Origin of the sequence: Domibacillus sp. 8LH, from assembly GCF_038806185.1 — a bacterium.
Lineage (GTDB): Bacteria > Bacillota > Bacilli > Bacillales > Domibacillaceae > Domibacillus > Domibacillus indicus_A.
In genome coordinates this window covers 1-47,254 of record NZ_JAVJNG010000029.1, presented here as the reverse complement: position 1 = coordinate 47,254, position 47,254 = coordinate 1, and the positions used below count along the sequence as shown (strand labels likewise).

The window sequence follows — 47,254 nt, the reverse complement described above, 5'->3', positions numbered from 1 at the left end:
CGGGGTGTTTTTAATGGAAGATAAAAATTAAAACGTTGACGTTTTTATTGATTTTGTTCAGTTTTCAATGTTCAATGTGTCATTTGCGACTTTAATATCTTAACATTCCTCTTAAATGATGTCAATCACTTTTTTGAAATATTTTTTAAGTTTGTTGTTCTATGTTGCTGACAACGAATATAAATATACCACCGTGATTCATCCGACGCAAGCTTTTTTTAAAAGTTTTTTCCAAAATAAAATCTCCGGTGTTTTCACCGGAGATTTGTTTATTAATCTTTATGTCTCATATGCGGGAATAGAAGAACGTCACGAATAGATGGAGCGTTCGTTAAAAGCATAACCAAACGGTCGATACCGATACCTAAACCGCCTGTTGGAGGCATACCGTATTCCAGTGCTTCGACGAAATCATCATCCATTTCATGCGCTTCATCATTTCCTTGCTCACGCTCTTTTAATTGCGCTTCAAACCGTTCACGCTGATCAATTGGATCATTGAGCTCTGTGAAGGCATTAGCGTGTTCACGACGAACGATAAACAGCTCAAAACGATCCGTGAAACGAGGATCTTCCGGATTCTTTTTCGCCAGTGGTGAAATCTCAACCGGATGTCCATAAATGAACGTAGGCTGAACAAGCTCTTCTTCTACTTTCTGCTCAAAGAACTCGTTGACAATATGTCCATATTGCATCGTTTCTTTGTAATCAATGCCGTGTTCTTTCGCAAGTGCCCGTGCTTCTTCATCGCTCATTTCTTTCCAGAAATCAACGCCTGTATATTCTTTTACTGCATCCACCATATGAAGACGGCGCCATTCTGGTTTTAATTCTACCGTATCTTCTCCATATTGAATCGTTGTCGTACCGAGCACTTCCTGCGCCACATGAGCAATTAAATTCTCAGTTAAGCTCATGATATCTTTATAATCTGCATATGCTTCATACAGCTCAATCATTGTAAATTCAGGATTGTGGCGTGTCGATACACCTTCGTTACGGAATACGCGGCCAATTTCATACACTTTTTCCATACCGCCTACGATTAGACGCTTTAAGTGCAGCTCAATCGCAATCCGCATATATAGTTCCATATCAAGTGCATTATGATGAGTGACGAACGGACGAGCTGCAGCTCCACCAGCGATCGCATGCATCATTGGTGTTTCCACTTCTAAATAGCCGTTGTTATCAAGATAGCGACGCATTGACTGAATAATACGGCTGCGTGTGATAAATGTTTTTTGGCTTTCTTGATTAGTGATCAAGTCCAAATAACGCTGACGGTAACGCTGTTCAACATCCTTCAGCCCATGGTGCTTGTCTGGAAGCGGACGAAGCGCTTTTGTTAAAAACACATATTCTGTTGCTTTAACAGACAGCTCACCTACGTTTGTTTTAAACACTTTCCCTCTCACGCCCACAATGTCGCCAAGGTCTGTTGAAGTAAACAAATCGTATTGTTCTTCACCTACTGCATCTTTTCGTACATAAATTTGAATTTGTCCAGTTAAGTCCTGTACGTGAGCGAATCCAGCTTTTCCTTTACCGCGTTTTGTCATAATACGGCCGGCAACGACTACTTCCGCCCCTTTTTCTTCAAGCTCTTCCTTCGAAAACGATTCGAATTCAGCAGCAACGCTTTCCGCTGTGTGGCTCCGCTCAAAACGGCCGCCAAACGGGTCTAAGCCTTTTTCCTGCAATGCCCGCATTTTCTCTCTTCTGACTAACAACTGGTCGTTTAATTCTTCACTCATTCCGTTCACTCCTAATTAAACCGCCTGATTGGACGCTTCTTTTTCTTCTACTTCATTTACAAATGTGGTCAGCAGTGTTACAAGCTGGTCACGTGTTTCACATTCATTAACTTCTTTACGCACTTTACCGTTTCCACGGATTCCTTTTAAGTACCAAGCCGCATGCTTTCTCATTTCACGTACAGCTACGTTTTCATTTTTCAAGCCGATCAGGCGATCTAAATGAAGCAGGCATACGTCAATTTTTTCACGAGGTGTTGGTTCCCCAATTAGTTCACCTGTTTCAAGGTATTGAACTGTTTGATAAATCATCCATGGGTTTCCAAGCGCCGCCCGGCCGATCATAACGCCATCACAGCCTGTCTCCTCTAGCATACGTTTAGCATCCTGTGGCGTTTGAACATCACCATTTCCGATCAGCGGAATATTAATAGCCTGTTTTACTTCTTTAATAATATCCCAGTTCGCATGGCCTTCATACATTTGTACACGCGTACGTCCATGAAGCGCAACAGCCTGGCCGCCGGCACGCTCTACTGCACGGGCATTTTCAACTGCATAAATATGATCTTCATCCCAGCCCATACGCATTTTTACCGTAACTGGCTTGTCTACCGCATCTACGACTGCAGAAACCATTTCGTAAATTTTATTTGGATCAAGCAGCCATTTAGCTCCAGCATCACATTTTGTGATTTTTGGAACCGGGCAGCCCATATTGATATCGATAATATCTGCGTTTGTATTTTTATCAACAAAGCTTGCCGCTTGAACGAGCGATTCTTTTTCGCCGCCAAAAATCTGCAGGCTAAGCGGGTTTTCACGCTCATCGATATAAAGCATATTCATTGTTTTCTCGTTTTGAAAAATAATCCCTTTGTCACTAACCATTTCAGCGCACACCATGCCGGCGCCAAATTCCTTAACTGTAAGACGGAAAGCAGAGTTACATATGCCAGCCATCGGCGCAAGCACTACCCGGTTTTTGATTTCAACCGGTCCGATATTGAACATGTACAATCACCTTTCTATTTTCACAAGCGGTAAAAGGCGTCTGCTGTTTTCCATAGCTTGACGCCTTCTTTCCCTTGCACATTTTTTACGTATTGCTCCAGCGGCAAACTTGTACCAGGAAGCGTTATTGCTGTATCTATTTCTGCCAGCGGAATGAGCACAAAAGCACGTTCTGTCATTCGCGGGTGAGGAATAATAAGACTATCTGATTTAATATTGTCGTGATTATACAGTAAAATGTCAAGGTCTATTGTACGTGGACCCCATCGAACGATCCGCTCACGACCTAGTTTGTTTTCGATTTCCTGGCAGGCTGCAAGCAGTTCATCCGGTGTCATGGATGTTTTTAGCTTAACTACGATATTTAAAAAAGACGGCTGATCCGTAAAGCCGACAGGATCTGTTTCATAAATAGAAGAGACTGCCAGCAGCCGCAGGCTTTTTTGCTCCTGCAGCTGACGAACAGCTTCTCTCAACTGGTCTTCCCTGTTTCCCATATTGGTGCCGAGTGATAAATAGGCTTCGTGGATCATTCTTCGCGCCCCCGTGTAATTTCAACAGCAACAAAGTCGTAATGACCTGGAATAGGAGGATCCGGCTTTATAATTTTCACCGTGCAGGACTTCACAGCTGAAAAATCTTCTAAAATGCTGGCAGCGATTCTCTCCGCCAATGTTTCAACAAGTTTGACCGGCTCGCCTTCAATGACTTTTTTGCATGCATGGTAGACGTCTGCATAATTAACGGAATACTCCAGGTTATCGGTTTGACCCGCTTTCTTTAAAGAAACGTGCAGGGTTACATCAGCCCTAAACCGCTGGCCAAGCTTGTTTTCTTCCGGGAATACACCGTGATAGCCCCAAAACTCCATTCCTGTAACGTATATCTTATCCACGATCCGGCTCCTTTCCGATTAAAGCATCCATCATCTTCATCATTCTGGCAATTGGCTTAACGTCATGTACCCGCATAATGCGGCAGCCTTTTTGCGCTCCAAAGCAGCAGGTAGCGCCCGTTCCTTCCATCCGTTCTTCTACAGGCACATTCAAAACATAGTCGATTACCCGTTTACGCGAGGTGCCGAGCAAAACAGGATAACCAAGAGCAGCAATCTGATCAAGGTTTTGCATCATTTCAATGTTTTGCTCCATTGTTTTGGCAAACCCAATGCCCGGATCGACGATAATTTGGTCATCGGCTACTCCCGCTTTTTTGGCAATTGTAATACTTTCATCCAGGTCGTTTAAGCAGTCCTTCATAAAGCTGGTGTAATTCTTTTCTTCACGATTGTGCATTAAAATAATCGGCACCTGCTTTTGGGCCGCCACCGCGGCAATGTCCGGCTCCTTTTTCGCTCCCCAAATGTCATTAATAATGGACGCACCTGCTTCTACTGCTTTTTCGGCTGTACGCGCTTTAAATGTATCTATAGAAATAGGGACGTCCACTTCCCGAGATACAGCTTCAATAACAGGGACCGTTCTACTGATTTCTTCTTCAATAGAAACCGGTGTATAGCCCGGACGTGTGGATTCACCGCCGATATCGATGATGCGTGCACCGTCTGCAACCATTTGTACGGCACGTTGTACGGCTGCTTCCTTCTCGTTGTAACGGCCGCCATCCGAAAACGAATCGGGTGTAATATTTAAAATTCCCATTACGTGAATCGCTTCTTCAAAATTAAGAATGAACTTTCCTGCCTTCATTTTTGCACCGCTCCTTTTCCATTTCTTATTTTAACACGAAAAAAAGCCAGACTGCGTTTAGCAGTCTGGCCGAAGCTCGATTAATCGAATTGATAAAGCGGTGTGCTCAAGTAGCGCTCTCCGTTTGATGGAAGAATCGCCAATACTTTTTTGCCTTTGCCAAGCTTTTCAGCGACTTGAATCGCAGCTGCAATGGCGGCACCAGATGAAATCCCGCCAAGAATTCCTTCTTCGCGCGCAACACGGCGCGCTGTTTCAAATGCTGTGTCGTTATCAATTTGAATGACTTCATCATAAATTTGTGTATCAAGGATCGCTGGTACAAAGCCTGCACCGATTCCTTGAATTTTATGAGGACCTGGCTTTCCGCCTGAAAGAACCGGTGAATCTTTCGGCTCTACTGCAAAAACCTTGGCATTTTCCCATTTTTCTTTGATCACTTGTCCTGCTCCTGTAATGGTACCGCCTGTACCGATACCCGATACAAACGCGTCAAGCTGATCAAATTGCTCTGTGATTTCTTTTCCTGTTGTTAAGCGGTGAACCTCAGGGTTTGCTTCGTTTTCAAATTGCTGAGGCAGAAAGTAGCCGTGCTCTTCTGCAAGCTCTTTTGCTTTGCGGATCGCACCGCCCATGCCTTCAGGACCTGGTGTAAGCACAAGCTCTGCACCGTAAGCGCGAAGAAGGTTGCGGCGCTCCATGCTCATTGTTTCAGGCATAACTAAAATCGCTTTATAGCCCTTTGCAGCTGCGATCATTGCAAGACCGATTCCTGTGTTTCCGCTTGTCGGTTCAATAAGTGTACCGCCCGGCTGCAGGCTGCCTTTTTTCTCAGCTGATTCGATCATCGCAAGCGCAATACGATCTTTTACACTGCTGCCCGGGTTCATATATTCAAGTTTTACGTAAACATCTGCACTGTTTTCGCCCACCACATTGTTTAGTTTTACAACAGGTGTTTGACCAACTAAATCTGCTACTGAATTCGCCACACGTACCATGAATTTGTTACCTCCAGTTAAATGCCGAGTATTTTTATTGGTTATATAGAATTTACCAGCTTTTTAGCGAAAAGTCAATTACTTTAATTTAAGTTCGGGGCAGCTATAAAAAAACCTGCCTTTATAGGCAGGTTTTTTTACTTTTACACTTCTTGCTTTAATTGCTCCAGCTCTTCTTCAGAGAATTGGTATTTCTCATTACAGAAATGGCATTGCGCTTCTGCTCCATGGTCTTCATTGATCATTTCCTGGATTTCCTCGCGTCCCAGGCTGATGATTGCGTTTCCGAAGCGTTCTTTTGAACACTTGCAGTTAAACTGGACTGGCATCGTTTCTAAAAACTTAACGTTTTCTTCACCGAGGATATAAATCAAAATTTGCTCGGGCGTTAATCCACGTTCGATCAGTTTTGAGATCGGCTCCATCGTTGTGATGCGCTCCTCTAAAATCGTAACCGTTGCATCATCGGTATTCGGCAGCAGCTGCACGATAAATCCGCCGGCAGCTAAAATTGTATTATCTGGATTCACAAGCACACCTACCCCCACAGAGGAAGGAACCTGTTCAGAAACAGCGAAATAGTACGTAAAATCTTCGCCCAATTCTCCAGAGACGATCGGCGTCTGGCCGCTGAAATTTTCACGCAGGCCCAAGTCTTTGACGACAGTCAGCATTCCTTCTGTGCCGACCGCCCGGCGCACATCCAGCTTCCCTTGTTCATTTAAATCAAAATGCGTTTGCGGGCGCGTAATATAGCCACGTACATTGCCTTTCGCATCGCTGTCTACAAGAATGGGACCAGCTTCACCATTCCCTTCAACTTTTAAGGTGATTTTCTCTTCACCTTTCATCATCGCACCCATCATGACGCCTGCTGTCATTGTACGTCCAAGCGCTGCAGAAGCAGTCGGCCATGAAGCATGTCTTCTTTGCGCTTCCCCGACCATTTTCGTTGTATCCACTGCATACGCACGAACCTGTCCATTAAAAGCTAATGCTTTTACTAAATAATCGCTCACAGTCCTCTTCCTCTCTTATTGGGTATTTCGCTTATAAATTAACCGAAGGCCCTTTAACGTTAAATCAGGATCCACTACATCAATCATGCTGCATTCCTTTGCAATCAGCCCAGCAAGACCGCCTGTGGCAATAACAGTAGGGTCCGCGTTATATTCCTTTTTAATTCGGCTGACAATTCCTTCAACCTGGCCTACATAGCCGTATAAAATGCCGGCCTGCATAGCCGAAACCGTATTTTTCCCCACTACAGTTTCCGGACGGGCAATTTCAATACGTGGCAGCTTAGAAGCTCTTGTATAAAGGGCTTCTGTAGAAATGCCAATGCCCGGTGCAATCAAACCGCCCATATAATGGCTGCTTTCATCGATATAACAATAGGTCGTCGCTGTTCCAAAATCAACAATAATGATCGGCGTGCCATATTCATGGATGCCGGCCACTGCGTTTACAATCCGGTCGGCTCCAACTTCACGTGGATTTTCATATTTAATATTCAAACCGGTCTTCACACCTGGTCCGACGACAAGCGGCTTTGTGTGGAAATACTTTTCACACATGCGCTCGAGTGCTGCCATAATTGGCGGAACAACAGAAGAAATAATCACGCCCTCAATTTGTTCAAACTGCAGGCCATCATGCTGAAACAGGCTTTTAATCATCATGCCGTATTCATCTTCGGTTTTATTCCGGTTCGTTTCAATGCGCCAGTGATGTTTTAACGTTTCCCCTTTGTATACACCGAGCACAGTATTGGTATTCCCTACATCCAGTACAAAAATCACCTTCACCACACCTGTCCGTCTAATTTTCGTGTTTTATCATAACATACACTTCCCGAAAAGAAGAGAAAAGACGCCTGAAAGAAATGCTTTTCAGGCGTCTTTATGATTATGCTTTCGGTCCACCATTGTTCGGTGGATTTTGAAGATCGTCGCGCACTTCTGGTTGATCAGCTGGCTCAGCCGGCAGATTGGTTGTTTCAGTTGCCGGTGTTTGCGCTGTTTCACCCGCTTGACCTGCATTGTCTTTCACGGTTTTGCTTTGGTTATCGCTGTAATTACGATCCGGCAGCGTTCCGTGATCTGATAAATGCTTAATTTGTGCTGCATCAAGCGTTTCAACTTCTAAAAGTGTATTCGCAATAAGTTCGAGCTTATCACGGTTCTCTGTTAGAATTTGTTTCGCTCTCTCATAACACTCTTTAATGATCGTCTGGATTTCCGTATCAATCTCATAGGCAATCCGATCAGAATAATTTTGCTCACTGTTAAAGTCACGGCCAAGGAACACCTGTCCCTGTGACTGTCCGAACTGAAGCGGTCCAAGCTTGTCACTCATACCAAATTCCGTCACCATACGGCGGGCAATGCCTGTCGCACGCTGGAAATCGTTATGAGCTCCTGTTGACACTTCCCCGAAAATAATATCTTCGGCTACACGGCCGCCAAGAAGGCCCGTGATTTTATCCAAAAGTTCCGGCTTTGTCATAAAGTAGCGGTCTTCTCTTGGAAGCATTACGGCATAGCCGCCTGCCTGGCCACGAGGGACAATGGTTACTTTATGCACGATATCGGCATCATCAAGAACAAGTCCGATTACAGTATGACCAGCTTCGTGGAATGCCACGATTTTCCGTTCTTTCTTGGAAATCACCCGGCTCTTTTTCGCTGGACCGGCAATTACACGATCCGTCGCTTCATCCACATCACTCATGTCAATTTTCTTTTTATCGGCACGGGCAGCCACAAGCGCTGCTTCGTTCAATAAGTTTTCAAGGTCCGCACCGGAGAATCCAGGCGTCCGCTGAGCAATCGCTTTTAAATCTACTGATTCGTGAAGCGGTTTGTTACGCGCATGTACACGCAGAACTGCTTCACGGCCGTTTACGTCTGGACGGTCAACCGTAATTTGACGGTCGAAACGGCCTGGACGGAGAAGGGCTGGATCCAAAATGTCTGCGCGGTTTGTTGCGGCAATCATAATGATTCCTTCGTTGGCACTGAAGCCATCCATTTCTACAAGCAACTGGTTCAGCGTTTGTTCGCGCTCATCGTGACCGCCGCCAAGACCAGCACCACGCTGACGTCCCACCGCATCAATCTCATCGATAAAGATGATACAAGGGGAATTCTTTTTCGCGTTTTCAAACAAATCACGAACACGGGAAGCCCCGACACCGACAAACATTTCAACGAAGTCGGAACCACTGATGGAGAAGAATGGTACGCCTGCTTCTCCGGCTACCGCTTTGGCAAGCAAAGTTTTACCGGTACCTGGAGGTCCAACTAATAGAACCCCTTTTGGAATACGGGCGCCAAGCTCAGAAAACTTACGCGGGTCTTTTAAAAATTCTACAACCTCGACAAGCTCCTGCTTTTCTTCATCTGCGCCGGCTACATCGTTAAACCGGACTTTTTTCTTTTCATCGTTGTAAAGACGAGCTTTACTTTTACCGAAGTTCATCACACGGCCGCCACCGCCGCCCTGCGCTTGGTTCAGTAAGAAGAAAAAGAAAATAAAAATGATAAGGAATGGGATGATGGTTGTGAAGAACTGCACCCATCCGCTTGTTTCTTTCGCTGGAAGAACTTCTGCCTGTGTGTTTTGAGACGCTTCATTAATGCGGTTTAAAGTAGAGTCATTGCCTGTTGCATACGCAACAAACATTTCATTGTCCTCTGCCCCTTTTAATTGGCCACGTATTTCATAAACACCGCGCTCAGGCTGAATGGTAAATTTTTCAACGTCATCCTGCTCAAGATATGTCAGGAATTCATTGTATGTGACATTGTTTGTTGGCGCGTTGTTGTTATTGAAATAACTCACAACGCCGATAATAACAAGAAAAACCAATAGGTAAAATATGGTGTAGCGAAAAATTCTGTTCATCCCTTACCTCCTCCCGAGAAAAACTGACTATATGCAATGTTATCACACAAAAAGTTGGCCTTACAACTATTTGAACCTTCTTTTAGCCTATTCATCCGGCTCCCTTATTCCTCTTCGGCTGCCGTGTAAACAGATGGCTTTAAAACACCGATATACGGCAGGTTCCGGTAGCGTTCAGCGTAATCAAGACCGTAGCCGACAACGAATGCATCCGGTACCGTAAAGCCGATCATATCTGCTTTAATTTTCGCTTTTCGGCCGGTTGGTTTATCCAGAAGCGTGACAATCTTCACAGATTTTGCTTTCCGGTAATGAAACAGCTCCGCCAGATAGCTTAATGTTAATCCGCTGTCGATAATGTCTTCAATAATCAAGACATCACGGCCTTCTACGGAAGTGTTTAAATCTTTAACAATTTTCACTTCCCCAGACGATACGGTTGAAGATCCGTAGCTTGACACGTCCATAAAATCCATTTCAAGATGCGTATCGACCCGCTTAACCAAATCAGACATAAACGGCATAGCGCCTTTTAACACACAAACGAAAAGTGGAAAGCGGTCGTTATACTCTTCAGTGAGCTGCGCTCCGAGCTCTTTCACTTTTTCTTGTATTTCTTCTTCCGAAATTAATATTTCTTCAATATCGTTACGTAGCAATAGATTTTCCTCCCAAAGTTGGTTCATTCCTTTTCATAAATCAACAGCAGCGGCCCGTCACCTTCATGAACTGACTTGCGGATTCCCGGTATCCAAAGAATCGTACCATCTGCATCCGTTACCACTGGAACGCGGTCACGAAAGGCAAGGGGAATCTTTTCATCGATTAAAAGCCGTGCAAGCTTTTTCGAACCGCTCATTCCTTTTAACTGAATTCGATCTCCATCCTGCCGCATCCGAATCGAAAGCGGAAGAGGCGTGTTGGGCTTCAAACGAAAACACTCTGCTCCGTCCGGGCACTCACTGGCTTCCTCCAGCTTAAATGTGCCGGCATCCTGCCTGTACAGCCGATCTTCGGCAAATAACAAATCAGTTCTGTTATTCGGCCTGTCATCCGCTTCGTAAGCAAAGACACACTGTTCGTTTAGTTTGCGTACGGAAAGGCGTGATGGAAGGTTTAGTTTCCCTGATGGGGCAGTTGATTGAAGCAGTTGTAAAATATGGTGAATATGTAGGAAAGAAAACGCTGTTTTTCCATGATAAAGATAGTTTAATATTAGATGAATCGCCCTTCTTTGTAAAGGCAAAGGCACCTCGCGAAACGGTTCAATTTGCAGCGAAACCGATTCCTGTTTCCAGACCGCCATATTCTTTATTTTTTCCTTGGCCATCGCCTGTAAAAAAAGTTCGTCTTCCTGCTGATCTTGGGCAAAATAGCCAATGTGCACCGCAGCTTTTGGATTTTCATTTTTTAAAAACGAAAGAAGCTGATGACGATATCGATTTCTCGTATACGTACTTTTTGCGTTGCTCGGATCTTCCCTATATGAAATAGAATGCTTCGCCGCGTAGGCAGCAATTTCCTCCTTTTCCACACATAACAAAGGACGGATTAGCATGCCGCTCGCAAAAAGCCGCACAGCCGGCATGCCAGAGTGCGTGTGGCCGCCCCGCGACAGCTGCATAAGCACCGTTTCCGCTTGATCATCTGCGTGATGGGCCGTCGCCAGTTTATTCGCTCCAAGCTTCTCCATTCCTTCTCGAAAAAGGGCATAACGCACTTCTCTGGCTGCGACTTGAATACCCATACCGCTTTCACTCGCTTTCCGGCCGGCATCTGCCTGGCGGCCAAAAAAAGAAATAGCATGCTTCTGGCAAAAAGATTCTACAAAACGAAAATCCTCATACGATTCCTCCCCCCGAAGCATATGATCCACATGGATAGCACTCACCGTAATGCCAAGCCGGTTCCGCTGCTTATGCAAAACAGAAAGAAGCACCATTGAATCCACTCCGCCTGAAACGGCCACAGCTACATGATCTCCCCTTTTTATCATTTCTTTTTTCTCGATAAACCGCTTAATACTTTCTTCAAAAAAATGCACAGCTCCTGCGCCGCCTCTCTGCGTTTTCTTTTAGTGTAACAAAAACAGCATCAAGATGGCGGCCAAAGCGCCTGCCAGTACGAACCATTTTCCTGCCCAAAAGGTTTTTCTTTTTTGTCTTCCTGTTCTTGTCCTTGTTTTTGTTTTTGTTTTCGCAAAGCAGAGAAGCAAGTCTCTTTTCATAGCGGAGGCACTCTCGTATTTGCCTGCAAACGCATTGAATAAAACAGGCTCAATCAGCTGCAGGGCTGGAGACAATTGAACGATGCTTTTTAGATCGTCGATATGCCCGAGTGCCCTTTGCACAGCCTGTTTATGAAGGAGGGAAACCGTGAGCACTGCCGCTCCAAACAAGTCATACGCGGGTTCAGCTCTTCTTGTTCCGGCCTGCCATGCCGCCCGGTCATAAAGCGCTGTGTACTCTTTGATAGACCGCCCAAACTTTGTCATGCCTCCTACATCAACAGCCCGAATCGCTTTTTGGCTGACAACAATGAAATTTTCTGGCTTCAAATCACCCATTACATGTCCCAGCCGATGAAGGGACTCCAAAAAGGTAAGAAGCCAGATTAATAAAATAATGGCCCATTCTTCTTTTTTGCCTTTTATAAATGTATGAAGCATCGGTCCATCAATGAACTCCATTAAAAAAAATGGATAAACAGCACCCTCTTTTTCCAGATCGTCCGCTTCAATGAAAAAAGGGCCGGGAGATGCTCCCCTGACCCGCTCAAGTGCTGTTAAAGCATTTGTCTCAGACGCAACAGAAGCGGAATCTGCAAATTTGAGTGCAGCTCGTCCAGCCGACCCTCTTACAAGATAAACAATTCCATTCGCTCCGCGGCCAATTTCCCGCTCGACTCGCCATACATGCCCCGTCCATTTTCCCTTAATCTGTTCACCGGGGCTTGCTTCATATCGATTTTTCATCGTATTCGCTCATTTCCATAAAGGAAGACAGCGCCTGGCGAATAGCCGGTCCAGTCGGTGTGATACCTCCAGACAGAAGCTGCGGAAATGACTCTGCTAATTTACCGGCATCGTTGGTCCAGCCAATCCGCTCTTCTGCTGCACTATATTTCCCTGGAAATGTCCAAAGCGAAAAAGAAGATGGGCCGATACGTGACTGCATTGACATAGAAAGATCATACAGCGCTTCTTTTACTGCCGGCAGCTTTAACTTCATACTGGCACTCATATCTGTCAGAACGAGCAGCTCAAGCGCTGCTTCTTCGCTAATGTCTTCCACCTTTTCGGCAATCTCGCTTCTTGTAGCCGGCGGCAGAGACTCAACGTTCGCTTCTTTGTTTAAAATACCGCGCAGTTCTTCGTTAATAATGCTGTAAATAGTGCCTGTCATCGCCTGCCTTGTCACATTTACCACGGTCTCTGACAGGGCCGCTGCCTGCACAATCCGGCTTTCTCCCCCTCCCGCTTTGGCGATCGCTTCAATCTCAGCAAGTCCTGGATCCGTTCCGTTTCCATCGACAATCCCAATCACATTGACGGTAATACCACGCCGCCGGGCAAAAGCGGCCATCATTGCTGGATCTTCCCCTGTATTCGAACAGCCGTCCGTCAGTAAAAGCAATTGCCTCATCGTGCCCATTTTCATGATTACGCCCGCCTTTCACTCGTTTTCTTCATATTCGACTGAAAAGGGGAATTTTATACAGCCCGGCGTCTTGCAGACCGTTTTTTTGTTTTTGCAGACGGCTCAATGTCATAAATAGGAATGGCCGCCCATTCCGGTACATTGTGTTCAACACGTGCTACACAAAGCGTCATATCATCCCGGATTTCATTGGACTGCGCCCGCATCACTTCATCCATTAATAAATCAGCAAACGCCTGTGGATCATTGGTTTCAATAGATTTAATTTTTCTCTTCATCCATACGTCGGCGTTTTCGATAAATTCAGGTCCTTCAAACACACCATCACTCATCGTAATCAGTAAATCTCCTGACTTCAGTTGTTCATGGACCGTCTCCACTTCAAGCTGCTGTAAAATACCGATCGGCACATTGCCGGCTTCTACTTTGATGACCTGGCTGCCCCTTTTAATAAAGCTTGGTGAGGAACCGACTTTCAAGAAGACCGTGCGGGCATCCTGCAAATCAATAATCGCCAAATCAAGCGTAGAAAACACCTCATCATTCGTCCGAAGAGAAAGAATGGAATTAATCGACTTTACAGCTACTGTTTCTTCAATACCTGACTGAAGAATTTGCTTCAGCAGGCTGATCGTTGCGCTGCTCTCGTCGTGGGCCCGTCCTCCATTTCCCATTCCATCGCTGATCGCCAGAGCAAATTTTCCTGTCCCGATTTCAATAGCAGAAAAGGAGTCCCCTGAAATTAAGCCGCCGCCTTTTGCTGCATGGGCAAGGCCTGTTACAACGCGAAAAGCTTTAGCCGAACGAAACACGCTCCGAACACCAGAGCCATCCTGCTGCTCGTCTACCACAATGATGTATTCGTTCAGCAGGTCAGAAAGAATGGGTGCGATAATTTTCTCGCTCTCTCCGTGCACTTTTGAATGAGGAAGCGTCATCTCAATATCGATCGCACCTTTTTGAACACTAAAAACACTGATATCCGTGATTTCCATTCCAAACGATTCAATGGCTGTTGTGATTTTTTCTTCCTGAGAAATATGTGTTTCTTCCTCCCGTTTCATTTCAGCGGCAAAATCCTGCATCACTTTTGAAACGCCTTCAAGCTGATCAGCGACAATTGTCCGGCTCTCTCTCATTTGCTGCTTCAGCTTTTTGTTTGCCCGGTAATAGGTCAGCTGCGAGCGAATCTCTGCTTCAACTCTGGCTGGACGGAAGCAGTATTGCTCCAGCTCTTTTGCTAAATGAGGAGAAAGCGCGTCAGCCCCTTGGTCGGCGTCTTCCAATATATCTTTCATCAGCTTGTACGTTTCATCAAACTGATAGGCCCAGCACTGCTCTTTCTTAAAGCAGGTCTGACACGTTTTCTCTGTGATTCCGCTGAGGAACAGGTCCACTTCCCGTTCAGCGGTTTCATGAAAATGGCCCGACTGAGAAAAGCTTTTTGAAAGCGCATCAAATAAATCCGAAAACTGTTCCATCCGATTGGCTGTCACATCCCGTACTTTCCGCAGGTAGCGCTGCTGCTCAATCGAATGTTCGGTTGTGCCTGGTATTAATTTTGACAGGTGGTCTGTCCAGGCTTTTGGCGTTAAGCATAATAGGACAGCCGCAATGGCTGATTCGTATAAGGCATCCATATTGGTCAGGCTGCCTTCTCCATAAAAACCAGCAAGGACAGTGGCTGTCATCAATCCCGCAATCGCACCGCCCCTCCTCCACTCTTTAAACAGCCCCCCGAGCAGGCCCGCAAAAGCCAGGATGCTCATTTCATGAAAATCATTTACGCCCGAAAGGCTTAAGACCAGTCCGCTGACTACACCCGCTGCCGATCCAAATGCGGCACCAGATAAGAAAGAAACCACTGTAACTAAATAGCGGGCAGCAATATGATCGGCTTCCAGCCCCCCAACCACCCAGCCGGCCATACCGGTCGCGGCAGAAGCGAAAACAATTAACAAGCTGATCCATTCTTCCGTTTTCAATGTCCGAATTCGTCCGGAAAGGGATAAAAACGGCATACACTGCATAAAGATAAGCGACAGCACAAACGCAAGTGAGGCCTCTACAGCCGCCAGCACCAGATCATATGCAGGCACAAACTGGGATCCGTTTATAATATAAGAAAAAACACTTTTCACAGCGAGTGTTGTAAAAAAAACAAAGAATGGAACAGGCGCTATTTCTCCCTTATGAAGAGATCGAAACACCCGATGAACGATCAGAAAGCAAAATAATAAAGTGAAAGCCACTGATGCTTGAATAGGCGAAATCGTAAGCGCTCCGGCTAGTATAGCTAAAAATACCCGAGGGGCGACTTCTTTCTTCAACATAAAGACGGCCGCAAAAAAGGCAAGCGCGAATGGCGACAGCTGCGAAAGCAGCAGTGCCCGTCCAAACAAAAAGCCGGCCGGCACTAAAATCCATCCACGATCCAGCAAAACAAAGGCCGTTTTTCCTGCAAACCCTTTTCCCCATCCATGGCCTAGAACCGCTTCTCCTGTCATTCCCAGCTCCGCTCTTTGCACAATACCACTCCCTTTTAATCGTTATCGAGAAGTATAAAAGATTGATTGTCAAAACTTTGTCAAACGAAGGAAATAGGCAAGAAAAATCGTTCGACAAAATTAGAATGAAAAAATTTCGAAAATAGTGTTGACTTTTTTTCGCCCCGCCATTATTATAGATTTTGTGCTGTTACAGACAACCACAACTTGGCGGTGTAGCTCAGCTGGCTAGAGCGTACGGTTCATACCCGTGAGGTCGGGGGTTCGATCCCCTCCGCCGCTATAAAAGAAGAGCTGAAACGATTGTCCAGCTCCAACAGACGTAAGACTTCACTGCTTACAACTTGAGGAGCTGGCCGTTAAAGCCAGACATACTTTATTTCTATAACGGCCCCTTGGTCAAGCGGTTAAGACACCGCCCTTTCACGGCGGTAACACGGGTTCGAATCCCGTAGGGGTCATATAGCAAAAAGATCGGCAGGCAAAAGCTTGCCGGTCTTTTTTTTTGCTTTTTTTCGGATATTTAAAGAGAATACTATGTCCCCTTTTCTTTACCATCTTTTAAAAAGTGATAGCCAATGCCCGGCTGTTCACCCAGCATAATCGCCGGTCCGTTAAAAGGAAAACCTTTTACGCGGCTTTCCTCAAGCCACAGCGGCGCATCCAGATCGATTTTTTTAATATTTGGATGGGCAGCGGCCAAGTGAGCAGCAGCCATCACGCTAATACTGCTTTCCATCATGCTTCCGATCATACAGGGAACTCCGCCTGCCTGTGCAATGTCTGCGATTTGCAAAGCTCTTACAATACCTCCTGTTTTCATCAGCTTAATATTCAGCCAATCTACCGCTTTTCTTTGCACGAGCTCCATTGCCTGCTCGGGCGAAAAAACACTTTCATCTGCCATAATCGGCGTTTCAACACGGTCTGTTACATATTTTAAAGCCTCCAGATCTCCCGCTGCTACGGGCTGCTCAACCACTGCAATATTCAGTCCCTCATGCTGCCATCGGTGAATGATGCGCACTGCTTCTTTTTTTGTCCAGCCTTGATTGGCATCCACGCGGATTTCAATGGCTTCTCCAACGGCTTCACGAATAGCCGCAATCCTTTTAAGATCTTCGTCTGCATTCAGCCCGGCTTTTACTTTCAATGCAGTAAACCTGTCTTGAACAGCATCGACTGCATCCTTCACCATCATGCTGGTTTGATTGATGCTGATGGTCAGATCGTTTTGAAGGACGTTGGTTTTACCGCCAAACACTTGATAAAGCGGTATGTTCATTCCTTTAGCATAAGCATCAAACAAAGCGATTTCTACAGCTGCTTTGGCACTCGTGTTTCCTACACAGGATTGCTGAACCGCTTGTGAGAGCGCCCTGATATCATTCACTTCTTTGCCTATCAGGAGGGGAGAGATGATCGTTTGAACAGCCGCTTGCATACTTTGAATTGAGTCTCCCGTAATCACCATCGTTGGTGCAGCAGACCCAATGCCTTCTGTCCCATCCTCCAGCAAAAGGCGAACCACTATAAACTCAATGGAGGTAACCGCTCTTAATGCCGTAATAAACGGTTTTATTAATGCCGCAGAACGACGCTCAACGTATAGATGTTGAATAAGCAAAACGCAATCCCCCTTTTCCCCAATAAAAAATAAAAAAGCCCCGAATTATAGTATTCGGGACTTTAAAAATAAGTGCTTATGCTTAGTACACATTTATTGAGATCGACAGGGAGCAAGCGTTATCCGCGTCTTCCGCCTCTTCCGCCTCGGCGTGAGTCTGTTTGACGCTTCAACGTTGAAATGCGTTCTTCGCTATCTTTCAAGAAACGGGCCATTTTCGATTCAAAGTTCTCGACAGGCGGCTGGCCGCCGCGCGGTCCTTTTTGACGGAAATCACCCTGGCGTTGTGGACGCGGACGATATTGCGTTTGCGGTGGCGGGTTATCTTTTGCTTTACGAATCGATAAGCCGATCTTACCGTCTTTCTCCACATTCAAAACTTTTACTTCCACTTCATCGCCAACAGTTAGATGGTCGTTGATGTCCTTGACGTAATTATCCGCCACTTCACTAATATGAACAAGACCCGTCGAACCTTCCGGCAATTGTACGAATGCGCCAAATTTTGTAATGCCGGTTACTTTACCCTGTAACTTGCTGCCCACTTCGATTGACATAAAAAAATTGTTCCTCCTTAAAATTGTTCGAACTTTACTTATTATTATAGTACGTAAAAAAAGCGTGTCAACATGACATGCTTTCTTTACTATTCTGTATCTTTGGCTTTTTCTTCATCTTCCGGAATATTAAAGAGAATTTCTCCATCTTCTGAATAAAAATATTCTTTCCGAGCAAGCTTCGCAATATACTCATCATCCTGCAGCCGGACTAGCTCTTCCTCCGACTCTTTTTGCTGCTGCTTTAGTTCAGCCAGTGACTGTTTTGCTTTTGCCAGCTCTTCTTTCTTCTCATTTAAATTGCCCATTTGTGAGAACAAAGCAGATGACACCGTACCTAAAATGATCAATGCCACTACACCAAAAGCCGCCAGTCTGCGCATTAATTTCTGTTTGTGCTTCATCTTAAACATTGATTTTCTTTCTTCACTTAGGACAAAGGCGTTTTTTAAGGAAGCTACTTTTTCTTTATTGAATCCGCGCATCAATGTTCCTCCGCTTTTATTTTTTCGGACGGCGTATAGCCGTCCATGGCCGCACGATCACTACCTTTACCAACCATGATAATAGAAACTTACTCATTCTGGCAAGAGAAAGGATACATTTTACGGCAAAAAGAAGCGGAGCAACAAGAAAGATACGGATGATTCCTGAAATCATTCGATACAAAAAACGAATCGAGAAAAAAAGACCATCTACGAGCGGAAGAAAAAACCGGCGCAGAAATGTGCCATACATCAGGCAGCCGGCCGTCCAAAAAAGGAAAAAAGACGGCCGAACAATACCATCATTTACTTTGTACAGGGAAGTGAACAGCAAGATCGCATACAAAATCCAAAACAATACATCTGTTACAAATACCAGACCGGTTTTTTTGGGACGAATACGGCGGTAGCATTCAAGCAGCAGCCCAAAACAAACGCCCATGCTGACCATCGCGAGAGCTGTATCAAATTGTACGTGAATATTCATGTCGACCGTCTAAAAAATGATTTGCCCATACCGCCTTCCACATACATAAAAGCAGTAATGCGCCCTTCAATGGCTGCTGATTTATTCACTGTGTCAAAATATTTCATTTTTAAACCAGTGCCGCGGATCTTCAGTTTTCCCATAATGGTCTCAAGCACAAATTCTGTGCTGTCAAATCGCTCCACTTGAATGACGCCTGTCATCTCAATCATTTTACGCCCGTCCATTTTTACGGTATGGCCTTGTTTCATATCCATTGCATCCATCCCCTTTATGGACATCCTATGCACAGCAAGGGGCTTTCATGAAAAAAACACCCGCCTGAAACGGGTGCTTTTTCTTATTCGCCAATGTGTTCTTCTTTTAATACGGTGTACATGCCGGCTGCTTCTTCTTTTTTCGTTGTATCGACCAGCTTTTCGATTTTTACAGTCATGACACGGCGGCCGAGCCGGACCGTCAGCTCATCTCCCACTTTTACGTTGGAACTTGCTTTTCCTTCCGTGCCGTTAATGAGAATACGCCCCTGGTCAGCTACTTCTTTTGCCAGTGTGCGCCGTTTAATAATGCGGGATACTTTTAAAAATTTATCAAGTCTCATGCTCGTTCCTCTCCTTTGGCCAAATCCCAAAATTCATCTAATTCTTTTAAGGTAAAATCAGAAAATGGACGTCCGGTTTCTTTCACCCTGTCTTCCACAAACCCAAAGCGGCGCCGGAATTTACGGTTAACCGCTTGAAGGGCTTCTTCCGGATGAATATCCCAAAACCGCGCTGCGTTGATCAACGTGAATAAAACATCGCCAAATTCTTCCCGAAGCCGGTCTGGCTGACCTGTTTCGGTTTCTGCTAAAAATTCAGCCCATTCTTCTTTTACTTTTTCAATGACGCCTTCTGCGTCCGGCCAGTCAAAGCCTGTTTTCGCCGCTTTTTTCTGAAGATCATATGCTTCCATCAACGCTGGCTGCCCTTTTGGAATGCCGTCCAGGATTCGTTCTTCTTTGTTCCCTTTTTCAGCGGCTTTGATTTCCTGCCAGTTTACTTTGACTTCTTCAGCCGTTTCAGCTGTTGCATCACCAAACACGTGAGGGTGCCGGCGAATCATTTTGGCAGATGTGGATGCAATCACGTCTTCAATCGTAAACATGCCTTCGTCTTCCCCGATTTGTGCATGAAGAAGCACTTGAAGCAGAACATCACCGAGCTCAGCTGCCATTTCTTCATCATCTTCGTTGTCGATTGCCTCAAACAATTCATATGTTTCCTCAAGCAGGTACTTTTTCAGCGAAGCGTGTGTCTGTTTGATATCCCAAGGGCATCCGCCTTCTGGGTCCCGGAGGCGCGCAATAATCCCGCGCAGGACAGAAAATTCCCGGTACGTATCTTCTTCTCTTTGGACAGGCGGTACATAAACGCTCGTCAGGTTATTTAATTCCATACCGTGATCCAGCTCGTAAAGCGGCACCTTGCGCACCGTTTCCTGCTCGCTTCCCGCCGCTGTCACGACCGTTACTTCATGCTCATCCGGATACTTCTCCATCAGTGTCAGCTTCACATCAGAGGCAACAAAAGCGTCGTATACCTGGGCAATAATCAAGTGGCCAGCAATTCGGATGTCGTCACGGTTTAGAGCCGTCCCATCGAGCAGCTGAAAGCCATCTGCTGGATCGATTCCAACGCTTGTAAATAAAGCATCGAGAAAGCTCTGTCCTCCCCCAATGACGACCTCTGCTTCACCTTTCTGCTTTCGTTCTAATAAAAGCTGCACCGTTCTTTCCGCGGCCATTGGGTGACCCGGAACTGCATAAAGGACGGGTCCCTGCTCTGCTTTTTGAAGCAGTGCTGCTACGATTTCATCGTATACTTCTTCAAACCGGCCGTGCTTTTCATAAATGGCATCAAAGCTTTGAAAGCGGACGCCTTCTTTCTCTAACGCTGCTACAGCCGGGTGCTCCTTCGTTCGCAGCCAAACGACCTCTGCTTCTTTAAGAAGCCGATAAACGCCAAGCGGCATCTGGTTCAAATCCGCCGCGCCAAGACCGACAATCGTAATTTGGTTCGTCACTGTCTATCACTTCCTTCTTATCCGCATTCCTGCTCGTTTGATCCATTTTTCGCCGAACGGCAGGATACGCAAATCGTCATCATTCCATATTCTCCATTTTACCATGAAAACCAAAAACAAACAGGCGCCGAGCAGTGCTCCGCTTACAGCCGCCACGCCACTCCAGAGTCTTCCTGATTCGGGCGTAACCATGCCATGTACAAAAAGAAAAACAAGACCTGCCATTAAAGAAGCCGCTGCTGTGGTTTTCCACATAAACACGAAAGGTAAAAACGGCTCACGCTTTCTTTTCCACATGATGATTAAAAAGCAAACACCGGCTAAAAGAGATCCCGCTGTCGCAAGGGCTGCACCGTAAAGGCCACAGAGCGGAATCAACAGCGCATTGCCCCCCCACTTCACAACAACAGTTAACACCGTTCCAGCGGCCGGCACCCAGTCATTTCCCTTCCCTTGAAAAACGGCGTTCATCGTTGCCATGATCGAATAAAAAAAGATCGATAAACCGAAAACGGCCAGAAAGCCTGATCCATCAGCCGTTTTAAACAGCATCACATTAAGAGGCACCATAACAGCCGCTAAGCCGGCTGAAGCAGCCAGCCCCAGCGCAAAACTCACCCGAAGTGCCAGCTGGCTGAAAGAAGCCTCCGCTTGTTTGTTTTGCTCCTTACGCGCTCTTGAAATAAGCGGCACAATCGTAAGAGAAATAGAAACGGCTGCGGTTACACCGAGCTGAAGCATAGGCTGGCCGCGGTCAAAAATACCTTTCCACGCTTTAGCGCTTGTTTCTATCATGTCAGCAGCAAGAAGACCGCTGTATACTTGAAACGAGTCGGCCAGCTGAAGCAGAACGAGCGTTAGGGCAGACATACAAACAGCCGTCCCATGCAGTGCTACTTGAACAGCCGTCCGGCGGTCAAGCAAAAATAAAATCGCCTGCCGGCCCTTTCTGCTGTGTTTCCACAATACAATGGCAGAAGCGGCCATTCCTAAAAGCGATGCAAAAACGGCACCAAGACCCGCATCATAAAGCGACCTGCCTGAAAAAACAATAAAAAAAGAAAAGAACAAAATTCCTGCAACCCGTACCGACTGTTCAATCATTTGAGAAGAAGCGGTCGGCACCATGTTCCCCGCTCCCTGGAATGCACCCCGCCGAACCGCAATATACGGAACAACTAAAAAAAACAGGGCGCTGCACTGGATAAGCGGCTTCAACGCTTCATCTGCCATCGCTTGGGCGATCCAGCCGGCACCCAAAAAAAGCAGCAAAAAAGCAGCGAAGCCCATCGCCCCAATCGTTATAAAGGCCGTATGGACGATGACCCTCTCTCTTCGTTCATCCGTACTTGATGTCAGCCGGGAAAGTACCACTGGAAATCCAGATACTGCAAGCCCCGCTGCAATCCCATAAAACGGATACACCTGCTGGTAAATATAAAAGCCGGTGTCTCCAACGATATTTTGAAAAGGAACCCGGTACACCGCGCTTAATACTTTCACAAACAATGCGGCGGCTGTTAATAAAAAAGCCCCTTTTAAAAATGATTTTTCCCAATTCACGCAACCACCTCAGTGACTACTTTACTGATTTTTTTCTGCTTTGAAAAGAAAAACCCGGCCTCCCAAGGCGGGAGTCCGGGTTAATGTTCCATTTGTTTCCCAAAAAAAGAAGCTGCGACAAAAGCGGCTTTTTGTTCCGCTTCACCTGCCGTGCGGTCTTCTGAAAACAGGGCAACTGCTCCGATCGTATCACCAGCCGCAATAATCGGCGTAATAAAATACGATTGAGCTTCTACCGTGCGGCCATCCGCGAATTCTACGCTGCGCTGCTCACTGCTCTCAGCTGAGCGTCTTTCCTGAATAACCGATTCGACTACCGGGCCGATTTTTCGTTCTACGAAGTCTTTCTTTTTAACACCGGCAGCCGAAATGACTGTATCACGGTCACAGATCAGCACTGAATAGTTTAAACTGTCATGAAGTGCTTCTGCATACTCCTGGGAAAAGTCACCGAGTTCTGTAAAAGGTGAATATTTTTTCAAAATCACTTCGCCGTCACGATCCACAAATATTTCAAGCGGGTCTCCTTCACGAATACGAAGGGTACGGCGAATTTCTTTCGGAATGACCACACGGCCAAGATCATCAATGCGTCGAACAATACCTGTAGCTTTCATCATCGAATGCCTCTCTTTCACCATCAAAATATCGAAACCATTTCTTGGCGTTATTATCTTTCAAGAGGAAACATTCTATACATGAAATTACATTTGTTTTTTTGCGCCTTCAAGTTCTTTTATCAATTCAAATACAGCTGCAAACCAGCCTTGCTCCGGTGCTTTTCTTTGGTCAATCGTGATCTTCAGCCGTTGCTCTTCCATGCCGATTCCACACATATTGCCAAATTTGTTGCAAACCGCAAATACTTTGGACCCATCTATTTCTCTTGTACCTTCTTCGCTCATTAACAAAGTAATAACGTCCTTCGACTGCTTCATCGACTCCAGCTTTGTCCGGGCTGCGTAAATTTTCATTTCTGCTACCCGGAACAAGTCGGCCACTTCCTGTGGATAGTCGCCAAAGCGGTCTGTCATTTCTTCTTTTAGCTCGTCAATTTCCTCAAATGAATCTGCTGAGCGAAACCGTTTGTACATATCAATTTTCTGAGCGCTGTCCGTAATATACGCATCCGGAATGTACGCATCAATCGTAACATCCACTTCAAAGGCCGGCGCTTTTTCTTCCTTGTCGCCGCCTTGTTTTTGCTCGATTGCTTCTTTCAGCATTTGTGAATACAAATCGAAGCCGACCGAATCAATGAATCCGTGCTGCTGGGAGCCGAGCAGATTTCCTGCTCCACGGATTGACAAGTCGCGCATCGCAATTTTAAATCCGGAACCGAGTTCGGTAAATTCTTTAATTGCCTGCAGGCGCTTTTCCGCCGGTTCAGACAGCACTTTGTCTTTTCGGTACATAAAGTAAGAATATGCCACCCGGTTTGAACGGCCGACGCGTCCACGGATTTGGTAGAGCTGTGACAGCCCCATCCGGTCCGCATCGTGCACGATCAGCGTATTCACATTTGGAATATCAACGCCGGTTTCAATAATGGTCGTTGTAACCAGCACATCAGATTCTCCTTCTAAAAAGCTAAGAATCACTGCCTCAAGTTCTGTTTCCGTCATTTGACCATGAGCATAAGCAACCTTGGCATCCGGCACAAGCATCGAAATTTCCTCAGCTCGCCGCTCGATATCTTCCACCCGGTTATACAAATAGAATACCTGCCCGTCGCGGGCAATTTCCCGCTCGACTGCTTCACGGACAAGACCAAGGTTATGTTCCACTACATAGGTCTGTACCGGGAAGCGGTTTTCCGGCGGTGTTTCAATAACAGACAAATCCCGTACACCAAGCATAGACATATGAAGAGTCCGCGGAATAGGTGTTGCTGTCAGCGTCAGCACATCCACGTTCGTTTTTAGCTGTTTGATTTTTTCTTTATGGGTGACCCCGAAGCGCTGCTCTTCATCGACAATCAAAAGGCCTAAATCCTGATATTGTACATCTTTAGACAGGAGACGGTGTGTACCGATGACAATATCAACGGTGCCGGCCTTGACGCCTTTTAATGTTTCCGTTTGCTGCTTGCGCGTGCGGAAACGGCTGAGCAGGCCGACGTTTACCGGAAAGTCCTGAAGTCTTTCTTTCAGTGTTTCGTAGTGCTGCTGGGCAAGAATTGTCGTAGGAACGAGGATCGCGACCTGCTTGCCGTCCGCAGTTGCTTTAAACGCTGCGCGAATGGCTACTTCTGTTTTGCCGTAGCCAACGTCGCCGCAAAGCAGGCGGTCCATCGGCTGCTCCCGCTCCATGTCCCGTTTAATTTCTTGAATCGAACGCAGCTGATCTTCTGTTTCTTCATAAGGAAAAGCGGCTTCAAATTCCCGCTGCATATCTCCGTCCGGTGAAAAAGCATAACCACGCGCTGCTTCCCTTTCGGCATACAGCTTGATTAAATCATCGGCGATATCTTGTACAGACGATTCAACTTTTCGCTTCACCCGTTTCCAGTCGCTGCCGCCAAGCTTGTAAATTTTCGGCTCTTTTCCTTCCGAGCCTACATATTTTTGAACAAGCTCAATTTGATCGACCGGTACAAACAGTTCATCTGTGCCCTGATATTTGATTTTTAAATAATCTTTATGAATCCCATTAATTTGAAGTGTCTCAATTCCGAGATACTTACCGATTCCGTGGTTTACGTGAACAACGTAGTCCCCGGCCTTCAGCTCGGAATAGCTCTTGATTCGCTCTGCATTCGAAAGCTTCTGGCGCCGCTTGCTTTTTGGCGCTTTCTTGTTGAAGAGCTCCTGCTCAGTCACAACGGCGATTTTCAGCAATGGAAACTCAAACCCGGCCGTCAGGGTACCTGGACCCGTTTGAACAACTCCTTCGATCACTTCATTTTGATCTTTGAGCATCGTAATTTCCATGCCGTAGTCATTTAGGGTCGTTTTGATTTTCTCGACCCGCTCGGCTGTTTCACCTAAGAACAGTACTGTCGTTCCAGACTTTTTCCACCGCTCCATTTCGCCTTCGAGCACATTCATCTGCCCGTGAAAACTCTGCATAGGACGGGCAGAAAAGTTCACGATGTTTTCCGGCTTTCCGCCTGCCGTCTGACGCATAAACAGCGACAAATAAACGGACGGCTGCACGGTCGCCTGCATCGCTTCCTGAAGCGTGTGAGCAAGCGTTAAACCGTGAACGGCTCTGCCTTCTTCAATAAGAGCGGTATACCATTCTGCTTCTTCTTTCTCAAGTGATTCGCTAATTTCTTTGATCCGGCTCATTTCATCCCAAAAAACAAGTCCGCCCTCTGACAAATACGAGGTTACGACCGACGTTTGATCGTAAAGAAGCGATGTGTACTTACCCAATTCATCAATCCGAATGCCCTGCTTCAGCTTTTCAATATCTCCTCCTACATAAGAAGACAGCTGCTGCTTTACTTCTGCACTGCCGATTTTTTTAATGGTCGCATCCAGTGCTTCCTGCAGACGGCCGGCAAGCGCAGCCAGGTCTTCTGTTGAAGCAGGCATTTCTGCTGCCGGGCCTACTAAGATGGAGGTCAAATTTTCAATGGAACGCTGTGTATCGGGCGCAAATGTCCGAATAGAATCAATCTCTGTATCAAACAGCTCAATCCGAACCGGATGCTCGGAGGTCAGCGGATACAGGTCGACAATGCCGCCGCGGATGCTGAATTCTCCTGGTGCATATACCATATCAGCCCGCTCATAACCCATTTCCACCAGCTCATGCTTCAAGCTCTCCAGCTCGACTTCTTCTCCCGTTGTAAATGTTTTTTGAAGTCGCTTCCATATTTCTTTAGAAGGCAGTAATTTTTTCAGTCCCGCTACAGGAACGATGTAAACCCCTGTCCCCTTCAGCGCAAGGTGATTCAGCATTTCAATACGCTGTGCGCGCAGCTCTGGGCTGGCTACGCTGATTTCCGCTGCAATCAGCTCGTTAGCCGCATACAAATACACTTCATCTTCCGGCACAAACTGTACCATATCATCATACAGCTTTTGAGCCTGCAGCATATTATAGGTGACGATCATAACCGGCTTTTGAAGCTTTCGGTGGGCTGAAGCAGCAAAAACAGCCCGCAATGAGCCGGACAGGCCTGCAGCCAGCTGTTCTTTCATTCCTGCTTCCATTCCATCGATAATCGATTTTGCCTCGTCATTTTTTAAAAACAAATCAAGTAAATGGTTCATCCCTGCTGTTCCCCCTTTTCCAAAACAGAAAAACGCTTTGGGGCATACACCCAAAGCTTTTTATGCTGATTCTTATTGGTTAAATTCGTTCATAACTTCAATAAATGAATGATCTATTGCATACAAGCACGCATCTGCGCTTTTTTGAACGGCTTCATTCATCGCGATTTGTTCCTCGCTGCTGAATTTGCCCAGCACATAGTCAACGGTTTTAATTGGTCCGTCCGGCCGGCCAATGCCTACCCGCACCCGTTTAAATTGATCGGTGCCTAAATGAGCAATCGTTGATTTGATGCCATTATGACCGCCTGCACTGCCTCTTTGGCGCAGCCTTATTTTTCCCTGCGGCAAGTCAAGATCATCATACACGACGATCACATCATCTGTTTCAATATTATAATAACGCATCACTTCGCCAATGCTTTCACCCGACAAATTCATGTAAGTAAGCGGCTTTAGCAAAATGACTTTTTCTAATCCTTTACGGGCAACGCCATACAGCCCTTTATGCTTTGCTTCAGTTAATTCTGCGCCGAGCTGCTTTGCTAGTTCATCAATCACATCGAAACCGATATTATGCCGCGTCCCAGCATACTTCGCACCTGGATTGCCAAGGCCTACGATTAATTTCATTCTTCTTGCACCTCAATTTTCACAGTTATTCTTAGTATACATGACTGCATGCAAAAAAAACAGGCAGATCGCTCTGCCTGTTTTTGTTTGTCCGAAAAATTACGCCTCTTTTGTTTCCTCTTCAGCAGGTACGTCTGTTTCTTCTACTTCTGCAGCTTCATCCGCACCTTCTTCTGTTCCTTCTTCAATTTTTTGTGGAGGAAGAACGGAAACGATCGTTTCTTCATCTTCGTTTTCGATGACGAAGGCGTATTTATCGCGAATATCGCCAACCGAGATCGAATCGCCGATTGAAAGTTCTGATACGTCCACTGTTACGCTCTCAGGGAATTCGGATACTTTTGCCGTCACGTTTAACTCGAACAACGGCTGCTGAATGACGCCGTCTTCTTTCGCTCCGGCCGCTTCCCCTTCAAGGTCAACACGTACTTGTGATGTAATTTCAGAAGAACGGTCAACTGCGAGAAAATCTGCATGGACGATAAATCCTTTGATCGGATCCTGCTGATATTCCTGCAGAATTACGTCATGCTGGCTTCCATCTACTTGTAATGAAATCAATCCGTTTCTTCCCACTTCACGGATCGTTTTAATAAATTCAGCTTCCTCTACAGAAACCGGTTTTGATTCTACTCCTTTTCCGTATACAACAGCGGGAAAAGAACCGGATGTACGAATCTCCGTTAGTGCTGCTCTTGTAAATCCTTCACGTTTTTTGGCTTGTAATGTAGTCATAAACTCCTTCACCCTCCTGTTTATAAATCGAACGCTTTTATCTGTACATCACTGTTTATTCCCTAAATCGCTGACTTATAAACATGGCGGCAAAAAAGAAAGCCGGCGCTTTAAAATAGCACCGGCCTTCGAGCAGTTATTAATCAAATAATGTGCTGACAGATTGTTCTTCATGAACGCGGATAATCGCTTCACCTAGAAGCGGCGCCACGGATAATTCAACAACCTTGTCTGTTTTCTTTTCAGAAGCAAGTGCAATGGAGTTTGTCACAACAAGCTCTTTAATATTTGAGTTCTCGATACGTTCCATTGCCGGACCTGAAAGCACTGGATGTGTACAGCACGCATACACTTCTTTCGCTCCGCTTTCTGAAATAGCGTTTGCTGCAAGTGTAATCGTACCTGCTGTATCAATAATATCATCAATTAAAATCGCAATTTTCCCTTCGACGTTTCCGACAATGTTCATCACTTCAGCAACGTTCGGGCGAGGACGGCGTTTGTCAATAATGGCAATTGGTGCTTTTAGACGGTCCGCCAGCTTACGCGCACGTGTTACACCGCCGTGATCTGGCGATACAATGACCACTTCGTCTTTGTTGAATTCTTTTTTCTTAAAATAATCACCTAAAATCGGCACACCCATTAAGTGATCGATTGGTACATCGAAGAAGCCTTGAATTTGAGGCGCATGAAGATCCAATGTGATTAAACGGGTTGTTCCTGCTGTCTCAAGAAGATTTGCCACAAGCTTGGCTGTAATCGGCTCACGGGCACGTGCTTTACGATCCTGGCGTGCATAGCCATAGTACGGAAGTACAACATTGATTGTTTTGGCAGACGCTCTTTTTAATGCATCAATCATAATGAGCAATTCCATCAAATGTTCATTGACCGGGCCGCTTGTTGATTGAACGATATAAACGTCGCAGCCGCGAATGCTTTCTTCAATGTTAATTTGTACTTCACCATCACTGAAACGGGTAACGGAACATTTTCCAAGTTCAACTCCGATAAATTCTGCAATCTCCTGAGCAAGTGCCGGATTCGAATTTAACGAAAAGATTTTCAAGTTTGGATCTAAATACTGATTGCTCATGATGACCTCCACAGTCCTGATTTACTCATTATTTTGGAAATATTTTCGAAACGTAATTTTCTTTATTCACTTGACGGGCCCGTGCAATTGCCATCGCTTCTTCTGGTACTTCACTTGTGATCGTAGATCCAGCTGCTACATAAGCGCCTTTTCTTACCGTAACCGGCGCAATTAAATTCGAATTGCAGCCAATGAACACACCATCTTCAATCGTTGTTAAAAATTTGTTTTTCCCATCGTAGTTTACCGTAATGGTTCCGCAGCCAATGTTTACATCACTGCCAACATTTGCATCGCCAATATAACTTAAATGAGAAGCTTTGCTTCCTTCGCCAAACGATGCTTTCTTTATTTCGACGAAGTTTCCAATTTTCACGTGATCAGCAAGTGCCGAGCTTGGACGGATGTGTGCGAATGGCCCAATCGCTACATCTGAACCAATTTGGCTTTCAAAAGCCGCTGACTGACGAATAACAGTCCGGTCTCCCACTTGGCACGCTGCTATTTCGCTGTTTGGTCCAATAACGCAATCTTCCCCGATAGACGTATCGCCGGAAAGAACCGTGCCAGGGTGAATTACCGTATCTGAGCCAATTACAACATCCGGCCCGATATAAGTATTCTGCGGATCAATGAGTGTCACACCTGCACGCATATGCTTTTCATTGATACGTGCACGCATAATTCGCTCTGCTTCGCTAAGGGCTACACGATCATTTACACCTAGTGTTTCATCAAAGCTTTCAGTTTGATACGCTGAAATCGTTTCGCCTGCTTCTTTTAAGATTTCAATCACGTCTGGTAAGTAGTATTCACCTTGTACGTTATCATTTGATACATTTTTCAACGCATGAAACAGCGATTCGTTATCAAAGCAGTACGTACCTGTATTAATTTCTTTTACCGCCCGTTCTTCTGCCGATGCATCTTTATGTTCCACAATCCGGCTGACAGAACCATCTGCACCGCGAATAATACGGCCATATCCATCTGGCTTTTCAGCGTGAGCCGTTAAAATCGTGGCTTTTGCACCTGTTTCCTCATGATGCTTCACGAGCGCTTCCATTGTCGATGTTTGAATAAGTGGTGTATCTCCACATACAACAAGCGTGCAGCCTTTTTTGTCTCCTAAAATCGATTCCGCCTGGATCACAGCATGTGCTGTTCCAAGCTGTTCTGCCTGTAGTGCATACGCAGAACGTTCGCCCAGCTGCGCTTTTACCATCTCAGCCCCGTGGCCTACAATGGTTACAATCTGCTCTGTATGTAAATCTGAAATTTGATTGATAACATGTTCTACCATTGGCTTTCCACAGACTGGATGCAGTACTTTGTACAACTTCGATTTCATACGAGTTCCCTGTCCTGCAGCCAGAATGACAGCGTAAATATTCGTCATAAAAGGCCTCCTCACCTAATTATCCACTATTGAATATATCTTAAATAGCAGCTGATTTCAATGCTAGACCGAAATTGACACATTTTTCACAACGCAAAAAAAGAGCCTGTCGGATTCCCTAGGCTCTTGTGGAAAAAGGCGGAGACCGCCTCGCAGATAAAACATATTGTATTTATGCTTCTTCAAGCACAACCAGTTCTTCCTGCTCTAATTTGCAGATACGGTGGTATTCACCAAGAACGGTATCTTGAATTTTTCCGCGGGTTCCGGAATTGATGGGGTGCGCAATATCGCGGAATTCTCCCTCCGGCGTTCGTTTACTTGGCATAGCCACAAACAGGCCGTTGTTGCCATCAATCACCCGAATGTCATGAATAACAAACTCCCCGTCAAATGTGATTGATGCGATCGCTCTCATTCGTCCATCCGTTTGAACACGTCGTAATCTTATATCTGTTATTTCCACGCATATTCACCCCCTTTTCCCATATTTAAAAAAGCTTAAACTACTAATTCCATAATCGTTGCAATATTCCCTCTTTTTTCTTAAAAAAAAATAAAATAGAAAAACCGGCACGAGGCCGGTTTATGCTCTTACAAGTGCAATTACTTCAATTTCTACTTTCACGTCTTTCGGAAGACGAGCGACTTCTACGCATGAACGGGCTGGTTTATGCACCGAGAAATATTCGCCATATACTTCATTGAATGGAACGAACTCGTTCATATCCGATAAGAAAACAGTCGCTTTCACAACCGTTTCAAGAGAAGCGCCTGCTTCTTCCAGAACAGCTTTTAAATTGGCAAACACTTGATGTGTCTGTTCTTCAATCGTTCCTTCCACAAGTGTTCCTTCAGCTGTTAAAGGGATTTGGCCGGAGCTGTAAAACAAGTTGTTAACCACAACGCCTTGTACGTACGGACCGATAGCAGCCGGTGCTTTTTTTGTGTTTACAATATTCATTCTGATTCCCCCTGTAAAAATTCAGTATTTTTTTCAAAATAGTTGCCTTCTACTATAGAGATCGCTGCGCTTTTTTCATCTACATCCTTCAGCTTCACGAGTGAAATATAATCCTCAATCAAGCAATCCGGATATTCTGCTTCCACTAAAACAGCAATACCTGCGACAGAAGCGTTAAACTCAGCCAGCAGGCTGATCATCCCATTGATGGTGCCGCCGCCTTTCATAAAGTCGTCGACCAAAAGCACTTTTGATCCTTCTTTTAAACTGCGCTTAGAAAGCACCATCGCCTGAATACGTTTTGTAGAGCCAGAGACATAATTGATGCTGACCGTCGGCCCTTCCGTTACTTTACTGTCACGGCGCACGACAACAACCGGCACATTTAAATGGGCCGCAATGGCATGTGCAATCGGGATCCCTTTTGTAGCGACCGTCATGACCGCATCAATTTTTTTGTCTGCATAAGCGGAAGCAAGAAGCTTGCCGATCTTATTCATCACAGCAGGATTTCCAAGCAGATCCATAATGTACAGATAGCCGCCTGGCAGAAGGCGGTCCGGGTTTTCAATCTGCCGGCACAAATCGGTAATAAATTCCTTTGCGCTTTCCTTATCAACACGGGCATAGAATTTTACACCGCCTGCTGCTCCCGGAACCGTTTGCAGTGTACCGATACCGCGCTTTTCAAACGTTTCTTTAATAATAGCCAAGTCTTCACTGATCGAAGACTTGGCAGAACCAAACCGATTGGCAAAAAGAGTCAGTGACACAAGCTGGTGCGGATGTTCGAGCAAATAATGTGTCATATCAATAATACGTTCACTTCGACGAAACTTCATCGTTCTATTTAAACCTCCTGGGGAGTAAAACCGAATATTTTAATTACAATATATCTTAATATACGGTTTTAATCAACCAGGTCGGTATCCCCAAGCATACGCACTGCGTATACCTGGTCACAAAATCCACGCAGGCAGTTATACACGCGATGCATGCGGGAATCATGACGGATCAAGCCAAACACCGTCGGACCGCTGCCGCTCATCAGTACAGCATCCGCTCCAAAACGAATCATCTGCTCTTTAATCAGAGCGACTTCGGGATGAGCATGAAGGGTGACAGATTCCAGAACGTTACCCATATTCCGGCACATTTTCTCATAATTACTTTCTTTGATGGCTTCGATCATCGCCCGTGTGTCCGGCCGCTTCATGCGGTCCAATTTTAAATTCTTATACACTTCACCGGTTGAAACGCCAATCGTCGGCTTGGCTAAAACAACCCAGCAGTTGGGCGGAGCCGGCAGATGTTCAATTTTTTCACCGCGCCCTGTCGCAAGCGCTGTGCCTCCATAGACGCAAAATGAAACATCCGAACCAATCTCTGCTCCAATCTCCGCAAGCTCATCGAGTGACAGGCCAAGGTCCCACAGCTGGTTCAACCCCTTGAGTGCCGCTGCCGCATCACTGCTGCCGCCTGCCAACCCTGCGGCAACCGGAATGATTTTGTCGATTTGAATAGATACACCTTTTTTAATGCCGTATCGATCCTTTAACAGCCTGGCTGCCTGATAAGCGAGATTTCGGCTGTCATCCGGCACAAACCGATTGTGGGAAATGATTCGGATTTCATTTTTATTTAAGCTTTCCAGCTCAAGCCGGTCTGCTAAATCAACTGTCGTCATAATCATTTCTACTTCGTGGTAACCGTCCGGCCGTTTATGCAGCACATCGAGCGTTAAATTAATTTTCGCCGGCGCTTTAATCATTAATTTCATTTCAATCCACCTACTTTGCGTTATACACAATAAATTATTGTCTTATTTTATCACAAAAGAAAAAGAGCAGGCTCAAAAGATTCGAATTGAATCTTTTGAGCCTGCTCTCTGATGTGCTGTTTTACGAGAAGCACGTCATTTATACTGCGCTGCCTGCCGCTGTATCTTCAAATGTTAGTTCCACTGTCTCAGTGAGTATATCCGCGTAACTATAAGAAACGCGTTCAAATGAATTCTCGTCCTGATCAAGTTCTACAACAAAAACAGCAGGATACGTCTCCGTTAAAATACCAGAACGCTCAACGGTCTTCCGACGTCCACCATTTGCTTTTAGCAATAATCTTTTACCCAAATGACAATCAAGCGTTTTTTTAATGTCAGCTAATGTTTTCGGCATCTGCATCCACCTCACTATGTTTAGTGTAGCACAAACTTTCGTTTTAGTCAAATAAACAAAATATTTTATCAGCGTGTCCATCTAATGTCAATATTTTTTATTCGGCAAATAACGATTTTTTTCGCTAACGCTAGTATTTCCCAACCTCTTAAAAAAAACCGCTCTTTTTGAAAGAGCGGTTTTTTATTGGCTTATTCCTTTGTCTGCTAATGCCTTAGCCAATGCAGCAAATTCAGCCAGTGACAGCGTTTCACCGCGTCTCGATGGCTCAATGCCTGCTTCCTCAAGTGCTTCGGTAATCACTTCTTTTTTCTCTTTCCCTCCCGGAAGACCGTTGACAAGGTTGTTTAAAATCGTTTTCCGGCGCTGGGCAAACGATGTCCGCGTGACAAGGAAAAAGAAGTCTTCGTCTTCTACAGAGACGGCCGGCTTACTGCGCACATCAAGTTTAATAATGGCAGAATCCACATTTGGAGGCGGCATAAACACCGTTTTTGGGACAATAAACGCAATGGAGGCTTCTGTATAATATTGGACAGCAATCGAAAGCGATCCATATTCTTTTGAAGACGGCCGGGCCGAAATACGGTCGCCTACTTCTTTTTGCAGCATCACCACAAATCCGTTTACCGGTATTTTATCTTCAAGCAGCTTCATAATAATCGGTGTTGTCACGTAATAAGGAAGGTTCGCGACAACCATTAAGCGGTCAAATCCGGCAAACTCCCGCTCTACTACTCCTTTTACATCTGCTTTTAACACATCTTCATTAATAACTGTGACGTTATCGTACGGTGCTAACGTTTCATCCAAAATAGGCAGCAGGCGCTGGTCAATTTCAAATGCGACCACTTTTCCAGCAGAACGGGCTAAATGCTCTGTGAGGGCCCCAATTCCCGGTCCAATTTCAATTACACCGGTTTCTTTTGTCAGCTCGGCTGTTTCTGTGATTCGCTGTAATATGTTCGGGTCAATCAAGAAATTTTGACCAAGACTTTTCTTAAATGAAAAACCATGACGGGCCAGAATGTCCTTTGTCCGCGAGGGTGTTGCAATATCCTTCATGATTGTTCCTCCTCCAGCACTTCCGCTAATGCTTTAGCGAAATGCTCGCCTGTGATCTGAAACATCATCAGCCGCTTGTGCAGCTGTTTTCCGTTTACGTAACCAATTTTAAGTTTTTGTCCAATAGCTTCACGGCGTGATTTTGCCGTTGGACCACCAATAAGGCCGGCTGTGACCAGATCCTCTCTCGTTATTTCTTCCACTGCTTCTTCATCTGTATACTGCGCATGACGAAGCGCTCTGCGAATTGATTCAACCGACGCATGCTCAATCCCTACACCGCGCCCGTGCTTTTCAATGGCTTCATTTTTAGGCAGAAAAGCGTGACGGCAGCCCGGCACCTTTTCATCGATTAAACTGCGAATGCGCTGTCCGGGATAATCCGGATCTGTTAAAATAATAACACCACGCGTTTCCTGGGCATGCCGAATTTGCTCGATCACACTGTCATCCACAGCCGATCCGCGCGTTTCGATCGTATCGGCATCTACCGCCAGTTTAATTTTAACGGTATCGTCTTTTCCTTCCACTACAATAATTTCTTTTATTTTCATTTTTTCCTCCATGATGACAAAAAGCTGTAAATCGTTTTTTTTGCTGCAGCCCTTTTATCACTATATCCTGTACATCGAAACGCATCATCCCATTCTTCCATTTAGTCCATGCTGCCCGGACATGTAAAAAAGCGGAGGCTGTATGAGCCCCCTGCTTATTTAAGTTGAAACAATGTATTGGCGTTTTGAGTGGTTGCAGCTGCTACTTCCTCGTACGTAATTCCCTTTAGTGCAGCGATCTCTTGGGCTACGAGCTTGACGTAAGCAGGCTCATTTCGTTTTCCGCGGTAAGGGTGCGGCGCTAAGTACGGGCAGTCCGTTTCAATAAGCAGCTTCTCAAGGGGCACGGCTTCAGCTACTTCTTTCGGCTTTTTTGCATTTTTAAACGTAACCGGACCGCCAAGAGAAATGTAAAAATTCATTTTAACACATTCAAGGGCTGTCTCCGCACTGCCGCTGAAACAATGCATAATGCCGCCCACTTCTTCCGCGCCTTCCTCTTTTAAGATATCAACAATGTCCTGTGTTGCTTCCCGGTTATGAATGACAATCGGCAGCTTCACTCGCTTTGCCAGAGCGATCTGGCGGCGAAACACATCCTTCTGTATGTCTTTCGGTGACTTATCCCAATGATAATCGAGACCCATTTCTCCTATCGCGACAACTTTTGGATGAGCTGCCAGCTCTTCAATCCAAGCCAGGTCTTCATCGGTCATATCGATCGCATCAACCGGATGCCAGCCCACTGCAGCATAAAGAAAGTCATAATTTTCAATAAGCTCCATAGCCCGCTCGATCGTCAGCCTGTCAAACCCGACAACAACCATTCGATGGACGCCCGCTTCCTGCGCGCGCCCGATTACTTCTTCTATATCTTCTTGAAACTGATCTGCATTTAAATGAACGTGTGTATCAAACAGCATGTTATCACCCGTCTTTTGTTTCACGTGAAACAATTATTTGATTTTTGCGCCATTTGGCAAGTTTTCCGGCACCTCGGCCAGGGTTAAAATGCCATCTTTTGATCCGGCCAAAATCATTCCCTGTGACAGTTCTCCGCGCAGTTTTACCGGCTTTAAGTTAGCGACAACAACAACCTTGCGGCCAACAAGCTCCTCCGGTTTATAGTACTGGGCGATTCCGGAAACAACCTGGCGTTTTTCAAAACCGAGATCCAGCTGCAATTTTAACAGCTTATCTGCTTTTTTAACAGGAGAAGCCTCAATGACTGTTGCAGCCCGAAGATCTACTTTCATAAAATCATCGATGCTGATTTCATCACCAACAGGAGCATAGTCTTCCGCCGCTGGTTTTTCTTCCTCAACCGGAGCAGGCCCCTGCATTTTTTCTTTGATAAAGTTCACTTCTTCTTCTATATCAAGGCGAGGAAAAATCGGCTCTCCTTTTTTCACTACTTTAACGCCGGCTTGAATGGCTCCAAATGTTTGAAGACTTTCCCACTCTTGAAGGCTTTCATCGGCTAATCCCAGCTGTTCGAAAATCTTTTCCGGTGTTCCGGTTAAAAATGGCGTTAACAGGACAGCAGCACGGCGCAGTGATTCCGCTAAGTGATACATTACTGTACCGAGTTTACCTTTTTTCTCTTCTTTCGCCAGTACCCACGGCTGTGTTTCATCAATATATTTGTTTGTCCGGCTGATAAGCTGCCAGAGGGATGTCAGCGCAACGGAGAACTCCATGTTTTCCATCGCTTCTTCATACTCGCGGACCGTTTTTTCGTTTGCATCCATAAGCGCTTTTTCAAACTCACCTTCTGAGCCGCTGTATGCCGGGATCTCTCCGCCAAAGTATTTGTTGATCATCGCTACAGTCCGGTTCAGCAGATTGCCTAGGTCATTGGCAAGGTCGTAATTGATCCGCTCAACAAACCCTTCCGGTGTAAATACGCCATCAGAGCCAAATGGCACTTCGCGCAGCAAATAGTAACGAAGCGCATCCAGGCCATAACGGTCGATAAGCGTAACAGGATCCACAACATTGCCTTTTGATTTAGACATTTTGCCGTCTTTCATCAGCAGCCAGCCGTGAGCAAAGACTTTCTTTGGCAGCGGCAGGTCAAGCGCCATCAGCATAATTGGCCAATAAATAGTATGGAAGCGGACAATTTCTTTTCCGACTAAATGAACATCAGCCGGCCAGTACTGTTTGTATTTCGTATCGTTTTCTGTTCCATAGCCAAGTGCGGTAATATAATTTGAAAGGGCGTCAATCCATACATATACAACATGCTTCGGATTACCCGGTACTTTTACGCCCCAGTCAAACGTTGTCCGGGATACCGCCAAATCTTCAAGACCTGGTTTGATGAAGTTATTGATCATTTCATTTTTGCGTGATTCCGGCTGAATAAACGTCGGGTTTTCCTCGTAATATTTTAGCAAACGGTCCGCATATTTGCTCATCCGGAAAAAGTAAGACTCTTCCCGTACTTTTTCGACCGGGTGGCCGCTGTCCGGGCTTTTCCCGCCGATGACTTCTCCCTGATCATTCAGTTCTTTGTCAACAAGCTGTGTTTCTGTATAAAAAGTTTCATCTGGAACAGAATACCAACCTTCATATTCACCAAGGTAAATATCTCCCTGATCAAGCAGGCGCTGAAAGATCTTTTCGACCACTTTTTTGTGGCGTTCTTCTGTCGTACGGATAAAATCATCGTTTGAGATATGCATCGTTTTCCAAAGCTTTTGAATGCTGGATACAATTTCATCGACATACTCCTGTGGTGTAACGCCTTTTTCATCTGCTTTTTCCTGGATTTTTTGACCGTGTTCGTCTGTTCCCGTCAAATACATAACATCGAATCCACGCAGACGCTTGTAGCGTGCCATGGCATCTCCTGCTACTGTTGTATACGCATGCCCGATATGCAAATTGCCGCTCGGGTAGTAAATAGGTGTTGTTAAATAAAACGTTTTTTTATGTTCACTCACTCGAAAATCCTCCTTAAAAAGCGTCTGCTTATATGGCGCAAGCTTTTTTAGTCACTTCTTTTATTGTCCCCCATATAAGAATAAATGTAAATATGAACCCTTTTTTTTCTGTTGATTTATTTGTCGAATGTTCTTCCTTATTCGACACCCTTCGACAAATTTAGAAAATATTTTCCCAGCTCTTTTACAGTGTATCGACTAAAACGTTGATGTACCAACGTTTTCTCTTCTTACAGTTAATTGAAAAATTACATTTTATTGTTGACGTCTATGGGAACTCTTGGTACAATTACGTCAAGCAGTAAGTTTTTGTCGAATATTGACGAATTAAATTTATATGAAGCTATTTAAAATAAATGTATCCATTTGGGAGGAGTTTTAACATGAAATCAACAGGAATTGTACGTAAAGTTGACGAACTCGGCCGAGTTGTTATTCCAATTGAGTTGCGCCGCACATTGGGCATCGCTGAAAAAGATGCACTTGAAATTTACGTGGATGACGATAAAATCATCCTTAAAAAGTACAAGCCAAGCATGACTTGCCAGGTAACAGGCGAAGTATCTGATGACAACATCAAGCTTGCTGACGGCAAATTGATCCTTAGCCATGAAGGCGCTGAAATTCTTATGAAAGAAATTCAGGAAGCATTCAAAAGCGGCAAGTAATCCGCTGTTATCGCAAAAACAAACACCCGGGCTTCACATTAGATAAAAATCTAATGAAAAAGTCCGGGTGTTTGTTTTATACGGGTATTTTTATAAGCCATTTCCCCCACGCATATGACCGGCAGAAACACGGGATCCCTTATGCCGCCATGGTGTATTGTCAAAAACGTATGGTTCTTACCTCTTCCGCACAATAAATGTATCCCCAAGAAGTTCCCAGTTTTGGGGAAATGGATAACCAAGCACCCAATAACTGAGTCCTCTAAGGTTATACGTGTTGACCAGGTCGAATTTTGCTTTTGCACTGCGTGCGTCTTCAAACCAAACCTCATGAGACCGTCCATTATTGTCTACGTAACGGTAATAAGGTGACTGACTCACCTGATCATATTTTATCTCTGCTCCATATCGAATCGCACGCCTGATGGCTTCCTGCATATCGAATGTTTCCGCTTCCTGTCCTTCTCTGTGAGGCAAAAGCCAATCCCTGGCGTAGATTTGAAAACCGAGCAGGATTTTATTTCTTGGAATAACCGTTACCGCATAATCGAGAACACGCTTCATTTGGTTAATAGGTGAAATAGCCTGCGGAGGCCCTTTGCGATATCCCCACTCATATGTCATCAACACAACAAAATCAAGAATGCGCCCGTGTGCCGGGTAATCCTGCGCTTCAACTAACAATCCCCTCTGTTCACCGCTCGTTTTTGGAGCGAGAGAAGAAGAAACAAAATAGCCTTCAGCATGCAGCCGTTCTACCACTCTTTCAAGAAATCGGTTATAAAACTGGCGGTCCTCCGGTGCTACGTTTTCAAAGTCGATATTCACACCGCTGTATCCTTTTTCTCTCATCATCTCTATTACATTCGTTAACAGTGTTTCAACTAAAGTCGGGCTTGAAAGGATCGTGTGGGCAAGTTCGGTTCCTGCTTCTGTACTTGAAAAATTTGTAATAGCCATCATGGGAACAACGCCATTTGAGCGGGCAGCTTCTATAGCAGGAGTATCATCAATTGGTTCGAGACCGCCGTCTTCCTGCATCCTATACGCAAACGGACTGATATACGTTAAATCATAAGCGACTTCACGTACTTCTCTGGCTCCTGTCTGCCCAAATGCATATGTAAAAGCATTTACATCAATGACGGGCTTTGTTGGGGCTGGAATTCTTAAAACCTGGCCGATATAAAGACGTGACGGTGCTATTAATCGATTGACCTGAACGATTGATTGAACGGTTGTTCCATAGCGGCTGGCGATAACAGAAAGACTCTCCCCGGCCATCACGGTATGATAAATCACTGGAATCGTAAGTATTTGTCCTGGATAAATAGCAGAAGGATTGTTGAGTCGGTTTAGCTGCAGTATTTCTTGAACCGTTACGCCGTACGTACTCCCAATGTTTCCAAGCGTATCCCCAGGCTGAACAAGGTACTGAAAATAAGGTTCGGGAATCACCAGTGCCTGGCCAATCACCAGCCGATCCGGCTGTTCAAGATCATTAGCCCGAACGATAAGGGCAGGATCTATTCGGTATTGCCGGGCAATACGCCAGAGTAAATCTCCGCTTCTCACTACATGGATTCTCATCTTTACAGCCCCGCCTTCCAACACAATGTCCATTCATCTTATTACCTAAAGCCTCCCAATATGATTATAGGGACTGGATCGAACGTATTGTACAAGGTGTTAAACAAAATAAAAAAACTGGCGCCTATTGCATTTGGCAGCCAGCTTACGTTTTAAATGAATAAAGAGACTTTATGTATGATAGGCAGTGTACACATCCCGCTTCGGCAGGGCGCGCTCTTTTGCCACCTGCTTTACCGCTTCTTTTGGCGTCATTTTCTGCTCTGTTACATACTGTTCAACATGCGCTTCAATGGACAAGTCACTCCACCATGCTGTTTCTTCCAAAGAGTCTGATGCCTCTGGATTTCCTTCTATGATGAGACAAAATTCACCCATTATTTTGGACTCCTCAGCCCACACACGTGCTTCACTGATCGTGCCGCGCAAAAATTCTTCAAACTTTTTCGTCAGCTCCCGGCATAAAACGATCTGCCGTTCCGCTCCTAAAAACTCTTCCATCAACGTCAGCGTTTCTTTTAAACGGTGAGGGGATTCATATAAGATAAATGTTTCGCGACAAGCGGACAATTTATCAAGCTCTTTCTTTTTTTCTTTTTTCCCCCGATTTAAAAAACCGTAAAAATAAAAAGGCTGCGGCGCAATACCTGATGCAATCAGTGCCGTTATGGCAGCATTTGCTCCTGGGAGCGGCACCACATTCACCTCATTTTGGAGGGCCAGCAGCACAAGCTCATGTCCTGGATCTGAAATACAAGGTGTACCGGCATCACTCACAAGCGCAACGGTTTCACCGGATTGCACGCGTTCAATAAGTTTGCGGCCGGCTGCTTCACTGCTGTGTTCGTGGTAGCTGACAACAGGTGTCGCGATCTCGAAATAATTGCACAGCTTTTTCGTATTGCGGGTATCTTCTGCTGCAATAACATCGGCTTCCTTCAAGATACGCAGAGCCCGTATTGTCATGTCTTCTAAATTGCCAATGGGAACCGGAACAAGGTAAAGAAGCCCTTCTTCACGGTCAAAACTTTTCTGTGATTTCATCCTTTGCACCTCTTTTCCGCAAATAATTCATTTTTTGGGGACGCGATAGCTGCTTAAACGCATACTCTGCCCGCATCGCTTCTTGTTTTGTTTCAAACGATTCACTGTGAATAAGGGTAACAGGCCGGCGGGCTCGTGTATACTTTGCACCTTTTCCTGCATTATGAACGCTTATCCGCCTGTTTAGATCATTTGTATATCCTGCATACAGAGAATCATCTTTGCATTTAACGACGTAAAAATGGTGGCTCGTCTCCATATAGAAGAGTCCTCACTTCATCTGTATATTCGCCTTTATCATCATACACAAAAAGCGGCGGCAAAATCTTTAAGTCCGGTGCTCCATCTTTTATCCCTTCCACAAGAACGGTGTTGGCTTCTTTGTTTCCTGCTTTCGGGTACACAAAGCGAATCCGCTTCGGTTCAAGCCGGTATGTTCTCATCAGCGTGACAATATCAAGCAGACGGCCGGGCCGGTGAACAAAAGCGGCTTTTCCTCCCTGCTTTAAAAGCTGGGAAGCCGATACGATACAATCTTCGAGTGTGCACATAATTTCATGACGGGCAATGGCAAAATGCTCATTTGCATTCATTTCATTTTGAGACGGCGTTAAAAAATAAGGCGGGTTACACGTCACCAGTGTGTACTTTTCTTTTCCGAGCTGCTGTGGTGATTGCTTTAAATCACCGTGCACCATCCTGATTTGCTCACCCAAGCTATTATACGCTACGCTGCGGACCGCCATATCATACAGACGCTCCTGTATTTCCACACCGATGATCGGCACCTTGGTTCTGGCTGACATCAAAAGCGGCACAACACCGTTGCCGGAACAAAGATCTACAATAGCGCCGCGCGTCTTAGGTACGGAAGCAAACCGTGCCAGCAGGACGGCATCCAGCGAAAACGAAAAAACAGACGGGCTTTGGATAATCCGCAGCTCTTCCGCCAGCAGATAATCAAGCCGCTCATCTTGTTTTAATTCAACCATACTTGTTTCTCCTTTTGCACAAAAGAACCTTCCTTTGAAAAGGAAGGCTTCGATCACATTATTTTTTATTTAAAAAAGACAAGCAAAACAGACAGTCTTCATCTTTACGCGGGCTCCCGAAATGCACACTGCAAATATGAAAGCCTTCTTGGTACAAGCGGGCCAGATTATCATATCCTTCACCGATATCCGCTCTGCGTGCTTGCACGCTGACAGGTCCTGACACTTTTTGCTCCTGCTGGTCTAGCTCTTCAAGACGGCGGCGCAAGTGATCATTTTCAATCAGTAATGAATTGTTTTCTTCTAGTATTTCCGCAAGCTGTACCTTTACTTCGCCAAGCTGCTGATATAATTCACCAATTTGCAGCTCCATATGGCTGACAGAATCAAAAATACCTTTTTTATCTAACTTTTCCACCGTCTCAATCACCTGCTTTCACAGAAACGGCTCCCTCTCTTCCGATCTCATCAGATGAGAATTCAAGCGTCCGTTCCAGTTCCGGAAGATGCACCTGTACGAGCCGTTCTAAAATATTTAAGCCCGTCACACGCCCGTTCCCGCTTGGCGTTGTTACTTTTTGGCCCACATCCGGCAATTCACGGCGCGCCTCCTCATACTCATCGTTTTCGTACTTTAAGCAGCACATTAATCGGCCGCATAAACCGGAAATTTTAGCTGGATTCAGGGAGAGGTTTTGATCTTTTGCCATCTTGATTGAGACCGGCTCAAAATCACCAAGGAATGTTGAACAGCAAAGCATCCGTCCACATGGCCCGATACCGCCGAGCATTTTTGCTTCATCCCGAACGCCAATTTGGCGCAGCTCAATGCGCGTCCGGAAAATCGAAGCCAAATCTTTTACGAGCTCTCGGAAATCCACCCGCCCATCCGCTGTGAAATAGAAAATCACTTTATTGCGGTCAAAGGTGTATTCTACATCAACAAGCTTCATATCTAGATTATGCTCGGTAATTTTACTCGTACAAGTCTCAAATGCCTGTATAGCTGCTTCACTATTTTCCTGTACAGCCAAACGATCTTTCTGATCCGCCGCCCGGATCACTTTTTTCAATGGCAGAACAACATCATCTTCATCGACTTCTTTTGGCCCGACAACAACATGTCCATATTCAACCCCGCGTACCGTTTCCACAATAACGTGGTCTTCCTTTTGGATCCCGAGGTCACCTGGATCAAAATAATATATTTTACCCGCTTGTTTAAAGCGTACACCTACTACATTACACAAAGGCGTGTCCCCCCTGTAACTTTAACAAAAGCTGCTCCATTAGCAGCTGCTGGTTCATATTGCGGCTGAGCTTTCGTTTTGCCTCTAAAATGAATGCCATCCGGTCTGCCAGCGCTTCTGCTGACAAATGCAGGGCATCCTGCTGAAAAGAAGCAAGACGGTCGGGAAATGCAAGACCTTTTTCTTCCCCGGTCATAATGGAAAGCAAATCCCTGTGAATTAGAACAAAAAGATCAAGGGCAAGACTGACCTGCTGTTTCTCTTTAAAATGAGAGTGAAATTCTTCTGAAAGCGAAACAATAGCCGAGAGCCTGCCGCCTTTCAGACCTTCGTATAATTTTAACACTACTAGTCGTGCCTGTGCAAACCACTCATCATGTGCAAGCTGGAGCGCTTCATCCAAATGATTGGTTAATTTGGAGACAATGGAAGCCATCGGCACATTAATTTCTTCTTCGATCAAGCGCTGCTTAAGCTCGCTTGAATCAATAGGACGAAACGTCAGCTGCTGGCAACGCGACAAAATGGTCGGCAGCACAAGACTGCTTTGCTCTGTTAATAAAAAGGCGGCGGTGCGGGCGGAAGGCTCTTCTAAAAACTTGAGCAGGCTGTTCGCCGCACTTGCCGTCATTTTGTCTGCCTGATTGATAATATATACTTTCCAGCCGGATTCAACCGCAGTTTTTTTGAATTCCTGCTGTAAAAATTGAATTTGCTCTTTTTTAATCGATAAGCCATCCGGCTCAATCATGTGAAGGTCAGGATGATTCCCATTTTGGATGCGGCGGCAGTTAATACATGCCCCACACGGCTGATACCCATCCAGTGGTTCCCGGCAAAACAAACTTTTTGCAAACAGCAGGGCTGTTTCTTTTTTTCCGGTTCCCGGATCGCCTTCAAACAAATAAGCATGCGCTACGCGGTCACGAAGTAAACTGTTTTCAATCATCCTCATGACGATCGGCTGACGCCCTTCTGCTTCCTTCCACGGGTTAGACACGAACTTCACACCCTTTAAAATTGATGAAACTGTTCAACCGGTAGAACAAAAACGGTCGCACCGCCTACTGGCACCTCTACTGGATACGGCACATACGCATCAACATTGCCGCCCATCGGCGATACGGGAGGAGCAACCTGTTCACGAGACTGGCAATTTTTTTTGATGAGCTCTAGTGCTTCCTGCACACGGTCATCTTCTACGCCGATCATGAATGTTGTATTGCCTGCTCTTAAAAAGCCACCAGTTGAAGCAAGCTTCGTTGCGCGGAATTGATGTTTAATCAGCGCCTGTGATAATTTATTGCTGTCCTGGTCCTGTACGACTGCGGTAATCAATTTCATATTTTTTCCCCCTTACAGGATTTCTTCTATTATACCAAATCTTTTAGCCAAGCACTTTTTCAATTTCGGAAAGTGCAGCTCGGTACACGAGCTCCTGCTCCTGCTCGGCATCAATCACCACGATGCGTTCCCGGTTGACCTCGGCCAATTTCAAATATCCTTCCCGTACTTTCTGGTGAAAAGAAAGGTCCTCCAGATCAAGCCGGTTGACTTCTCGTCCATCATGGCGATGAATACGGGCAAGCCCGACTTCAGGCTGCACATCAAATAATAACGTCAAGGCAGGCATCATGCCATCAATCGCAAAAGCATTAATAGAGGCCACTTCCTCCATACCAAGCCCTCTTGCATAGCCTTGGTACACAAGTGAGCTGTCGACAAACCGATCACAAAGGACAATAAAGTCTTTTTGAAGAGCCGGCATGACTTTTTCCGCCAAATGCTGGCGGCGGGCTGCTGCATAAAGAAGTGCTTCTGTGCGTGCATCCATCTTTGTGTTGTCTTTATTTAAAATAACCGAGCGTATTTGCTCCGCAATGGCTATGCCGCCCGGTTCTCTCGTTTGAACAATCGGGTACCCCTTTTTTTCAAGCTCTTCAACAATCCGCTGTAGCACGGTCGTTTTCCCTGCTCCTTCTGGTCCTTCTATTGTAATAAATAATCCTGGCACATTAGTTCTCCTTCCGAAACACCATAAGCTTCTGTTCGTTCAATCTTTCTCCCCCATGAAAGCGGGCGCCTTGACTGACCAGCCACTCAATCTGCTCTACATGAGCCTTTGAAATCCGTTCCCCCTCCATCACAAGCGGTATACCAGGCGGGTACGGAATAATCATTTCAGCTGCCACTTCGCCAGTTGCGTCTTTCAAGGAAACAGCTTCTTTTTGGAAGCAACTATGCTCATTATAAGGCAAGTCGAGAGTGGATACATAAGCAGACGGCAAATTTCCTGAAAAAGAAGGAGATGTTTTTCCTGTTTTAAACGATAAGCTGCCCAGTTTTTGCATGGCTTGTGCTTCAAAGAGATTCTCTCCTGCTTTTAAAAGAGGAAAAACGAGCAGTATCTGATAAGGATCGGCGAGTTCAATATAGATGCCTGCTTCTTCAAACAAAGCCTGTAACTCATATCCTGTCAGCCCTTCAGCCCTTACAAGCAGTTTGTACGGATCATCTGTAGATATACAAGCGAACCCCTTTAATTGGAGAAACTGAATCACTCTGTTTTTTACAGCCATAGAGTAAGTATGATCTATCCTCGTATAGGAAGCGGCATAAAAACGGGCATAATCCAAGGAAGCCATAATTGGATAAGATGGACTGCTTGACTGCAGAGCCTGCAGATAAAATTGAAGGCGCGTGCGATCGATTTGGGAAGAATTAATATGAAGATAAGCACCCATCGTCATAGCAGGCAGCATTTTATGTGCAGACTGTACAACGATATCTCCTCCCAGCTGCAGGGCGCTCATGGGCACTTTCCCTTCCACAGCCCCAAAGTGGGCTCCATGCGCCTCATCCACAAGCACCAAGGAACCGTGAGACCTGGCAATAGCCGCCAATTCCTGAAAAGAACCGGTTATTCCATAATACGTCGGATACGTAAAAATGACCGCTTTACTTTCAGGATATGTTTTGTATGCCTCCATTAATGTTTGCTTTGATACTTGGGCTGCTGTCTGTGTATGTTCATCAAAATCAGGTGTTAAAAAAACGGGGAAGACTTGAGCCATTTTTAAGGCGTTTAACACAGACTTATGGCAATTGCGCTGAACAAACACAATATCGCCTTTGGAAAGGGTGCCAAGAATCATGGCAAGGTTGCCGACTGTACTTCCATTCACAAGAAACTTGCTTTTCACCGTATTATGTAAGTCCGAAAGCAGGTCTTCTGCTTCTTTAATACATTCTTCTGGAGCATGAAGGTCATCCAAGCCCGTTAATTCGGTTACATCCAGTGAAAGCTCCATCCAAGAAGCAAGCAAGCCATTTTTGTGGCCGGGTACGTGAAAAGAAAGAGGTTTTTTCTGCTGATGTTTTTTTAAAGCTTCAAGCAGAGGCATACGGGAATGATTCATTTACGAATTCTCCTTTATCGAATAAACAATATAAAAAAAAGAGACGACACGAGGTCATCTCTTTTTCACTATTGCCAGGCGGCGTCCTGCTCTCACAGGGGGAAACCCCCAACTACCATCGGCGCTGAAGAGCTTAACGGCCGTGTTCG

General features: G+C 45.4%; 47 protein-coding genes, 2 tRNA genes, 1 rRNA gene and 1 pseudogene. 3 read left to right on the top strand and 48 right to left on the bottom strand.

Annotated features, from left to right (window positions below):
• Nucleotides 1-272 precede the first annotated feature (272 nt).
• The 14 genes from lysS to spoIIE form a co-directional block, all read right to left on the bottom strand.
• A complete protein-coding gene (gene lysS, locus RG959_RS20965; RefSeq protein ID WP_342798774.1) occupies nt 273-1,757 on the bottom strand; it encodes a lysine--tRNA ligase in 1,485 nt (494 codons plus the stop codon).
• Between the two features lie 15 nt (nt 1,758-1,772).
• Entirely contained in the window at nt 1,773-2,771 is a 999-nt protein-coding gene (dusB, locus tag RG959_RS20960; RefSeq protein WP_342798773.1) for a tRNA dihydrouridine synthase DusB, read from the bottom strand.
• 20 nt (nt 2,772-2,791) lie between these two features.
• Nucleotides 2,792-3,304, bottom strand: coding sequence for a 2-amino-4-hydroxy-6-hydroxymethyldihydropteridine diphosphokinase (folK, locus tag RG959_RS20955; RefSeq protein ID WP_342798772.1), 513 nt, complete (start codon nt 3,302-3,304; stop codon nt 2,792-2,794).
• A complete protein-coding gene (folB, locus tag RG959_RS20950; RefSeq protein WP_342798771.1) occupies nt 3,301-3,666 on the bottom strand; it encodes a dihydroneopterin aldolase in 366 nt (121 codons plus the stop codon). Before folB ends, folK begins: the two co-directional genes overlap by 4 nt.
• Nucleotides 3,659-4,480, bottom strand: a complete 822-nt coding sequence (folP, locus tag RG959_RS20945) for a dihydropteroate synthase (RefSeq protein WP_342798770.1) — start codon at nt 4,478-4,480, stop codon at nt 3,659-3,661. Before folP ends, folB begins: the two co-directional genes overlap by 8 nt.
• An 80-nt stretch (nt 4,481-4,560) precedes the next feature.
• On the bottom strand, nt 4,561-5,481 hold the full coding sequence (cysK, locus tag RG959_RS20940) for a cysteine synthase A (protein ID WP_342798769.1): 921 nt from the start codon (nt 5,479-5,481) through the stop codon (nt 4,561-4,563).
• A gap of 143 nt (nt 5,482-5,624) precedes the next feature.
• Nucleotides 5,625-6,500, bottom strand: a complete 876-nt coding sequence (hslO, locus tag RG959_RS20935) for an Hsp33 family molecular chaperone HslO (RefSeq protein ID WP_342798768.1) — start codon at nt 6,498-6,500, stop codon at nt 5,625-5,627.
• A gap of 15 nt (nt 6,501-6,515) precedes the next feature.
• Nucleotides 6,516-7,283, bottom strand: a complete 768-nt coding sequence (locus RG959_RS20930) for a type III pantothenate kinase (protein WP_251274019.1) — start codon at nt 7,281-7,283, stop codon at nt 6,516-6,518.
• 106 nt (nt 7,284-7,389) lie between these two features.
• On the bottom strand, nt 7,390-9,390 hold the full coding sequence (ftsH, locus tag RG959_RS20925; protein WP_342798767.1) for an ATP-dependent zinc metalloprotease FtsH: 2,001 nt from the start codon (nt 9,388-9,390) through the stop codon (nt 7,390-7,392).
• Nucleotides 9,391-9,494: 104 nt separating this feature from the next.
• Complete coding sequence (gene hpt / locus RG959_RS20920) at nt 9,495-10,049, bottom strand: hypoxanthine phosphoribosyltransferase (protein WP_309091489.1); 555 nt, start codon at nt 10,047-10,049, stop codon at nt 9,495-9,497.
• Between the two features lie 23 nt (nt 10,050-10,072).
• Nucleotides 10,073-11,434, bottom strand: a complete 1,362-nt coding sequence (tilS, locus tag RG959_RS20915; protein WP_342798766.1) for a tRNA lysidine(34) synthetase TilS — start codon at nt 11,432-11,434, stop codon at nt 10,073-10,075.
• A gap of 30 nt (nt 11,435-11,464) precedes the next feature.
• Nucleotides 11,465-12,364, bottom strand: a complete 900-nt coding sequence (locus RG959_RS20910; RefSeq protein ID WP_342798765.1) for a protein kinase domain-containing protein — start codon at nt 12,362-12,364, stop codon at nt 11,465-11,467.
• Nucleotides 12,348-13,049 (bottom strand): vWA domain-containing protein, encoded by a 702-nt coding sequence (locus RG959_RS20905; RefSeq protein ID WP_315693627.1) that lies wholly within the window; start codon nt 13,047-13,049, stop codon nt 12,348-12,350. The genes RG959_RS20910 and RG959_RS20905 overlap by 17 nt, the downstream gene beginning before the upstream one ends.
• 53 nt (nt 13,050-13,102) lie before the next feature.
• Nucleotides 13,103-15,577, bottom strand: a complete 2,475-nt coding sequence (spoIIE, locus tag RG959_RS20900) for a stage II sporulation protein E (RefSeq protein ID WP_342798764.1) — start codon at nt 15,575-15,577, stop codon at nt 13,103-13,105.
• Between the two features lie 188 nt (nt 15,578-15,765).
• Between spoIIE and RG959_RS20895 the strand changes: the two genes are divergently transcribed.
• Nucleotides 15,766-15,839, top strand: a tRNA-Met gene (locus RG959_RS20895).
• 106 nt (nt 15,840-15,945) lie between these two features.
• A tRNA-Glu gene (locus RG959_RS20890) sits at nt 15,946-16,017 on the top strand.
• A 74-nt stretch (nt 16,018-16,091) separates the two neighbouring features.
• On the opposite strand, the gene RG959_RS20885 is transcribed toward RG959_RS20890, so the two are convergent.
• The 23 genes and pseudogenes from RG959_RS20885 to metG form a co-directional block, all read right to left on the bottom strand.
• Nucleotides 16,092-17,183 (bottom strand): dipeptide epimerase, encoded by a 1,092-nt coding sequence (locus RG959_RS20885; RefSeq protein ID WP_342798763.1) that lies wholly within the window; start codon nt 17,181-17,183, stop codon nt 16,092-16,094.
• A gap of 119 nt (nt 17,184-17,302) precedes the next feature.
• A complete protein-coding gene (locus RG959_RS20880) occupies nt 17,303-17,740 on the bottom strand; it encodes a S1 domain-containing RNA-binding protein (RefSeq protein ID WP_050183679.1) in 438 nt (145 codons plus the stop codon).
• An 89-nt stretch (nt 17,741-17,829) separates the two neighbouring features.
• On the bottom strand, nt 17,830-18,225 hold the full coding sequence (locus RG959_RS20875) for an FtsB family cell division protein (protein ID WP_242237034.1): 396 nt from the start codon (nt 18,223-18,225) through the stop codon (nt 17,830-17,832).
• Nucleotides 18,226-18,241: 16 nt separating this feature from the next.
• The gene (yabQ, locus tag RG959_RS20870) at nt 18,242-18,712 is read right to left on the bottom strand and encodes a spore cortex biosynthesis protein YabQ (RefSeq protein WP_342798762.1); all 471 of its coding nucleotides are present in this window, start codon (nt 18,710-18,712) and stop codon (nt 18,242-18,244) included.
• Nucleotides 18,709-18,969: a YabP/YqfC family sporulation protein gene (locus RG959_RS20865; protein WP_242237028.1), complete on the bottom strand. Its 261-nt coding sequence runs from the start codon at nt 18,967-18,969 to the stop codon at nt 18,709-18,711. Before RG959_RS20865 ends, yabQ begins: the two co-directional genes overlap by 4 nt.
• Before the next feature lie 83 nt (nt 18,970-19,052).
• Nucleotides 19,053-19,313, bottom strand: a complete 261-nt coding sequence (locus tag RG959_RS20860; protein ID WP_342798761.1) for an RNA-binding S4 domain-containing protein — start codon at nt 19,311-19,313, stop codon at nt 19,053-19,055.
• A complete protein-coding gene (gene yabN / locus RG959_RS20855; RefSeq protein WP_342798760.1) occupies nt 19,310-20,776 on the bottom strand; it encodes a bifunctional methyltransferase/pyrophosphohydrolase YabN in 1,467 nt (488 codons plus the stop codon). The genes RG959_RS20860 and yabN overlap by 4 nt, the downstream gene beginning before the upstream one ends.
• A gap of 6 nt (nt 20,777-20,782) precedes the next feature.
• The gene (locus tag RG959_RS20850) at nt 20,783-22,339 is read right to left on the bottom strand and encodes a putative polysaccharide biosynthesis protein (RefSeq protein WP_342798759.1); all 1,557 of its coding nucleotides are present in this window, start codon (nt 22,337-22,339) and stop codon (nt 20,783-20,785) included.
• Nucleotides 22,340-22,419: 80 nt separating this feature from the next.
• A complete protein-coding gene (spoVT, locus tag RG959_RS20845) occupies nt 22,420-22,956 on the bottom strand; it encodes a stage V sporulation protein T (RefSeq protein ID WP_242237073.1) in 537 nt (178 codons plus the stop codon).
• Nucleotides 22,957-23,043: 87 nt separating this feature from the next.
• Nucleotides 23,044-26,565 carry a transcription-repair coupling factor gene (gene mfd, locus RG959_RS20840; RefSeq protein ID WP_342798758.1) on the bottom strand — a complete coding sequence of 1,174 codons (3,522 nt, stop codon included), beginning with the start codon at nt 26,563-26,565 and terminating at the stop codon, nt 23,044-23,046.
• A 72-nt stretch (nt 26,566-26,637) separates the two neighbouring features.
• A complete protein-coding gene (gene pth / locus RG959_RS20835) occupies nt 26,638-27,198 on the bottom strand; it encodes an aminoacyl-tRNA hydrolase (RefSeq protein ID WP_309091512.1) in 561 nt (186 codons plus the stop codon).
• A 99-nt stretch (nt 27,199-27,297) separates the two neighbouring features.
• On the bottom strand, nt 27,298-27,933 hold the full coding sequence (locus RG959_RS20830; protein ID WP_342798757.1) for a 50S ribosomal protein L25/general stress protein Ctc: 636 nt from the start codon (nt 27,931-27,933) through the stop codon (nt 27,298-27,300).
• Between the two features lie 139 nt (nt 27,934-28,072).
• Nucleotides 28,073-29,032 (bottom strand): ribose-phosphate diphosphokinase, encoded by a 960-nt coding sequence (locus RG959_RS20825; RefSeq protein WP_251274064.1) that lies wholly within the window; start codon nt 29,030-29,032, stop codon nt 28,073-28,075.
• A gap of 28 nt (nt 29,033-29,060) precedes the next feature.
• Nucleotides 29,061-30,431, bottom strand: a complete 1,371-nt coding sequence (glmU, locus tag RG959_RS20820) for a bifunctional UDP-N-acetylglucosamine diphosphorylase/glucosamine-1-phosphate N-acetyltransferase GlmU (RefSeq protein WP_342798756.1) — start codon at nt 30,429-30,431, stop codon at nt 29,061-29,063.
• Nucleotides 30,432-30,603: 172 nt separating this feature from the next.
• Nucleotides 30,604-30,897, bottom strand: a complete 294-nt coding sequence (gene spoVG, locus RG959_RS20815; protein WP_242237009.1) for a septation regulator SpoVG — start codon at nt 30,895-30,897, stop codon at nt 30,604-30,606.
• Between the two features lie 120 nt (nt 30,898-31,017).
• Nucleotides 31,018-31,395, bottom strand: a complete 378-nt coding sequence (locus tag RG959_RS20810) for a RidA family protein (protein WP_342798755.1) — start codon at nt 31,393-31,395, stop codon at nt 31,018-31,020.
• On the bottom strand, nt 31,392-32,237 hold the full coding sequence (gene purR, locus RG959_RS20805) for a pur operon repressor (protein WP_342798754.1): 846 nt from the start codon (nt 32,235-32,237) through the stop codon (nt 31,392-31,394). The genes RG959_RS20810 and purR overlap by 4 nt, the downstream gene beginning before the upstream one ends.
• A 68-nt stretch (nt 32,238-32,305) precedes the next feature.
• Nucleotides 32,306-33,175 carry a 4-(cytidine 5'-diphospho)-2-C-methyl-D-erythritol kinase gene (gene ispE, locus RG959_RS20800; protein WP_251274070.1) on the bottom strand — a complete coding sequence of 290 codons (870 nt, stop codon included), beginning with the start codon at nt 33,173-33,175 and terminating at the stop codon, nt 32,306-32,308.
• A 139-nt stretch (nt 33,176-33,314) separates the two neighbouring features.
• The gene (veg, locus tag RG959_RS20795) at nt 33,315-33,572 is read right to left on the bottom strand and encodes a biofilm formation stimulator Veg (protein WP_242237000.1); all 258 of its coding nucleotides are present in this window, start codon (nt 33,570-33,572) and stop codon (nt 33,315-33,317) included.
• Between the two features lie 183 nt (nt 33,573-33,755).
• Complete coding sequence (rsmA, locus tag RG959_RS20790) at nt 33,756-34,640, bottom strand: 16S rRNA (adenine(1518)-N(6)/adenine(1519)-N(6))-dimethyltransferase RsmA (RefSeq protein ID WP_342798776.1); 885 nt, start codon at nt 34,638-34,640, stop codon at nt 33,756-33,758.
• Nucleotides 34,634-35,191: a ribonuclease M5 gene (rnmV, locus tag RG959_RS20785; protein WP_242236996.1), complete on the bottom strand. Its 558-nt coding sequence runs from the start codon at nt 35,189-35,191 to the stop codon at nt 34,634-34,636. The genes rsmA and rnmV overlap by 7 nt, the downstream gene beginning before the upstream one ends.
• 155 nt (nt 35,192-35,346) lie before the next feature.
• Entirely contained in the window at nt 35,347-36,114 is a 768-nt protein-coding gene (locus RG959_RS20780; RefSeq protein ID WP_342798753.1) for a TatD family hydrolase, read from the bottom strand.
• A 33-nt stretch (nt 36,115-36,147) separates the two neighbouring features.
• Nucleotides 36,148-38,160: pseudogene (gene metG / locus RG959_RS20775) on the bottom strand (methionine--tRNA ligase); the annotation flags it as partial.
• Nucleotides 38,161-38,525: 365 nt separating this feature from the next.
• On the opposite strand from metG, the gene RG959_RS20770 reads away from it, so the two are divergent.
• Nucleotides 38,526-38,810 carry a transition state genes transcriptional regulator AbrB gene (locus tag RG959_RS20770; protein WP_242236988.1) on the top strand — a complete coding sequence of 95 codons (285 nt, stop codon included), beginning with the start codon at nt 38,526-38,528 and terminating at the stop codon, nt 38,808-38,810.
• A gap of 177 nt (nt 38,811-38,987) precedes the next feature.
• On the opposite strand, the gene RG959_RS20765 is transcribed toward RG959_RS20770, so the two are convergent.
• From RG959_RS20765 to rrf, 11 genes are all read right to left on the bottom strand, one after another.
• On the bottom strand, nt 38,988-40,400 hold the full coding sequence (locus RG959_RS20765) for a glycoside hydrolase family 18 protein (RefSeq protein ID WP_342798775.1): 1,413 nt from the start codon (nt 40,398-40,400) through the stop codon (nt 38,988-38,990).
• Nucleotides 40,401-40,571: 171 nt separating this feature from the next.
• Nucleotides 40,572-41,444, bottom strand: a complete 873-nt coding sequence (gene rsmI, locus RG959_RS20760; RefSeq protein WP_342798752.1) for a 16S rRNA (cytidine(1402)-2'-O)-methyltransferase — start codon at nt 41,442-41,444, stop codon at nt 40,572-40,574.
• Nucleotides 41,422-41,703, bottom strand: a complete 282-nt coding sequence (locus RG959_RS20755; RefSeq protein WP_251274088.1) for a GIY-YIG nuclease family protein — start codon at nt 41,701-41,703, stop codon at nt 41,422-41,424. Before RG959_RS20755 ends, rsmI begins: the two co-directional genes overlap by 23 nt.
• The gene (locus RG959_RS20750; protein ID WP_342798751.1) at nt 41,672-42,436 is read right to left on the bottom strand and encodes a tRNA1(Val) (adenine(37)-N6)-methyltransferase; all 765 of its coding nucleotides are present in this window, start codon (nt 42,434-42,436) and stop codon (nt 41,672-41,674) included. The genes RG959_RS20755 and RG959_RS20750 overlap by 32 nt, the downstream gene beginning before the upstream one ends.
• A 58-nt stretch (nt 42,437-42,494) precedes the next feature.
• The gene (gene yabA, locus RG959_RS20745; protein ID WP_483298911.1) at nt 42,495-42,809 is read right to left on the bottom strand and encodes a DNA replication initiation control protein YabA; all 315 of its coding nucleotides are present in this window, start codon (nt 42,807-42,809) and stop codon (nt 42,495-42,497) included.
• Between the two features lie 49 nt (nt 42,810-42,858).
• Nucleotides 42,859-43,686 carry a PSP1 domain-containing protein gene (locus RG959_RS20740; protein WP_342798749.1) on the bottom strand — a complete coding sequence of 276 codons (828 nt, stop codon included), beginning with the start codon at nt 43,684-43,686 and terminating at the stop codon, nt 42,859-42,861.
• Nucleotides 43,679-44,686, bottom strand: coding sequence for a DNA polymerase III subunit delta' (gene holB, locus RG959_RS20735; RefSeq protein ID WP_342798748.1), 1,008 nt, complete (start codon nt 44,684-44,686; stop codon nt 43,679-43,681). Before holB ends, RG959_RS20740 begins: the two co-directional genes overlap by 8 nt.
• A gap of 14 nt (nt 44,687-44,700) precedes the next feature.
• Nucleotides 44,701-45,030 carry a cyclic-di-AMP receptor gene (locus tag RG959_RS20730; RefSeq protein ID WP_251274099.1) on the bottom strand — a complete coding sequence of 110 codons (330 nt, stop codon included), beginning with the start codon at nt 45,028-45,030 and terminating at the stop codon, nt 44,701-44,703.
• Between the two features lie 43 nt (nt 45,031-45,073).
• Nucleotides 45,074-45,700 carry a dTMP kinase gene (gene tmk, locus RG959_RS20725; protein WP_342798747.1) on the bottom strand — a complete coding sequence of 209 codons (627 nt, stop codon included), beginning with the start codon at nt 45,698-45,700 and terminating at the stop codon, nt 45,074-45,076.
• Nucleotide 45,701: 1 nt separating this feature from the next.
• Nucleotides 45,702-47,105 (bottom strand): aminotransferase class I/II-fold pyridoxal phosphate-dependent enzyme, encoded by a 1,404-nt coding sequence (locus RG959_RS20720; protein WP_342798746.1) that lies wholly within the window; start codon nt 47,103-47,105, stop codon nt 45,702-45,704.
• A gap of 73 nt (nt 47,106-47,178) precedes the next feature.
• Nucleotides 47,179-47,254: ribosomal RNA gene (gene rrf / locus RG959_RS25645) — 5S ribosomal RNA — on the bottom strand; the annotation flags it as partial.

Excerpts from the sequence above, each read along its gene's own strand:
- lysS (WP_342798774.1), bottom strand. The coding sequence starts at position 1,757 with ATGAGTGAAGAATTAAACGACCAGTTGTTAGTCAGAAGAGAGAAAATG.
- spoVT (WP_242237073.1), bottom strand. The coding sequence starts at position 22,956 with ATGAAAGCTACAGGTATTGTTCGACGCATTGATGATCTTGGCCGTGTG.
- ispE (WP_251274070.1), bottom strand. The coding sequence starts at position 33,175 with ATGAAATTAATGATTAAAGCGCCGGCGAAAATTAATTTAACGCTCGAT.
- RG959_RS20750 (WP_342798751.1), bottom strand. The coding sequence starts at position 42,436 with ATGGTTGAATTAAAACAAGATGAGCGGCTTGATTATCTGCTGGCGGAA.
- folP (WP_342798770.1), bottom strand. The coding sequence starts at position 4,480 with ATGAAGGCAGGAAAGTTCATTCTTAATTTTGAAGAAGCGATTCACGTA.
- RG959_RS20875 (WP_242237034.1), bottom strand. The coding sequence starts at position 18,225 with ATGCGCGGATTCAATAAAGAAAAAGTAGCTTCCTTAAAAAACGCCTTT.
- rsmI (WP_342798752.1), bottom strand. The coding sequence starts at position 41,444 with ATGAAATCACAGAAAAGTTTTGACCGTGAAGAAGGGCTTCTTTACCTT.
- dusB (WP_342798773.1), bottom strand. The coding sequence starts at position 2,771 with ATGTTCAATATCGGACCGGTTGAAATCAAAAACCGGGTAGTGCTTGCG.
- purR (WP_342798754.1), bottom strand. The coding sequence starts at position 32,237 with ATGAAGTTTCGTCGAAGTGAACGTATTATTGATATGACACATTATTTG.
- mfd (WP_342798758.1), bottom strand. The coding sequence starts at position 26,565 with ATGAACCATTTACTTGATTTGTTTTTAAAAAATGACGAGGCAAAATCG.
- RG959_RS20780 (WP_342798753.1), bottom strand. The coding sequence starts at position 36,114 with ATGCTGTTTGATACACACGTTCATTTAAATGCAGATCAGTTTCAAGAA.
- RG959_RS20770 (WP_242236988.1), top strand. The coding sequence starts at position 38,526 with ATGAAATCAACAGGAATTGTACGTAAAGTTGACGAACTCGGCCGAGTT.
- RG959_RS20720 (WP_342798746.1), bottom strand. The coding sequence starts at position 47,105 with ATGAATCATTCCCGTATGCCTCTGCTTGAAGCTTTAAAAAAACATCAG.
- yabA (WP_483298911.1), bottom strand. The coding sequence starts at position 42,809 with ATGGAGCTGCAAATTGGTGAATTATATCAGCAGCTTGGCGAAGTAAAG.
- veg (WP_242237000.1), bottom strand. The coding sequence starts at position 33,572 with ATGCCGAAAACATTAGCTGACATTAAAAAAACGCTTGATTGTCATTTG.
- RG959_RS20880 (WP_050183679.1), bottom strand. The coding sequence starts at position 17,740 with ATGTCAATCGAAGTGGGCAGCAAGTTACAGGGTAAAGTAACCGGCATT.
- RG959_RS20755 (WP_251274088.1), bottom strand. The coding sequence starts at position 41,703 with ATGGAGACGAGCCACCATTTTTACGTCGTTAAATGCAAAGATGATTCT.
- RG959_RS20910 (WP_342798765.1), bottom strand. The coding sequence starts at position 12,364 with ATGAAAAATCGATATGAAGCAAGCCCCGGTGAACAGATTAAGGGAAAA.
- RG959_RS20825 (WP_251274064.1), bottom strand. The coding sequence starts at position 29,032 with ATGAGCAATCAGTATTTAGATCCAAACTTGAAAATCTTTTCGTTAAAT.
- RG959_RS20865 (WP_242237028.1), bottom strand. The coding sequence starts at position 18,969 with ATGGATATGAAACAAGGCCATACCGTAAAAATGGACGGGCGTAAAATG.
- glmU (WP_342798756.1), bottom strand. The coding sequence starts at position 30,431 with ATGACGAATATTTACGCTGTCATTCTGGCTGCAGGACAGGGAACTCGT.
- RG959_RS20765 (WP_342798775.1), bottom strand. The coding sequence starts at position 40,400 with ATGAGAATCCATGTAGTGAGAAGCGGAGATTTACTCTGGCGTATTGCC.
- RG959_RS20905 (WP_315693627.1), bottom strand. The coding sequence starts at position 13,049 with ATGAAAATGGGCACGATGAGGCAATTGCTTTTACTGACGGACGGCTGT.
- ftsH (WP_342798767.1), bottom strand. The coding sequence starts at position 9,390 with ATGAACAGAATTTTTCGCTACACCATATTTTACCTATTGGTTTTTCTT.
- RG959_RS20730 (WP_251274099.1), bottom strand. The coding sequence starts at position 45,030 with ATGAAATTGATTACCGCAGTCGTACAGGACCAGGACAGCAATAAATTA.
- RG959_RS20860 (WP_342798761.1), bottom strand. The coding sequence starts at position 19,313 with ATGAGACTTGATAAATTTTTAAAAGTATCCCGCATTATTAAACGGCGC.
- yabQ (WP_342798762.1), bottom strand. The coding sequence starts at position 18,712 with ATGAATATTCACGTACAATTTGATACAGCTCTCGCGATGGTCAGCATG.
- rnmV (WP_242236996.1), bottom strand. The coding sequence starts at position 35,191 with ATGAAAATAAAAGAAATTATTGTAGTGGAAGGAAAAGACGATACCGTT.
- RG959_RS20810 (WP_342798755.1), bottom strand. The coding sequence starts at position 31,395 with ATGAATATTGTAAACACAAAAAAAGCACCGGCTGCTATCGGTCCGTAC.
- folK (WP_342798772.1), bottom strand. The coding sequence starts at position 3,304 with ATGATCCACGAAGCCTATTTATCACTCGGCACCAATATGGGAAACAGG.
- RG959_RS20830 (WP_342798757.1), bottom strand. The coding sequence starts at position 27,933 with ATGACTACATTACAAGCCAAAAAACGTGAAGGATTTACAAGAGCAGCA.
- cysK (WP_342798769.1), bottom strand. The coding sequence starts at position 5,481 with ATGGTACGTGTGGCGAATTCAGTAGCAGATTTAGTTGGTCAAACACCT.
- pth (WP_309091512.1), bottom strand. The coding sequence starts at position 27,198 with ATGAAATTAATCGTAGGCCTTGGCAATCCAGGTGCGAAGTATGCTGGG.